Annotated in this window: 54 protein-coding genes, 1 tRNA gene and 1 pseudogene; 26 read left to right on the top strand and 30 right to left on the bottom strand. The window is 35.2% G+C overall.

Annotated elements, in window-relative coordinates:
• Positions 1 to 353: 353 nt before the first annotated feature.
• From DMC01_RS03830 to DMC01_RS03815, 3 genes are all read right to left on the bottom strand, one after another.
• Entirely contained in the window at positions 354 to 1,709 is a 1,356-nt protein-coding gene (locus DMC01_RS03830) for a TolC family protein (RefSeq protein ID WP_142692952.1), read from the bottom strand.
• A gap of 224 nt (positions 1,710 to 1,933) precedes the next feature.
• Positions 1,934 to 4,117: an ABC transporter permease gene (locus DMC01_RS14815; RefSeq protein WP_246058993.1), complete on the bottom strand. Its 2,184-nt coding sequence runs from the start codon at positions 4,115 to 4,117 to the stop codon at positions 1,934 to 1,936.
• Positions 4,118 to 4,706: 589 nt separating this feature from the next.
• Complete coding sequence (locus DMC01_RS03815) at positions 4,707 to 5,837, bottom strand: efflux RND transporter periplasmic adaptor subunit (protein ID WP_142692957.1); 1,131 nt, start codon at positions 5,835 to 5,837, stop codon at positions 4,707 to 4,709.
• 364 nt (positions 5,838 to 6,201) lie between these two features.
• On the opposite strand from DMC01_RS03815, the gene nrfH reads away from it, so the two are divergent.
• The 3 genes from nrfH (at position 6,202) to DMC01_RS03800 (ending at position 9,199) form a co-directional block, all read left to right on the top strand.
• Entirely contained in the window at positions 6,202 to 6,696 is a 495-nt protein-coding gene (nrfH, locus tag DMC01_RS03810; protein ID WP_142692951.1) for a cytochrome c nitrite reductase small subunit, read from the top strand.
• Positions 6,697 to 6,710: 14 nt separating this feature from the next.
• Positions 6,711 to 8,522, top strand: a complete 1,812-nt coding sequence (locus DMC01_RS03805) for an ammonia-forming cytochrome c nitrite reductase subunit c552 (RefSeq protein ID WP_142692950.1) — start codon at positions 6,711 to 6,713, stop codon at positions 8,520 to 8,522.
• A 488-nt stretch (positions 8,523 to 9,010) separates the two neighbouring features.
• On the top strand, positions 9,011 to 9,199 hold the full coding sequence (locus tag DMC01_RS03800) for a hypothetical protein (protein WP_142692949.1): 189 nt from the start codon (positions 9,011 to 9,013) through the stop codon (positions 9,197 to 9,199).
• 1,209 nt (positions 9,200 to 10,408) lie between these two features.
• Here DMC01_RS03800 and DMC01_RS03795 read toward each other — a convergent pair.
• Together DMC01_RS03795 and DMC01_RS03790 are read right to left on the bottom strand one after the other, a co-directional pair.
• Positions 10,409 to 11,272: an NHL repeat-containing protein gene (locus DMC01_RS03795; RefSeq protein ID WP_142692948.1), complete on the bottom strand. Its 864-nt coding sequence runs from the start codon at positions 11,270 to 11,272 to the stop codon at positions 10,409 to 10,411.
• 54 nt (positions 11,273 to 11,326) lie between these two features.
• Positions 11,327 to 12,223, bottom strand: coding sequence for a helix-turn-helix transcriptional regulator (locus DMC01_RS03790; protein WP_142692947.1), 897 nt, complete (start codon positions 12,221 to 12,223; stop codon positions 11,327 to 11,329).
• Between the two features lie 959 nt (positions 12,224 to 13,182).
• Here DMC01_RS03790 and DMC01_RS03785 point away from each other — a divergent pair.
• The 4 genes from DMC01_RS03785 (at position 13,183) to DMC01_RS16440 (ending at position 14,989) form a co-directional block, all read left to right on the top strand.
• Positions 13,183 to 13,734: a hypothetical protein gene (locus DMC01_RS03785; protein WP_142692946.1), complete on the top strand. Its 552-nt coding sequence runs from the start codon at positions 13,183 to 13,185 to the stop codon at positions 13,732 to 13,734.
• Positions 13,735 to 14,289: 555 nt separating this feature from the next.
• Positions 14,290 to 14,379: transfer RNA gene (locus tag DMC01_RS03780), tRNA-Ser, on the top strand.
• 306 nt (positions 14,380 to 14,685) lie between these two features.
• Complete coding sequence (locus tag DMC01_RS15805) at positions 14,686 to 14,808, top strand: hypothetical protein (protein WP_282432244.1); 123 nt, start codon at positions 14,686 to 14,688, stop codon at positions 14,806 to 14,808.
• Complete coding sequence (locus DMC01_RS16440; protein ID WP_142692945.1) at positions 14,801 to 14,989, top strand: hypothetical protein; 189 nt, start codon at positions 14,801 to 14,803, stop codon at positions 14,987 to 14,989. The genes DMC01_RS15805 and DMC01_RS16440 overlap by 8 nt, the downstream gene beginning before the upstream one ends.
• Positions 14,990 to 15,509: 520 nt before the next feature.
• Here the strand turns inward: DMC01_RS16440 and DMC01_RS03770 are convergent.
• The 3 genes from DMC01_RS03770 to DMC01_RS15800 form a co-directional block, all read right to left on the bottom strand.
• Positions 15,510 to 15,794, bottom strand: a complete 285-nt coding sequence (locus tag DMC01_RS03770) for a hypothetical protein (RefSeq protein WP_142692944.1) — start codon at positions 15,792 to 15,794, stop codon at positions 15,510 to 15,512.
• 39 nt (positions 15,795 to 15,833) lie between these two features.
• On the bottom strand, positions 15,834 to 17,030 hold the full coding sequence (locus tag DMC01_RS03765; protein WP_142692943.1) for an MFS transporter: 1,197 nt from the start codon (positions 17,028 to 17,030) through the stop codon (positions 15,834 to 15,836).
• A 705-nt stretch (positions 17,031 to 17,735) separates the two neighbouring features.
• Positions 17,736 to 17,867, bottom strand: a complete 132-nt coding sequence (locus DMC01_RS15800) for a hypothetical protein (protein WP_282432243.1) — start codon at positions 17,865 to 17,867, stop codon at positions 17,736 to 17,738.
• Positions 17,868 to 18,665: 798 nt separating this feature from the next.
• Between DMC01_RS15800 and DMC01_RS03755 the strand changes: the two genes are divergently transcribed.
• From DMC01_RS03755 to ubiE, 3 genes are all read left to right on the top strand, one after another.
• Positions 18,666 to 19,253, top strand: a complete 588-nt coding sequence (locus tag DMC01_RS03755) for an outer membrane beta-barrel protein (RefSeq protein WP_142692942.1) — start codon at positions 18,666 to 18,668, stop codon at positions 19,251 to 19,253.
• Positions 19,254 to 19,793: 540 nt separating this feature from the next.
• Positions 19,794 to 20,204, top strand: a complete 411-nt coding sequence (gene perR / locus DMC01_RS03750) for a peroxide-responsive transcriptional repressor PerR (RefSeq protein ID WP_142692941.1) — start codon at positions 19,794 to 19,796, stop codon at positions 20,202 to 20,204.
• On the top strand, positions 20,204 to 20,911 hold the full coding sequence (gene ubiE / locus DMC01_RS03745) for a bifunctional demethylmenaquinone methyltransferase/2-methoxy-6-polyprenyl-1,4-benzoquinol methylase UbiE (RefSeq protein WP_142692940.1): 708 nt from the start codon (positions 20,204 to 20,206) through the stop codon (positions 20,909 to 20,911). Before perR ends, ubiE begins: the two co-directional genes overlap by 1 nt.
• On the opposite strand, the gene DMC01_RS03740 is transcribed toward ubiE, so the two are convergent.
• The 3 genes from DMC01_RS03740 to DMC01_RS03730 are packed head-to-tail and all read right to left on the bottom strand — an operon-like array spanning position 20,901 to position 23,815.
• A complete protein-coding gene (locus tag DMC01_RS03740; protein WP_142692939.1) occupies positions 20,901 to 22,403 on the bottom strand; it encodes a tripartite tricarboxylate transporter permease in 1,503 nt (500 codons plus the stop codon). The genes ubiE and DMC01_RS03740 overlap by 11 nt on opposite strands.
• Before the next feature lie 9 nt (positions 22,404 to 22,412).
• A complete protein-coding gene (locus DMC01_RS03735; protein WP_142692938.1) occupies positions 22,413 to 22,862 on the bottom strand; it encodes a tripartite tricarboxylate transporter TctB family protein in 450 nt (149 codons plus the stop codon).
• A complete protein-coding gene (locus DMC01_RS03730) occupies positions 22,859 to 23,815 on the bottom strand; it encodes a Bug family tripartite tricarboxylate transporter substrate binding protein (RefSeq protein WP_221887127.1) in 957 nt (318 codons plus the stop codon). Before DMC01_RS03730 ends, DMC01_RS03735 begins: the two co-directional genes overlap by 4 nt.
• A gap of 972 nt (positions 23,816 to 24,787) precedes the next feature.
• Between DMC01_RS03730 and DMC01_RS15795 the strand changes: the two genes are divergently transcribed.
• Together DMC01_RS15795 and DMC01_RS03725 are read left to right on the top strand one after the other, a co-directional pair.
• Positions 24,788 to 24,922: a hypothetical protein gene (locus tag DMC01_RS15795; protein ID WP_282432242.1), complete on the top strand. Its 135-nt coding sequence runs from the start codon at positions 24,788 to 24,790 to the stop codon at positions 24,920 to 24,922.
• Between the two features lie 806 nt (positions 24,923 to 25,728).
• A complete protein-coding gene (locus tag DMC01_RS03725) occupies positions 25,729 to 25,908 on the top strand; it encodes a hypothetical protein (protein WP_185908674.1) in 180 nt (59 codons plus the stop codon).
• A gap of 610 nt (positions 25,909 to 26,518) precedes the next feature.
• Here DMC01_RS03725 and lpxD read toward each other — a convergent pair.
• Both lpxD and DMC01_RS03710 read right to left on the bottom strand, forming a co-directional pair.
• Complete coding sequence (gene lpxD, locus DMC01_RS03720; RefSeq protein ID WP_142692956.1) at positions 26,519 to 27,484, bottom strand: UDP-3-O-(3-hydroxymyristoyl)glucosamine N-acyltransferase; 966 nt, start codon at positions 27,482 to 27,484, stop codon at positions 26,519 to 26,521.
• 1,751 nt (positions 27,485 to 29,235) lie between these two features.
• Positions 29,236 to 30,147: an AEC family transporter gene (locus DMC01_RS03710; protein ID WP_142692935.1), complete on the bottom strand. Its 912-nt coding sequence runs from the start codon at positions 30,145 to 30,147 to the stop codon at positions 29,236 to 29,238.
• A gap of 341 nt (positions 30,148 to 30,488) precedes the next feature.
• Here DMC01_RS03710 and DMC01_RS16435 point away from each other — a divergent pair.
• Positions 30,489 to 30,877: pseudogene (locus tag DMC01_RS16435) on the top strand (IS1595 family transposase); the annotation flags it as partial.
• A gap of 1,052 nt (positions 30,878 to 31,929) precedes the next feature.
• On the opposite strand, the gene metF reads toward DMC01_RS16435, so the two are convergent.
• From metF to rplI, 6 genes are all read right to left on the bottom strand, one after another.
• A complete protein-coding gene (metF, locus tag DMC01_RS03700; protein WP_142692933.1) occupies positions 31,930 to 32,766 on the bottom strand; it encodes a methylenetetrahydrofolate reductase [NAD(P)H] in 837 nt (278 codons plus the stop codon).
• Between the two features lie 788 nt (positions 32,767 to 33,554).
• Complete coding sequence (locus DMC01_RS03695; RefSeq protein ID WP_142692932.1) at positions 33,555 to 33,857, bottom strand: hypothetical protein; 303 nt, start codon at positions 33,855 to 33,857, stop codon at positions 33,555 to 33,557.
• 924 nt (positions 33,858 to 34,781) lie between these two features.
• Positions 34,782 to 36,098, bottom strand: a complete 1,317-nt coding sequence (gene hslU / locus DMC01_RS03690; protein ID WP_142692931.1) for an ATP-dependent protease ATPase subunit HslU — start codon at positions 36,096 to 36,098, stop codon at positions 34,782 to 34,784.
• A complete protein-coding gene (gene hslV, locus DMC01_RS03685) occupies positions 36,095 to 36,637 on the bottom strand; it encodes an ATP-dependent protease subunit HslV (protein ID WP_142692930.1) in 543 nt (180 codons plus the stop codon). The genes hslU and hslV overlap by 4 nt, the downstream gene beginning before the upstream one ends.
• 2 nt (positions 36,638 to 36,639) lie before the next feature.
• Positions 36,640 to 36,819 carry a hypothetical protein gene (locus tag DMC01_RS03680; RefSeq protein ID WP_142692929.1) on the bottom strand — a complete coding sequence of 60 codons (180 nt, stop codon included), beginning with the start codon at positions 36,817 to 36,819 and terminating at the stop codon, positions 36,640 to 36,642.
• Between the two features lie 303 nt (positions 36,820 to 37,122).
• Positions 37,123 to 37,572 carry a 50S ribosomal protein L9 gene (rplI, locus tag DMC01_RS03675; protein WP_142692928.1) on the bottom strand — a complete coding sequence of 150 codons (450 nt, stop codon included), beginning with the start codon at positions 37,570 to 37,572 and terminating at the stop codon, positions 37,123 to 37,125.
• A gap of 319 nt (positions 37,573 to 37,891) precedes the next feature.
• On the opposite strand from rplI, the gene DMC01_RS03670 reads away from it, so the two are divergent.
• On the top strand, positions 37,892 to 38,275 hold the full coding sequence (locus tag DMC01_RS03670) for a YbgC/FadM family acyl-CoA thioesterase (protein ID WP_142692927.1): 384 nt from the start codon (positions 37,892 to 37,894) through the stop codon (positions 38,273 to 38,275).
• Here DMC01_RS03670 and DMC01_RS03665 read toward each other — a convergent pair.
• From DMC01_RS03665 to DMC01_RS03655, 3 genes are all read right to left on the bottom strand, one after another.
• The gene (locus tag DMC01_RS03665) at positions 38,262 to 39,305 is read right to left on the bottom strand and encodes a hypothetical protein (protein ID WP_142692926.1); all 1,044 of its coding nucleotides are present in this window, start codon (positions 39,303 to 39,305) and stop codon (positions 38,262 to 38,264) included. The two genes, DMC01_RS03670 and DMC01_RS03665, sit on opposite strands and share 14 nt — an antisense overlap.
• A 411-nt stretch (positions 39,306 to 39,716) precedes the next feature.
• A complete protein-coding gene (locus DMC01_RS03660) occupies positions 39,717 to 40,343 on the bottom strand; it encodes a uracil-DNA glycosylase family protein (protein ID WP_142692925.1) in 627 nt (208 codons plus the stop codon).
• The gene (locus tag DMC01_RS03655; RefSeq protein ID WP_142692924.1) at positions 40,340 to 40,822 is read right to left on the bottom strand and encodes a GNAT family N-acetyltransferase; all 483 of its coding nucleotides are present in this window, start codon (positions 40,820 to 40,822) and stop codon (positions 40,340 to 40,342) included. Before DMC01_RS03655 ends, DMC01_RS03660 begins: the two co-directional genes overlap by 4 nt.
• Positions 40,823 to 41,013: 191 nt before the next feature.
• Between DMC01_RS03655 and rpmH the strand changes: the two genes are divergently transcribed.
• The 11 genes from rpmH (at position 41,014) to DMC01_RS03610 (ending at position 49,087) form a co-directional block, all read left to right on the top strand.
• On the top strand, positions 41,014 to 41,148 hold the full coding sequence (gene rpmH / locus DMC01_RS03650; protein ID WP_142692923.1) for a 50S ribosomal protein L34: 135 nt from the start codon (positions 41,014 to 41,016) through the stop codon (positions 41,146 to 41,148).
• Complete coding sequence (gene rnpA / locus DMC01_RS03645; protein WP_142692922.1) at positions 41,145 to 41,471, top strand: ribonuclease P protein component; 327 nt, start codon at positions 41,145 to 41,147, stop codon at positions 41,469 to 41,471. The genes rpmH and rnpA overlap by 4 nt, the downstream gene beginning before the upstream one ends.
• Positions 41,459 to 41,794 carry a membrane protein insertion efficiency factor YidD gene (yidD, locus tag DMC01_RS03640; RefSeq protein WP_142692921.1) on the top strand — a complete coding sequence of 112 codons (336 nt, stop codon included), beginning with the start codon at positions 41,459 to 41,461 and terminating at the stop codon, positions 41,792 to 41,794. Before rnpA ends, yidD begins: the two co-directional genes overlap by 13 nt.
• Positions 41,787 to 43,418 (top strand): membrane protein insertase YidC, encoded by a 1,632-nt coding sequence (gene yidC, locus DMC01_RS03635; protein ID WP_246058990.1) that lies wholly within the window; start codon positions 41,787 to 41,789, stop codon positions 43,416 to 43,418. The genes yidD and yidC overlap by 8 nt, the downstream gene beginning before the upstream one ends.
• On the top strand, positions 43,402 to 44,274 hold the full coding sequence (locus DMC01_RS03630; RefSeq protein WP_142692920.1) for a Jag N-terminal domain-containing protein: 873 nt from the start codon (positions 43,402 to 43,404) through the stop codon (positions 44,272 to 44,274). The genes yidC and DMC01_RS03630 overlap by 17 nt, the downstream gene beginning before the upstream one ends.
• The gene (gene mnmE, locus DMC01_RS03625) at positions 44,267 to 45,727 is read left to right on the top strand and encodes a tRNA uridine-5-carboxymethylaminomethyl(34) synthesis GTPase MnmE (RefSeq protein ID WP_142692919.1); all 1,461 of its coding nucleotides are present in this window, start codon (positions 44,267 to 44,269) and stop codon (positions 45,725 to 45,727) included. Before DMC01_RS03630 ends, mnmE begins: the two co-directional genes overlap by 8 nt.
• A gap of 375 nt (positions 45,728 to 46,102) precedes the next feature.
• A complete protein-coding gene (locus DMC01_RS03620; RefSeq protein ID WP_142692918.1) occupies positions 46,103 to 46,387 on the top strand; it encodes a hypothetical protein in 285 nt (94 codons plus the stop codon).
• Between the two features lie 163 nt (positions 46,388 to 46,550).
• A complete protein-coding gene (locus DMC01_RS14800) occupies positions 46,551 to 46,919 on the top strand; it encodes a DUF262 domain-containing protein (protein WP_282432245.1) in 369 nt (122 codons plus the stop codon).
• A 99-nt stretch (positions 46,920 to 47,018) separates the two neighbouring features.
• Positions 47,019 to 47,669 (top strand): hypothetical protein, encoded by a 651-nt coding sequence (locus tag DMC01_RS14795; protein WP_246058988.1) that lies wholly within the window; start codon positions 47,019 to 47,021, stop codon positions 47,667 to 47,669.
• A 9-nt stretch (positions 47,670 to 47,678) separates the two neighbouring features.
• Positions 47,679 to 48,275, top strand: coding sequence for an HNH endonuclease family protein (locus DMC01_RS13200; protein ID WP_185908670.1), 597 nt, complete (start codon positions 47,679 to 47,681; stop codon positions 48,273 to 48,275).
• 575 nt (positions 48,276 to 48,850) lie between these two features.
• The gene (locus tag DMC01_RS03610; protein ID WP_142692917.1) at positions 48,851 to 49,087 is read left to right on the top strand and encodes a hypothetical protein; all 237 of its coding nucleotides are present in this window, start codon (positions 48,851 to 48,853) and stop codon (positions 49,085 to 49,087) included.
• Positions 49,088 to 49,844: 757 nt separating this feature from the next.
• Here the strand turns inward: DMC01_RS03610 and DMC01_RS03605 are convergent.
• The gene (locus DMC01_RS03605; RefSeq protein WP_142692916.1) at positions 49,845 to 50,066 is read right to left on the bottom strand and encodes a hypothetical protein; all 222 of its coding nucleotides are present in this window, start codon (positions 50,064 to 50,066) and stop codon (positions 49,845 to 49,847) included.
• 410 nt (positions 50,067 to 50,476) lie between these two features.
• Here DMC01_RS03605 and DMC01_RS03600 point away from each other — a divergent pair, with 410 nt between their 5' ends.
• Positions 50,477 to 51,385, top strand: a complete 909-nt coding sequence (locus DMC01_RS03600) for an AEC family transporter (protein ID WP_142692915.1) — start codon at positions 50,477 to 50,479, stop codon at positions 51,383 to 51,385.
• Positions 51,386 to 51,753: 368 nt separating this feature from the next.
• Here DMC01_RS03600 and DMC01_RS13195 read toward each other — a convergent pair whose 3' ends face one another.
• The 7 genes from DMC01_RS13195 to DMC01_RS03575 form a co-directional block, all read right to left on the bottom strand.
• Positions 51,754 to 51,894 (bottom strand): hypothetical protein, encoded by a 141-nt coding sequence (locus DMC01_RS13195; protein WP_185908668.1) that lies wholly within the window; start codon positions 51,892 to 51,894, stop codon positions 51,754 to 51,756.
• The gene (locus DMC01_RS03595) at positions 51,884 to 53,149 is read right to left on the bottom strand and encodes an NTP/NDP exchange transporter (RefSeq protein ID WP_142692914.1); all 1,266 of its coding nucleotides are present in this window, start codon (positions 53,147 to 53,149) and stop codon (positions 51,884 to 51,886) included. The genes DMC01_RS13195 and DMC01_RS03595 overlap by 11 nt, the downstream gene beginning before the upstream one ends.
• 47 nt (positions 53,150 to 53,196) lie before the next feature.
• Positions 53,197 to 54,096, bottom strand: a complete 900-nt coding sequence (locus DMC01_RS03590; protein WP_246058986.1) for a carboxymuconolactone decarboxylase family protein — start codon at positions 54,094 to 54,096, stop codon at positions 53,197 to 53,199.
• Positions 54,097 to 54,142: 46 nt separating this feature from the next.
• Positions 54,143 to 54,709: a flavodoxin gene (locus DMC01_RS03585; RefSeq protein ID WP_142692913.1), complete on the bottom strand. Its 567-nt coding sequence runs from the start codon at positions 54,707 to 54,709 to the stop codon at positions 54,143 to 54,145.
• Positions 54,710 to 55,065: 356 nt separating this feature from the next.
• Entirely contained in the window at positions 55,066 to 55,248 is a 183-nt protein-coding gene (locus DMC01_RS03580) for a hypothetical protein (protein ID WP_142692912.1), read from the bottom strand.
• Positions 55,245 to 55,376: a hypothetical protein gene (locus DMC01_RS15790; protein ID WP_282432241.1), complete on the bottom strand. Its 132-nt coding sequence runs from the start codon at positions 55,374 to 55,376 to the stop codon at positions 55,245 to 55,247. Before DMC01_RS15790 ends, DMC01_RS03580 begins: the two co-directional genes overlap by 4 nt.
• A gap of 8 nt (positions 55,377 to 55,384) precedes the next feature.
• Positions 55,385 to 55,631 (bottom strand): aldo/keto reductase (locus DMC01_RS03575; protein WP_185908568.1); only part of this gene is annotated, 247 nt, incomplete at its 5' end.

Here is a 55,631-nt window from a genome sequence, read left to right as displayed (position 1 = left end):
AATTGATTCAGAGTATAGTTTAGGGCTTACAACACAAGAACTAGAATTAATAGCTAGAGAAGTCGCACACATTAAAGCCTATGCGGATGTGAGTTGGTACAGATAATGCGATAAAGATTAATGCCTTTTTATAGCTTAGATTTACAACAAAATTTGACACTTAGAAAGTTAGCAAAGCCGGATATTCTTAGCTTTAAAGATGAAAAAGATAAAATTGCAAGAAAAAATTCACAAACATTTTTAAAATAAGCAAACTAAAAAGCAAGAGCCTCAAGCCTTGCTTGAATTTAGTTTAAATTAGTCAAATTCAGCCTTATCCTTGCTTCAATGTAGCCATAAATTGCGAGTTTAGGCTATAAATTCTCACTCCTTGCTGTGATTTGAAAATAGCTATTTATGGTTTTTAGCAAATTTAATCTTGATCTTAGAATTTCTTGAGAGGAGTTTATAAAGCTATTTCTAGCGTCTAGGTAGTCTTTTAGCTCAGCTCTTCCTAGCTCGTATTTTTGCAAATAAGCCTTTGTGATAAGAGCTTCTTTTGAGTTAATGAGCTTGATATTTTCATAAAGCTTGATATTATACTCATAGTCCTTGTAGCAAGCATAAAATTCATTTATGGCACTTTGTAAGGTTTGTTCGTAGCTTGTTTTCAAGCTTTCATAAGCAAATTTTGAAATTTGCACATTTTGCCTTACCCTGCCATAGTCTAAAAAGGGCAAGGAAAGCTGAAACACCCCTCCTAAATTCACAAGCTTAAAGCTTTCATTTAGCTCAGTTGAATTGCCACTTAAATTAGCTCCCAAGGACACAGTAGGATACATAGATTTTTGCACAGCCTTGTAGCTTTTAAAGGCTGCACTTAAAGAACTTGCACTTGCTTTGACATCAGGTCTGTTTGTAAAAGCTTCTAAACTTAGATCAAAATTCACACTAAGTTCTTTAAAATCACTCAAAGACAGCTCTAAGAGCCTATCTATCAATGTGAAACTGTCTTTGTTGCCCAGTAGATCCTTTAAAGTTTTAAGTATTAATTCTTTGTTTTGCTCATTTTGCAAGAGATTTTGTTTGGCATTTAAAAGGCTTTGTTCTATGTTTAAAAGATCAAGCTCCTCCACCCTGCCAAGCTCGTATTTAAGGGTGTAAATTCTTTTTGCTTCTTCTAAATTGCTTATGTATTCTTTAAGTAATTTTTCTACATCATTAAAATATACAAGCTCAAAGGAGTTATTAATGCCTTGATTTATAAGGCTTAATTTCAAGCTTTCAAGCTCATACAAACTAGCCCTTGCACTAAATTCAGCCGAGCTTTTTTCATCTATGATCTTGCCATAAAGATCAAGCTCATAGCTTAAATTCAAGGCATTTGAAAAGGCATTGCTTCTTGTTCCTAAATTTAAATCCTTTGCTATGCTTGCTCCTAGGTTGCCACTTAGGCTTGGATAAAGATCAAAATTAATGAGCTTATACCTAGCAACAGTACTTAAAAGCGAGTATCTAGCTACATTTATCTGGCTATTGTGCCTTAAAAGAGCCTCTATGATTAAGCTTATAGGCTCATTTTCATAAGCCTTCCACCAGCTTTGAATTTGATCTAGCTCGCTTAAATTTGGCTGAATTTGCAAAGCTTCTTTTTGCATAAACTCATCAAACTTAGCCGCACAAGAGCTTAAAAAAATGCACACAAATGCCAAAAAGATAGCCTTTTTCATTTCTTCCTTTCTTAATTTACTTAATCCTTTTAAATTTAAAATGCCTTGCTAAACGATCAATGTTTCAAAAATGTCTCATTTTACTAGACATTTAATTTTTCAAAAAATGCCTTTTGCCATTTTTAATCCTTTAATGCGAAGGGCTTAAAAATTCACGCAATTTAGTCAATTTTAAGCCTTTTTGCAAGGCTTAACACGACAATTTATGTTTAAAAAAAGCCTTTTTACTCCTTTGACAGAGCATTTATGGGGTTTAAATTCGCTGCGTTTTTAGCAGGAAAAAAGCCAAAAACAAGCCCTATAATAACAGAACTAAGAAGCCCCAAAAGCACAGAAGCACCAGACATTATCATCAAAAAGTCCTTGCTTAAAGCATTAAATACCTCAACCACCACAAAGCTAAGTCCCACCCCCAAAATAGCCCCTATCATACAGATCATTATGGCTTCTATTAAAAATTGAAAGAGTATGTCCTCTTTGCGTGCTCCAATTGCCATTCTGATGCCAATTTCTCTTGTGCGTTCGCTCACTGAGACTATCATTATATTCATAACGCCAATTCCACCTACTACAAGGGCTATGATGGCTATTGAGGTGATTAAAATGGTCATTGTGCGGCTGTTTTCTTCTATGGACTGTTTGATTGAGTCTGAATTTATGGTGAAAAAGTCCCTTTGTCCCCTTTTTATCTCAAGGGTTCTAATCATAGCCTCCTCAGCCAGGGAGGGATTAGCCTCATTGCTAACCTTTGCTACTATTTGAGATACCACGCGTGAGCCTGTGATCTTGTTGCGAAGGGTTGTGTAGGGGGTGTAAAGCTTGACATTTATGTCAGAATCAGGCTTTCTTGGATCCTTTTGCAGTACGCCTATGATCTTAAAGGGTTGTTTGTTAAAAAGCACTGTTTTGCCTATGATCTCATCTTTTGAAAGATCAGCAAACAATCTCTTTTTGCCATTATCATCTAACACCGCTACATTCATAGCCTCTTGCACCTCTTCTTCATTAAACAAACGACCAAAATCAAGGCTTAAGCCCCTTATATCAAAGATATGTATCCCTCCTCCTTCCATCCTAGCACTCAAAGAGATATTGCCATAAGTTGCCGTGCCGCTTTGTGCATCTTGAGCCTCCACAGACTCCAAGTAGGGCAGATTTTGCAAGGTATATAGATCGCTTAATGCTAGTTTTACCCTTCCTGATCTAAGATCCCCATAGCCTCTTCCTCCGTGAACTTCTATGGTGTTTGTGCCTAGTCTTGCTATGCTTTCTAGGACTCTTTGTTTAGAGCCAAGCCCCAAAGCAACGACGCTTACCACAGAGGCTATGCCTATTATAATGCCTAGCATAGTTAAAAGCGAGCGAAGCTTGTGTGCTACTATGGAGGAGTAGGCGATTTTAAGACTTTCAAGGAGTTGATTTTTAAACAAGGCATAGCTTTTCACTTCCTTTGGCATAGCTTTGATTTGAGGTTTTTGTGGGGGTGAATTTGTGGAGTTTATTGAATTTTGGCTTGAATTTTTGTTTGAATTTATGGAATTTGCTGAATTTTGTGAATTTTCTTGTGAAATTTGGGCTGAATTTTCGTTTACATTCACGCTTTGGTCGTTTAAATTCACAGAATTCACATCCTCATTGTCATTCTGAGCGGAGTGCGTAGCACGAAACGAAGAATCCACAGCCTGAAAGCCGCCTTTGATTTTAGGTGTGGATTCTTCGCCTACTTTCGCAGGCTCAAAGTGACGAGTATCCCCTGAATCCCCAATAATTTCACCGTCTTTGATCTCTATGATCCTCCTTGCCTTTGCTGCTATTGAGGGATCATGCGTTACTAGGACTATGGTATGTCCTTCTTTATTGAGCCTTTGTAAAATTTCAAGCACCATAACCCCACTTTTGCTATCAAGTGCTCCTGTTGGCTCGTCCGCTAAAATGAGATCTCCTCCATTCATCAAGGCCCTAGCTATGCTAACCCTTTGTTGCTGACCCCCGCTTAGCTCATTTGGCTTTGAGTTTAGCTTATGATCAAGTTCTAAACTAGCTAAAATCTCCCTTGCCCTTTGATTTCTTTTTGAAGCACTAAGCCCAGCATAAACAGCAGGTAGGGACACATTTTCACTTGCATTCATAAGGCTTAAAAGATTATATCTTTGAAAGATAAAGCCAATTTTCTCGCGTCTTAAACGAGACTTTTCCTCTGTGTTAAGGCTTGTAACCTCGTAGTTTTCAAAGATGTATGAGCCAGAACTTGGCTCATCAAGAGTGCCTATAATATTTAAAAGTGAGGTCTTGCCGCTACCGCTTTGCCCAATAATCGCTACAAATTCACCCTTTGCGATGTGTAGGTTTATGCCTCTTAGAATTTCGCTTTGTCCTATGTGTTTATGTATGTCATTTAAAAAAATCATATTTTTGTTTCCTTGTTGTAAGGGCATTGTCTCTTGGTGGCTTTTTGGAAAGTTCGTTAAAATCTCAAGGCGTTAGGTTTCATTACCTAGCCTTGTTTGATTTTAACCTCACAGCCCCAAAAATCCACTCAAGATGGCCTTGTCATCTTTCGTTTGGCTTGAAAATTCAATTTTCTTGCCATTTAAAACGCAAATGCACGCCTTCCTTGTTAAATTCATAGCCTTAAATTCAGGCTTTTGCTGAATTTAAACGGTTTGTGTGAATTTTTTGTTTAAAATTCACACAATTTGCTTAAATTTAGTGAATTTTTCAAAAAAATTCAAGCAAAATTCACACTCCACGACATCATTGCGAGATCTTATCTAGCAAAATCGTGTTGGCACAAGAAACGGTTTTTGCGTAGCAAAAATGCCTTACAAGATCTTAAGCAAAATCCATAGTCAAAAAAGCTATAAAGCTTGCCATTTTAGAAAGGCATAATAAATTCACGCATTTTCTAAAATCGCAAAGTCTAAGAGCCTATAAGCTGTGGATTGCCACGCAAAACTCGCTTATGCTTGTTTTTGTTTGCAATAACAAACAAGCTTATCAAAACGGCGGAGGTCCGCCTCCTCTTGAATTCCTATTTGAAACCGCCTTGCCACCTCCTGAAAGCACAAGTATGTCATTCTCGCTTACACCTTGTAAAATCTGTGAATTTATGCTATCTTTTATGCCTATTTTCACATAGCTTTTGATAACTTGCCCATCCTTTAAAAGCTCTACATAGTAGCCTCCCTTGTCGTTTTTTATGGCGTATGTCGGCACTGCTAGGGCATTTTTCGCACTTGCTATGACTATGGAGTTTTCAACGCTCATTCCTATACGTAAGAAATTTTCTTTATTTTTCACAAAAACCTTGGCATAATAATAAATAGCACTGGTGCTACTACTGCTTGTGGTGCTTGTGGAGGTGGCATCGCTTGTTGTGGTGTGGGCTGGATCTATGCTTGAAATTTGTGCTTCATACTTTGTGTCAGGATCATTTAAGATGGAAAATTTAACCGCTGTTCCTACTCTTATCTTATTTACATCTGCTTCTGCTATTTCCATACGAATTTCCATCTCATTTAGATCTGCTATGCGAACTATGGTAGGGGCTGTATCTCCTGCCCTAACGCTTTGTCCCTCATCTACTGCTACATTTATAACCGTGCCATCCATTGGTGCTGTGATGGTTGTATAGCTTAGATCCTTTTGGGCGTTTTTAAGCTGAATTTCAAGCTGAACTATTTGAGAATTTAGCTCAGCCACATTTGCTTGCAAGGAGTAAAAATTGTTTTTTAGGCTTTCTAAATTTTCTAGGCTTGTAGCCTTGTTTTCATAGAGTTTTTGTTCTCTTTTGTATTGATTATCCGCTATTTCTAGGGCTACTTCCTTGCTTTGTAGATTTGCCTTGGCACTTTCAAGCTGAGCCTTTGTGATCTCATATTCGTTTTCTTGCTTATCCTTTTCGATTTGAGCCACTATGTCTCCTGTTTTAACCACATCTCCTATCTCCACATAAAGCTTGACTATCTGTCCGCTAATTTGAGCACCCACATCAACTTGCTTTTTTGCATAGACCTCGCCCACCGCGTCTATGCTTTGTTCTATGTTTGCTCTATTTATCTTTTGAGTGATTAAAGACTTAGTGCTATCTTCTTTTAGGATAAGATATAAAAGCAAGATGATAAGCATTAAAAAAATGCCACTTAAAAGGAGGATTTTTTTGCTTTTTAGCTTGTTTAGAATGTGCTTTAAATTTAAGCTCATAAAACTTCCTTAACCGTTAAAAATGCCAAAAGTTTAGCTTGAAACTGTGAATTAACTGTGAATTCATTTATTAAAAAGCCTTTGAAACAAAGGGCTTATTTTTTGAATTTTTATTTAAATTCAAGGCATAAAAAGTGGCAAAATTTTCAATAAGGCTTTTAAATATATATCAAAATTTTTGATTTTAAACTAGCAAAATAAATCAAATTTGATAAAATCTTAAGCTTTTATTAAGAATTTTATTTATAGAATACAAATTTAAGTTTAACAAACTTTAAAGGAAAACAAGATGAAAGAGCTTAAAAATAGCCTTTTTACTGTTTTTATAGTTTTGCTTTTTGTTTTTTTTGCATTAGCTTTTTACACCTTTTATAATGCCAAGGGCATATCCTATCTTTCAGATTCAAGCTCAGCCTGTAATAATTGCCACATTATGAACGAGGTTTATAACGACTACATAAAATCACCTCATTCAAAGCAAATCAACTCACAACCCATAGCAACCTGTAATGACTGCCATGTTCCGCATAATTTCATAAACAAGTGGTTAGCCAAGGCTCAAAGTGGACTAGGACACGGCTATGCCTTTTCTTTCAAGCTAAATGAACTTCCTGTAAATTTAAGTGCAAATGAAAAAACCAAGCGCTGGGTGCAAGATAACTGCGTTCGCTGTCATAGCGAGGTAGCAGCTCATACAGTTAGTGCTTCTTTAAATCCACATAAGGATCAGGCTTTAAAATGTGTCTCCTGTCATACAGGAGTAGGGCATAAAAGAGGATTTTAAACAAAGGAGAAAAGATGAATAAAAATACAACAGTTGCTTTAATAGCAATACTAGTGCTTTTAACCGTCGGTGTGCTTTGGCTAAACCATGACATAAGCAAAAAGCAAAATGAAGGCGTTGGAGGGATTATCTCTAAGGGCTTGGTTGAGATGAGCGATGATGATCCAAGATATGATGTATGGGGGCAGAATTTCCCAGATTACCTAGATATGTATCTAACAGTAGAGGAGGAAAAGCCTATATCTACTGAATTTGGTGGGAATTTGGCTTATTCTAAGTTAATCCGCTATCCCCAGCTTACTGTACTTTGGGCTGGCTATCCCTTTTCCATTGATGCAAACGAGGAAAGAGGGCATTTTTGGATCCAAGTTGATCAAATGGATACAGCAAGAAACAACAAAGATTTTTTAAATTCACACGGCTTTGCAGGCTTTAACGGACAGCCAGCAGCCTGTATGAACTGCCACAGTGGCTTTACTCCTTGGCTACTTAAACACAGTGCTAAAAACGACTGGGTGGCTTTTAATTCCACTAAATACTGGACTATGATAAAAAATATCCCTGCCTTAGATGGCATAGTTGAGAACTCAGCCCAGCACAGCTCACCTCATGGGGGCAAGAGAATGGGGGTTACTTGTGCGGATTGCCACTCACCAGATACTATGAATCTTCGACTTACTAGACCTGCGGCTATTAATTCTTTGGTGGCAAGGGGTTATGAGAGGGATGAAGCACAGGGCATAAAGGCTACAAGGGAGGAGATGAGAAGCTTGGTTTGTGCCCAGTGTCATACTGAGTATTATTTTAGACCCACAGGCACAAAGGTTAAGGTGATGGGCGAGAGCATTGCTAATGACGCTAGTAAAAAATGGTTCAATGGCACTCAAAAAACCTATGATGAGTTTGATTCTTGGAGAGACGGTAATGCTCCAACTGAGATCGAAGTAGATGGGATAGAACTTGTATTTCCTTGGGCTGAGTGGAAAAAGGGACAGCCTTTTAGGATAGAAATGTTTGAGGATTATTATGACAAGATTAGAGGGGTTTTTCCTTCTGATTGGACTCATAAATTAACAAAGGCTGATATGATTAAAATTCAACACCCAGAAACAGAACTTTACAGCGGGGGCGTACATGCTGCAAATGGGGTAAGCTGTGCTGACTGTCATATGCCCTATCTTAGAAAGGGTGCAAAAAAGATGACTAATCACAATGTAACCTCGCCCCTACAAGACATAAATTCAGCCTGTAAGAGCTGTCATACTCAAAGCGAGGACTATCTTAGAGCCCAAATACTTGACATTCAAAAATCAGTAGCCTTTGATCTAAGAAGTGCAGAATACGCCACAGTTAGTTTAATCAAAGACATAGAGCTTATTAGAGCTGAGTTAGGCAAGAAAGCCGAATTTCAAACTGAGGGAAAGGCTGATGATAAGAAAATTTCAGCAAGCTTAAAAGAAGTGCTTGAACTTCACAGACGAGCTCAAATGAGAGGAGACTTTGTGGGTGCTGAAAACTCAACAGGCTTTCATAATCCAAGAGAGGCTTCAAGGATGCTCTTACAAGCTGTTGAAATGGCAAGGCAAGGACAAACCAAGCTTGCCATCATAGCTTCAAGGCACAATATAGCTTACGAGGCTTCTGAATGGGGCTTTGAGGAGATTCAAAGGCTAAATCCTGGCGAGCTTCATTATAAGGTTGATCTAAATGGGGCAAAGGCAGGGGATAGGTATTACAAACACAAAGAGATTAACTCAAATCCTCCGTCAAAATATCTGCAAATGGATAAGGATACCAAGCCTTATAAATACACTGTGCTAGATTAAGGATAGCTTGACAAGGGTGCTAAAATTAGTCCCTTGTCTTGCTTTGAAGCTAAATTAAAGGGCTAAAATTAGCTTCTTGTCTTGTTTTTAGGCTTATTAATTAAACTTAGGCAACTTAAACTCTAACAAAATAGCTTTCAATTATGATTTTAGCGATGAAAAACAAAGTTTCGTTTTTGAATTTCTGAAAATAAATTTATGGAAATTTTGAAGTATTTTTGTTTCGCATCTTAGAGGACTTTCTTTTTGCAAAAAGTTTTGATTTAGAGGTGAAAAAATAGCTAAACTTTGTCCTCTTTGTCATCAAAATTTATGTAAGATTTTCAAAGAAATTCGCATTTTGATAGCCAAAGAATGTGAAAAATCAGCAAAGCGAAGTTTCTTTAGAAAATGAGTGCTGAGCTTGCAGTTGATGAGAATTACTTTTTATTGCGTTGCACTTGTTTGTGCAGTAGAAGTGGCTCACAGAGTATGCAAAACGCTTGGGCGTGGGGCTTACAAGCAAGGTCTGTGTTTTTACTTCGTGCTACACACTCGTTTATTTGCAAGAAGGAACAAGGACACAAGATTTTGCAAAACATAGTGATGAGTTTGCAAAGGCACGAGATCATATCAACGAAATTGTGAATTTTTTACTTCGTGCTACGAACTTGCAAGTGCGTAGTATAAGGAGCTAGGCGAAGTTTAGATCTGTCAAATTTAATGGCTAAGAAAGAAAATTTTATTCTTCATTTAAAAGAAATTAAGATAAAAAATTTAGGATAAAATTCTCATCAAAATTTATTAAAATTGATAAGCCAACATCATAGCAAGTTTAATTGAGCCTATTTTTATATACTAAGCTTTACTTTAAGAAAGATAAAAATCAACATTTTTTATAAAAGAGTCTTTTTATTTATAAAAATTTAAAAGCCTTAAAGATAGACAATTCTTTGAATTTTTTTAATGAAAACTTAATAATTTGACTAAAATTTTTAAGATTAAAACCCTTGGATTTAAGATTTTTATAAGCTTCAAAGCCTCTTTGAATTTAACTTTTGTTTGCTAAAAATTTTATTAAATTTAAGCTTTTTTTAAAATAGCGTTTGTTTTTAATCATCTTGTAAGCTTAATTCTTTTGAGACAAGATAGCCTTTGTGAGGCTGGATTTTTCAAAAAGATCTTTTAAGCTTCCTTGCTACATTTTAAATAACAAGGTAAAATTTAGATATTTAGCTTATTCTAAGAAAGACAAAAAGCCTTCTTATAAAAGCTAAATTTAAGGCTAGATTTAAAATTTAGTAAAAGATTCATTGTCATTAAACCTTGCTTGAATTTAAAGTTTTTGAAAGGAGCTTGATACTTTTAGTCTAAAAGGATTTTTTCTAAGACACTCTAACAAAATTTATACAAATTTTCATTTTTAAGCTTGATCTTAGATTAAATTCAATTTCTTTTAAGTGTGTGAAAAATTCTATGCCTTGAAACTGAGATAAGCTAGCCTTTGTAAGATCCTTAGAACTTTTCTATTTCGTTTCACACAAGGGCGAGAAATCTTACAAAAGGGCGATTTTGTTCACACAAAGATCAGCACAAAAACACTTTAAAATTGATTAAATTTTCGCTTTCAAATGTAGGGCAAAAATATACACTAAGAACGGTTTTATCAAGCTTTGGGTTGTAACTATATCAGCTAAAAATATCAATTGCTGTAAAATTTAGTGAAATTGGCTTAAAGCTCTTTTAGCTTGCAAAGGGCTTAATGATCCTGCTAAGTAGCAAAAGTTTAAAAAAACATCTGCAAGGGCTTTAAAAGGCCTGCATTATAGAATCTAGCTTCTATAATGCAGGGCTAAGCTCTAAAACTTTTATCTACATTTTCTTTGCCTTAGGCATATTTATGCTTGCTAGGGCAATGGCAAAATCACCACCTCATTTTCAAGCATTTTTGGGACATAAAGCGTGTTGCCATCGCTAAACATATCAGCAGGTCCTTTCATCGCTAGAAGTTCTAAGGCTGTTGCACCCTTTGTGTTTTTATTAAGCCTTAAAATCTTGCCATTAAGCCCCTCACCCCAATCGCTTACAAGCAAGTCGCCATTTTTAGCAAAGACTATGCCATCATAAGCTCCCTTTTTATCATATATGGTGGTGATTTTTTTGCTTTTTATATCAATGCTTAATACCACGCCCCCACTTTTGCCATCTGGGTGATAACACGCCACATAGAGTGTATCTTTTTTGGGGTCTAAAAGCATACCGTTGCCTCCTCCAAACTTCGCTAAATCAAGGCGGACAAACTCTTTATATGTTTTTGATTGCAAATCTAGGCTATAAATACTGCCCGTGCTCGTATCACTTATAAGCAAGGTAGTAGAATCTAGTGCCACAATGCCATTTAAAAACACGCTTCCTTTAATCTCAAGCTCAAAGACTTTCTTGCCATTTTTCACATTAAAGCCTACAAGAGTATCAATATCTAGGACATAAAGATTGCCATTAAGCTCAAACATTCCCTTTGGTGCATTAAGTAAGCTAGCAAATTTTTGCTCTATCATTTTGCCATTTTTATCTAGCTTTGAGATAAAGCCATCACCGTCTTTGGCTAAGACCTCTGGCTTAACTCCAATATTTGAGACAAAGATAAAATCCTTGCCTACAAAGACGCTTTCAGGGCTAGAAAACCCCTTAATGCTCTTTATACTAGCAGCTTGTGCTACACTTAAAACTAATCCCGCGATCAACGCGCACGCTAAAAAAGTGTTTTTCATTTCACTTCTCCTTTTAAGATAATTTACAAGGGAAATTATGCAATAAAGGCAGGGCTAATTTGTGCTAGTTTTTTGGGAAAAAATACTTGTTTTTTGAAACTGTTTTGGGGTTAAGCCGTATCTTTCTTTAAATCTTTTAATAAACCAAGAAGCCGAGCTAAAGCCTACATTATGACACACCTCATTGATGTTTGCTTGCGAAAAGCTAAGCATTGATTTTGCTTTCTCAAACCTTCTTTCATCAAGGTATTGTTTAGGACTAAGTTTAAAGCTTTGTTTAAAGGATTTTGAAAAGCTACTTAGATCAGTCCTTACAAGCTTTGCCATTTCACCAACTGTGATAAAATCAAGCTCACAAAGTGCAAAAAGCTTATCATACTCCAAATGCAAGCTACTTACAATCTCTTGCAAAAACGCGTTAAAGGTCGCATTTTTTAATGCCAAATGCATAAAAATTTCTTCAAATTTTAGGTTAATGAGTGGCTCAAAAATTTGCGTATTTTCCTTAAAATACAGCCCAAAGCCCTCTAAGATATGATTTAGTTCTTTATCCTTTGTTTTCAAGGCATTTGTTTTTAAGCCTTGAGTAGTTTTTGTGGTGTTTTTGGCAAAGATTTTATGATGTTTTTGCATTAGAGAAACAAGAAAGGCATTATCAAAGAAAAACAAAAATGCCTCATAGTTTCCATCATTTAAGGCAATGTTGCTTAGAGTGTAAGGTCCGGCCTTTAAAAACAATGCCTCATTTTCAAAGACCTCATAAGCTTGATTTTGTGTATGCATAATTTTTGAGCCAGATTTCACAAAGACGATGGCATTATTGGCAAAATGCACGAGTTTAGAAAAGCTACTTTTTTGCTGAGTAAATTTTGCAAAAGAGGCTGTGTTAAATCTTTTATAATGCGTGTTTTTAAGTCTTGCTAAATCATTTGGTAGATGTAAGGTTTGCATATTTTTCCTTTAATGCAAATTTTCATTCTTAACTTTGACATTGTATCTAAATTCAATTTTTTTTAAGTGCGTGAAAAATTCTATGCCTTGAAACTGAGATAAGCTAACCTTTGTAAGGTCCCTAGAAATTTTTTGTTTCGTTTCACACAAGGGCGAGAAAGCTTACAAAATGGGCGATTTGGCTTAGGCAAAGATCAGCACAAAAACACTTTAAAATTGATTAAATTTTCGCTTTCACATGTAGGAAAAAATATATACCAAGGTCTATTTTACCAAGCTTTGGCTCTAATTATATCAGCTAAAAGTATCCATTTCCAAAATTTAAAAGCCTTAAAGATAGACATTCTTTGGATATTTTTAATGAAAATTTAATAATTTGACTAAAATTTTTAAGATTAAAACCCTTGAATTTAAGATTTTAATAAGTTTCAAAGCCTCTTTGAATTTAAGTTTTGTTCGCTAAAAATTTTATTAAATTTAAGCTTTTTTTAAAATAGCGTTTATTTTTAATCATCTTGTAAGCTTAGTTCTTTTGAGACAAGATAGCCTTTGTGATGCTGGATTTTTCAAAAAGATCATTTAAACTTCCTTGCTACATTTTAAATCACAAGCTGAATTTTTTATATCTTTAACCCATTTTAAAAAGGATAAAAAGCCTTGTTACAAAAGCTAAAATTAAAGCTGGATTTAAAATTTAGTAAAAGATTCATTGTTATTAAAATGTGCTTGAATTTAAAGTGTTTTGATTTTTTGTTCTTATTAAGATTTGTTTAAATTTAAAGCTTTTTGATTTAATTTTTTTAAAATTCAAAGCCTTTGAATGCTTTGAGCTTTTTAGAAACTTAGAGTTTAAAGAGTAATTTTTTAGACCGTTTTATATAAATTTTGCTTTTTAATCAAATTCACAGTTAATTCACTTTCATTATGTTATAATAATTGATAAATAAAAAGGAGCTAATATGATAAATAAAAACAAGCTTTTTCGTAATATCCACATCTATGTGAGCTTATTTTTCCTGCCTGTGGCTTTAATTTATGCTTTGAGCGGACTTGCTTATATACTTGGAGCAGATGAAAATACCCTAAGTTTTAAACAAAGCTACAAGCTAGAACAAACAAGCTTGGTTGAAGAAAGCACTCAAATACTAGCCCTTCTAAGAGAAAATGGCATAAAAGAACCAAGCAACAAGAGCTTAAGAGCAGATAGAAAGCAAGGAGGGCTGAGTATGGGAGGGGTGCATTATAGTGTAAATTTAAGACAAGAAGGAGATGATCTGTTAATTACTACCACCACAAGAAGCTTGCTTGGAGATATAATTTTATTGCATAAGGATAAGGGGGAGTGGTATTTTAGAATTTTATCCATAGGCTTTGGGCTAAGTTTAATCTTGCTTTATCTTTCAGGACTTATGATTACATTTTTTGCTAGTAAAAAGGATAGAAAGCCTCAGCTTTTTGTCTTAGCACTTGGCATTTTAAGTTCTGTTGTTTTGGCTTATTTAAGCTTGTAGGCTTATATTTGCTTTAGTTTGTGTTTTTTGTATAGCTTTAAAGTTAAATAATTTTTTGTATTTTAGCTTTTATAAAGGCTTTTAAGCTTAGAGTTGATTTTTGATGAATGCTTTGTAAGATAAATTCAAGTGTTTGCTTGAATTTAATTAAAACTAAAAGTTTTTAAGCTTATACATCTTAGTTAAAAGGCTTGAATTTTTGTAAAAAAATTTGCTTTGTAACTTTGAATATAAAAAGATCTAAGCTTTTTTAAATTTAGCTGTATTGTGAATTTTATTAAAATTTCATAAAAACTTAAAATTCACGCAAGAGCTTTGAATTTGAGGATCTTGTTTTAAAATAGTTGATTTCATAACATAGATTTATTGTTTTTTGAAGCACAAGTAGTTTTTAAATTTCATTTTGGACTTTTTTAGAATTTATAAAACCTTAAATTTTTCAATGTGTCTTTAAAACTCAGCTTAAAGCTAGTAAAATCTGCAAATTTAACTCTCTTTAAAAAGCCCTTTAAGCTTAAACTTAAGAAAATAAGATATAATTTTATCTTTTAACTTGGACAGATGGGTGAGTGGCTGAAACCACACCCCTGCTAAGGGTGCAGATCTTAACGGGTCTCGAGGGTTCAAATCCCTCTCTGTCCGCCACTTTAAACTCACACACTTACACCTTTTTTAACCTTCAAGCCTCATTTATATAAGCACATAAGATGTCGCAATATGTTAAATTTCAGCAATTGTTGCTTTTAGCTGATCTAATTAGATCTAAAAGCTTAGTAAAATCGATCTTGAATAAATATATATTTGTGTCCTACATTTGAAAGCGAAAATTTAGACAAATTTTAGAGTGTTTTTGTGCTGATCCTTGCATAAACAAAATCGCCCTTTTTGTAAGCTTTCTCGCCCTTGTGTTAATACAATTGCGTGGCGAACAAGGCTTTTAATAGCAAAAGAATGCGAAAAATCTCTAAAATGAGTGCTGAGATCGAAGTTGATGAGAGTTATTTTTTGCTTCGTTACACTCGCAACTGTAAGCAGAAGGTGCAAGGCGTGTTCGTGGTAAGCGTGAATGTGTAGCTGGCAAGAAAACACCTATGTTTTATTTCGTGCCATGCACTCGTTTCTTTGCGGAGCAAAGGCACATTATGGGGTAAAGCACGCCAAATTCGAGTTTGCAAAGGGACAAAACCACATAAATGAGATTGTGAATTTTTTTACTTCGTGCTTTTGTAGCTGCGTAGTAGAATGGGACATGTAAAGTCTCGTTTAGCTAAATTTAAAGACCAAAAAATAAAATTTTATCCTTCATTTATAAAGAAATAGAATTTAGAAGCAACGCGAAAAATTTAAGGCAATATTCTCATCAAAATTTATTAAAATTGATAAAAGAAAATTATGTTAAGTTTAATTGGGCATAAATTGATAAGCCAAAATCCTATTACAGCATCTTGAGCCATTTTCAAAAGGCTCTATTTTAAAAAACCATTGATTTTAAATAAAATGCCATATTTGTCATACTGATAGAATGCGAAGTATCTCATAGTTGAAGAGATTTTTGCTTGGGCTATGTCTTGTAAGTTGCTTTGCTCATAGGCTTAGAATGACAAAATTCTTGTCATTCTAAGCGTGTGCTAAGTATCTACGAAGTTATGGAGAAATACCTTGAATTTAATTGATTCTTCGCCCATAGGCTAAAAATGACAAATCAACACTTTTTTAAAAAAGAGCCTTATAAAATAAGCTTTCAAAAAGCCATTATTTATAAGACTAAGTTAAATTTATCTAGCCTTGTTATTGCTATCTATTAGCTCAAAAAGCTTGTTTAAGTGATCATTTTCAGCCTTCTTTAAGCCATCCTCATACATTTTTCCTTGAGCGTAGCTTATGAATTTTGCCTTGATCTCAGAAAGATCAAGCTTTGAATTTTTTAAGCCTTCACCTCCTTTTTCATCCTTTGTAAGCTCATTTAGCCTTGCTTGAAACTCATTAGCATCCCTTTCTTTGCTATGAGTGGTAGTGCTAAAAGTGCTGTAATTATTTTTGTCGTTAATGTTTACTAACATAGTCTTTCCTTAAATGAATTTCTTGAATTTAAGCAAGAATCATTCCATATTTTTCTTTCTTTTTAGCTTGGCATAATCAAACTTATCCCTAGCAAAAAGTATGGAAAAAAGTAGGGCTGGCAAGATGAAAAGTGCCGCAAAAACAGCATTAAATTCAACTCCAAAATTTACCAAAACAAAGCCTCCAAGCCAAGAAGCAAGGGCTATGCCTACATTAAAGGCTGCTTCGTTTACGCTTACTGTGCTATCTATGAATTTATTTGTATGTCTTTTTGCCTTGCTTATACTTAGCATTTTTAAGGCTGGTATGCTTGAAAATGCCACAGCTCCTATCAACGCTATGCTTAAAAGCACTAAAATTTGACTATGCATTGTAAAGACAACGGTTAAAAATATGGCTATTTCAAGTATTAAGATGATTCTTAAAGACAAAACAGCTCCAAATTTATCAACCATCTTGCCCCCATATAAATTTCCAAGTATGGCACAGATCCCATACACTAGCAAGATATAACCTGTCGCAGAAACAGCAAAGCCGCTTATATCCACAAGTAGCTTTTGTATGTAGGTATATAGCACAAACTGAGCCCCACAGGTGCAAATGGTGATGGTGTAGGTTTTGAGTAAATTTGTGTGAGAAAAGGCTGGGATGAGATTTTTAAGGCTCATTTGTGCTGAGCTGAGATTTTTAGGCATCATATAATATACCCCCAAAATAGCCAAAACAGTAATTATAAATATAAGCACAAAGATAAATTTAAAGCCAAAAAAATGCCCCACAAAGCTTCCAAGCGGAACCCCTGTTACTAAGGCAACAGTAAGCCCTGTAACCATCACAGCAAGAGCACTTGATCTCTTATCTGGCGGTGCCATCGCACTTACAGCAAGGGTGGCTATGACGAAAAAGACCCCGTGCTGAGTTCCTGCTATGAATCTAGCCACAGCACTAAGATAAAAGTTTGTGCTAAAAAAGATGATTAAATTTGCACCTGCAAAGATGGCAAGATTTATGAGTAGCTGAATGTGTCTGTTAAAACGGCTAAGTGGGATGGTAAGAAGGGGTGCTCCTATGACAACTCCTATGGCATAAAGGGTGGTAAGCCAGCCAGCACTTTTGGCATCTACTTTGAAATAATGCTCCACATCAACCAAGACCCCAGCCATCACAAACTCAGTAACCCCCATACAAAAGGCACTTAAAGCCAGAGCGAAGATCGCTTTTTTGTAAGCTTGCATTGTTTTTCCTTTTAAATTTTTATTGTAAATAACTATTAAAATTCAGCAAAATATCGCACTTGTTAAGACTTGAATTTAGCTTACAAAATTTTTTAACAAAAACACAGTTAGCAATGCACAAAATTATCACACGTCAAACAAACAAGGCTTAAACTGTCTAGAAGCCAAGTAGGGCAAGATTTAAATTCAAATGCTTAAAAGCCTCGCCATTTTATATAAACTATCTTAACTCTTGGTTTATGCCTTAAATTTGGTTTATTTAGTTTTTGACTCAAGATATTTTAATAGGATTTTCTCTTATCAACTTTAATAAAATTTGATAAAGATTTTGTCCTAAATTTTTCGTCTTAATTTCTTTTAAATGAAACACAAAATTTTCTTTTTTAGCCTTTAAATTCAGCTAAACGAGACTTTGCATAGTCCATTCTACTACACAGTTGCAAGAACACAAAGTGAAAACATTTTCTATCACATTGATATGATTTTGTGCCTTTTCAAACTCGTTTTTGCTATGCTTTACCCTAAATAAACCCTTGTTCCTTTTTGCAAAGTTGCAAGATATATAGCGCGAAATAAAAAAATTTACAAAGAAATCATAAGCTTTGAAGCTTTACTAAAATTGTAGCATTTTCTAAATCTGCAAAGTCCCTTATAATAGACAATGGTTCTTTTGCCAAGCAGTGTTTTATCACTTGCGTATAAACGCTAGCTTAGCGTTTTGGCATCCCTTCTTACAAAGAGACAATTATGTAACACTAAACAAAAACTTTTGCGACCAGCCCCATGTCCACTACGCACTCTGTAAGCTCCGAAGTAGCTCTCATCAACTTCAACCACTCATTTTAGAAAGCTTTTCACATTCTTTAAGGCTTAAAATGCAAATTCCTTTTACACATAGCCTTAATCACAAATTTGACGAAGATTAGCGTTTTTTCTACCCTAAATCAATTCTTGTAAAGGGATGAGCCGAAAGGCTAAGTAAAAAATATTTCAAAATTTTCATTAGATTTGGCGAAATTCTAGAACGCATTTTTGTTTTTCATAGGTTTTAACTTAAAACCCCTTTGGGTTAATTTTAATTGAGCCTTAGTTTTTTAAATCTTTGAATTTTAAGCCTTAAATTCAACAAGATTTCAACTTGTTTTTTTAGCAAGGGTGTTGATTTATAATTTTGTCATTTTGAGCTTAGAAAGCTGGTTTAAAATTTCTTAAAAGGGATATTTTGTTTCTTTGAAACAAGGTATTTTAGGCAACAGTGAATTTATCAAAAAGCTAGATAAAATTTAGCACCTTGTTTAGATAAACAAAAATTTAATGCTTGGATAAAAATCTTTAAATTTAAAAGCCTTTTAAAGAATTTTTACTATACTAAGCAAGACTTTTTATCCTTTGAAAATGCTTCAAAGGCTTAGTTTTTGGGTGAAATTAGGGGGGGGGGGGGTAAAATTTGCAAATTTAAAGTAAATTTAAGTGTTTTTTAAGCTTATATTTTTTTTTTTTTTGTTATCATAGCTAAGTCAAAATTACAAAAAACAAAGCCTAGCTAGGCTTAAAAAGTCTTTTTCATAAGCCTAGCTTAAAATCCTTTCGTTTTGTTTTTTAAACATTTTGCAAATTCATTTCATAGGAGGTCCCATGAGGACAGGTAAATTAGCATTGAGCCTCGCTCTTGCAGGTATATTAGGTGCTACTGTTGCTGTAGCTGAGGAAGAAGGAGCTTATGCTGGTGTGCAGCTTGGCTATGGCTGGACTAAGCATAAATTTAGTTCAGGCTCTAAGATCACCCCAGCCGCTCTTAGATACGGAATAACAGGTGGTTATAAGCAATTCTTAGATGAGAATTTAGGGCTTCGTTATTATGGTGTCTTCGATTATGGCTCAGGCAAGAAGAGCACAAAAAGCAATGGTAAAGCCACTGTTACTACTTGGAATTTCAATGTAAATGCAGATGCGCTTTATAATTTTATGTCAATGGATGATATGGAATTTGGTGCTTTCGGTGGTTTAAGTCTAGGCTATGCAAACCATAAGACAAAGCTAGGTGGAGGTAAGATTAAAGCAAGTGGCTTTGATGCTGGTATAAACTTTGGTTTAAGAGCAAATTTCGCTGCACAACACGGAGTAGAGATTTACAACAGAGTTAGCTTTCTTACTCAAAAGAAAAATAACAACAAGTATTCTCAGCCCTATAACATAGGACTTCGCTACACCTTTTCTTTCTAAATTTAGCTAAATTTAGCACCAAAACGAGGTATTGTTTATACCTCGTTTGTCTAAGCCTTTTCTAGAAACCCTTAAATTTAAAATCCTTTGTATCTATTAAAATCACCAAAATATCAAGTCTTGATTTTTGCAAAAGTTCTCTTTTTTGTCCCCTGAATTTCACATATAATGCTATTAAATTGTTTAAATGTGTCTAGCTTAAATAAAGCTCTTAGTTTCTTACAAGACAGCTTTTTGAAAAGTGTTTGTCTTAGTTTGCAAGCTCATTAAATTATTCTTTTGAAAAAAAGTGGATAAGTGTGCTTTAAGTTGCAAGTTAAGCAAAAAGCTTTCTTTTTTCTTAATAAACTTCGTTAAAGAAACTAGGTGCATTTTTTGAAAAACCTTGCTTTGAAACACTTATTATATTCTAATGTAGACAAAGAATAGCACCTTTTGACAGAGGAGCCTTTTTAAAATCTATCAATAAAAAATATTATTTAATATAATTTTAATCTTTTTTAGGTATCATTTTATACAAAAAAATTTTAAGGTTTGCCAATGGAACTCATTAACTTACTGAAAGAACACGAGTTAAAAGCTACACCACAAAGGCTTTGTGTGCTTGAAATTCTTAAAAAGCACGAGCATCCTAACATTGACGAGCTTTATGAGCAAGTAAGGGCTAGGTATCCTTCTATCTCTTTGGCTACTGTGTATAAAAATCTCAATGTTCTTGCACAAAGGGGTTTGGTTGTAGAAGTAAATGTGCCAAATCAAAAAAGCTGCTACGACATTTATGAGGAGCCACACATTCACATAGTTTGCTCAAAATGTGGCTATATGGAGGATCTAAGCTTTAAGGATGCTGATCTAACAAGATATCAAGAAAAGCTTGAAAAAAATATAGGAGCCCTTATAGATAGATTGGCTGTTGCAGCTTATATAGATGGTTGTTCTAAGTGCAGATAATGCAAAAACAAGAACAAATCGTTGAACTCTTCGATCAGATCGCTCCTACCTACGATAAACTTAATAGAATTTTAAGCTTTGGCGTGGATACAAGCTGGCGAGTGGCTGGTATTAGGGGCGTGCTTGAAAGGATGTCCGCTCAAAGCCTTGATATACTTGACATAGCCTGTGGCACAGGCGATATGCTAGGTCTTTGGACTAGGCTTTGTGCTCAATTTAACAAAGAACTTCAAAGCCTAAGGGGTATAGACCCTAGCTCAGCTATGCTTGAACTTGCGAAGCAAAAATTTCCTCAATGTGAATTTATAAAAGCAGAGGCAGCAAATTTACCCATAGATAATGAAACAGCCGACATTATAAGCATAAGTTATGGACTTAGAAATGTCATTGAAAGACAAAAGGCTTTGAGTGAGTTTTTTAGGGTGCTAAAAAAAGGAGGCTTTTTGCTCATCCTTGAATTTACCAAACGCGAAAAAGGTGGGCTTTTGAAGTGGTGCAGAGATTTTTATCTTTCACGCATTTTGCCAAAAATAGGCAAATTTATAAGCAAAAACCAAGTAGCCTACGAATATCTCCCAAGCTCAATTGAAGGCTTTTTGAGTAAGGAAGAGTTAGCAAGAGAGCTTGAAGAGGCTGGCTTTTTTGTCGTAGAGCTTAAAAGTTTTAGCCTAGACATTAGCACAGCCTTCATAGCTACTAAGCAGTAGCCTTCTTTTTATTTCTTAGATACTTCATCAAAGGCAAGACAAAGATTACTATAAATACTCCCACTAAAAGCACCTTGCAAATGGCACCTTGCCAGAGTATAGAAAAGTCTCCATTGCTTATAGATAAGGCTCTTCTTAAATTCACCTCAAGCATTTCGCCCAAAACAAAGCCCAAAATCAAAGGAGCCATAGGAAATTCAAGCTTTCTTAAAATATAGCCTATAATTCCAATGATAAAGATTAAAAGCAAATCAAAGCTTGAAGCATTTATAGAATACACCCCAATGGCAGAAACCACAGCAATAAGCGGCACCAAAGCCCACATAGGCACAGTTAAAACCCTAATGAAGATGCCAATGAGTGGTAAGTTTAGCACAAGCAAGACCACATTTGCTGCAAGTAAAGAGGCTATGAGACCCCACACTATGTCGGCTTGTTCTATGAACATAGCAGGACCTGGGTTGATATTATAAAGCGTTAAAGCACCTATCATAACCGCTGTTGTTCCAGATCCAGGAATTCCAAGTGTTAGCATAGGTATGAAAGAACCACAAGCTGAGGCGTTATTAGCTGATTCAGGTGCAGCAACCCCTCTTAAATCCCCTTCTCCAAATTCTCCCTCTTTTCCTGCTATCTTTCTTTCATTCATATAGGCAATGGCACTGGCTATGGTTGCACCAGCACCCGGCAAAACGCCCACCACAAAGCCCGTAAAAGAGGAGCGAATGATGGTCCAAAAGGCAAAGCAAAATTCCTTAAAGCTTACAAGCAATTTTCCTGTTTTTGTGATAATCTTTTGACCGTGGTGGGTATTTTCTAGGATTAAGAAAATTTCGCTAATGCAAAAAAGCCCTATAACAAGCACTATGAAAGAAATTCCATCATATAAATGCGGGCTGTTGAAGGTAAAGCGATACACTCCTGTGTTGCCATCTATGCCTATGGTGGTTAAAAAAAGCCCAATGAGAGCCGCCATAAAGGAGCGAATAGGCTTTTGCGCCATTATAGAACCAAGGGTAGCTAGGGCAAAGACTATGAGACCAAAATACTCAGCCGGACCAAAGCTTAAAGCCCACTGTGCTAACAAGGGAGCAAAGAAGATAATGCCACAAATGGCTATAAAAGAGCCTATAAAGGAGCTAAATGCCGACAAGCAAAGAGCCTTTCCTGCCATTCCTTTTTTAGCAAGAGGATGCCCATCAAGCACCGTCATAATGGCTGCGGCATCTCCTGGAATGCCTAGCAAGATAGATGAAATTCGCCCTCCATACTCACAGCCCATATAAACAGTAGCTAGCAAGATAAGAGCTGATTCAGGAGGAAGCTTTAAAGAATAAGCCAAGGGCAAGAGTATAGCCACACCATTAATCGGACCAAGTCCAGGAAGCATTCCTACAATAGTTCCTAAAAGACAGCCTATGAGGGCTATAATGATATTTTGCGTTTCAAAGGCAACAGCAAAGCCTTGTAATAAATAAGACCAAGTATCCATTTTTATCCTTTAAGTAAAGACATAGCCAAGAGGCAAGGTTACATCAAACCATCTATCAAAACAGTAGTATAAAAATACCCCCAAGAAGATAGAAAAGGGAAGCACAAATTTAACCCTACCGTCAAAAACAAGTCCGCATAAAAAGGCAAAGATAACGGTTGAGATGATAAAGCCTAAATTTTCAAACAAAACTATGAATATAATAAAACTTATGGCAAGCATAATGTTTTTTACCCAAAGCTTAGCACTTCCCCAATGAACCTCAGTTTTTTCAGCAAAGAAAAAAAGCAAGATGCAACAAAAAGCGATAAGCACCAAAGAACCAAGTGGAAAGGCACGAGGACCTAGTGGCTCATAGCTTAGAGGTGCTACTAGATCTTTACATAGATAAAGTCCTATACAACATAGCACGAAGGTTATAAAAGAAAAGATCTTCGTGCTTAAATAAGATTCTTTCATTGTAAATTAAACTCCTTGATAAGAGATCTAAAGGTATTTACTTGCTCTTTTACAAAGGCATCAAGCTCGTTCCCGCTTTTGTTAAATTCAAAAAGTCCTCTAAATTCTCTTTGCTTTTTAAATTCATCTGTTTGCCAAAGCTTATCAAAGGTATCAAGCCACCAGCTAAACTCAGCATCGCCTACCTGAGGAGCCATATAATAGCCACGAACTATAGGCCACAAAACATCATAGCCTTGTTCCTTTGCTGTTGGTATGTCTTTAAAATCATTAGAATCAAGTCTATTTTCAGCAAAGACAGCTAGGGGTCTTAATTTTCCACTGCTAAGATGCGAAGCAAGTTCAGCCGCACCTGTTACAAGCACTTGCGTATGTCCTCCAAGCAAGGAAGTAAGAGCCTCCCCACCTCCTTCAAAGGCTACATAACGCATTTGGTTAGTATCAAGTCCAGCAAGTCTTGCTACTAAAGCTGTTTGCATCCAATCTTGCCCACCTATGGATCCACCAGCGGCAAAGCTAATTTCTTGAGGCTTTTCTTTGAGTGCTTCGATGAGATCTTCTAAGCTTTGATAAGGAGAATCTGCTCTTACAGTGATGGTTCCATAATCCACACCCCCACTTGCAAGCCATTTAACATCGTTTTCATTATACTGTCCGTGTTTTCCCATAGCTATGTTTAAAAGTGTGCCACTTGAAAAGGCTACTATGGTGTTAGCGTCTTTTGGGCGGTTATTAATCATTGAATTATAAGCCACAACGCCAACCCCTCCCGGCATAAAGGTAACCCTCATAGGCTTTTCTATGAGCTTTGATTCAAGCAAACTAACTTGCACTAGCTTACAGGTAAGATCAAAGCCACCACCCGGCGCAGCTGGCGCTATGCATTCTGGTTTGGTAATAGAACCAGCACTTTGTGTTTCATTTGAATCCTTCTTGCCGCAAGCACTAAGCATTAAGGCAAGGCAAAGAGCACTTAAGGTTAATCTCTTCATTTTTCATCCTTTCTAAAATTTAAATTTTTTTATTTTTACATAAATTTAAGCAAAGTGTTAGACTAAAATATCAAAAAAAAAAAAAAAACTTAACTAAGAGTTACTTAATTACTCATTTTTTTAAATTTAAGGATTTTTATTTAAAAACTGTTTCATTTTTAGCTAATTTTTAACTAAGTTTGATTTTTTGCAAAAATATTATAAGGCAGCTTTTTAGCAAGATTAAAATTTCTATATACAGTTAGTAGTTTTCTAAAAAACGAAGTCAAAGCTTAAAATAAATCATAAATTTTCACTTAGCCTTGTGAATTTTTGAGTTTATTTATTTCAAAGAGTGATAATTTTTTTTGAAAAAAGCAAAAATTTAAGAACTGCTTACTTTAATTATAGCGATTTTTAGGCTCTTGTCATATACTTAAACACCCACCACTAAGCCCATATTTAAATGGATGATCTTTTTATGGCTTGAAAAAATGTCATTTTGTGGATACTTGAGATAGATGAAATATGAAAATTCAAGCAAGGTTTAAATTTAACAAACTCATTCAATTCAAGCTTTAAACTTGAATTTTTATTAAATTCAAAGGCAAAACAAGGATTTAAATTTACTTGTTGTTCTCATTAACTAGCGAAATTTAATCGCTTGAAGGACGATTTTTTTTTTTTACTTATTAAGCTTTTGCTTAATTTTTTACTTTGTGCTATGTGTGTTGTAACTGCAAACAAAAATACTTTGTTTTTGTTATCTTGCTTTTTATCTAAAAACACACAAAATGCGTTAAATTTAGATGAATGATTAAATTTTAAGGCTATGAATTTACATATGCAGACTATGGATTATAGAAAATAGAACACAAAGTGTAGAGTGTAAAAATTCACGCAAGGTGTGAATTTAACTGACGAAGTGTGTTCTTTGCTATAAAAAATGCCAATTTGTACGAAATACAGAGTGTAGATTTTAGAAATTCACGCAAAGAGTATGCAGACTACGGATTACAAAACATAGATAAATTCACGCAAAGCGTGAAGTTTTTGAATGACAAGAAAAATACATTTGTAAGAATTTGAACGAGAGCGGATAAGGCTTTGTATATATGGATTACAGAAAACAGAACACAAAGTGTAGATTGTAGAAATTTGCACAAGGCGTGAATTTATAAAACAAAGACGTATAAGGCGTTGTATATGCAGACTACGGAATACAAAACGCGGATTAAAGAAATTCACGCAAGTTCTGAATTTCTTTAAATAAAAGCCAACAATATCTTGTATTAAGAGGCGATGTTTTTTGTCTTAGGCTCTTGCAACTGTGAAGGGCTTTACTTAACATAGTTATCTCTTGGTGGCTTTTTTGTTTACTCTCACAACTGCTGGATGGGATACACTTTGCAAGGCTTTTAAGCCTTGCTCGTTTTGTTTGCTTCAACTACATTAAGCTTTCGCACTAAAACTCACATAACTCTCTTTTAAGAGCTTGCTCATAGCTCACAGCACTTCATAGCTGTCCTTGTAGGGCTTGAGATACAAATTCACAATTTTGCACCTAGCTTCTTGCAACCTGTCTCAAAGACCTTGAAGTTGTTTTTCCTTTTGTTTGGTTTATTTAAATCTTCGCTTTGATGAAAAGATCATCTTGTTTTAATCCATCTTTAACCGTGCTTTTAAGTGCTACTCCTATGTCCTCTTTGTTTGCGTAAGCTTGCTGTGTTTATGAGACGGTAACCCACGCCCACAGCGTCCTCAACGCGCCTTTGTGTTTCGTTGTTTGATATTTGGAAAGTTTCATAGCATAGGCATTTTCACGCCGCTACTTAGTGTAGCGTAAGGCATTTTGCTACTTTGCTTGAATTTGCAGTGTTTAAGCTGTTTTGTTTGTGGAATTTGCTAAATCCATGTTCTTTACTAGCAAGGGTGATATACTCGCCATTGCATCTGCTGCTATGCCTAATTTGACCGAGTTTTTGATGAATTTTGAGTATTTTTACTCATTTTTGTTTCTTTTGTTGAATTTGTGTGAATTCTATGTGGTTTTGCTAAAAAATTCACAATTTTGATAATTCAATTTACCCACCACCAAACTCACTCCGCAGTGGAGGGATTTTTCACGTTTTTTAAAAGCGTGAATTTAACGGACGAAGTCCGTTTGTCAATGACAAGAAATGTGAATTTTCAAGCCAAACAAAAGCAAACAAGGCGAAGTATTGCGAGGTGATTTTTTGCTTCGTGCTTCGTGTCTTGCAACTGTAAGCAAAAGGGGTTGCACGATAGTAATGAGTGTGGATAGAATAGATAGTTCATCCGCACGAAGTTTGTAAATTTTAGTTAAATTTAAGGGCTAAAAAAGAAAAATTTATCCCTCGCTTAAAAGAAGTAAAGCTTAGGTATAGTGGTAAAAGTTTAGGACAAAATTCTTTTCAAAATTTATCAAAGTTGATAAGAGAAAATCATATTAAAGTATATTGAGCCAAGCCTTATTAAAGTATCTTGAGCCTTTTTTAAAAAAGTTCATTTTTTAAAGACTCTATAATTTATAGCAAAAGTTTTTCTAAGATAGCTAGGTTTTAGTGAAGAAACTAGGTTTTAAAACATTAATTTAGCCCATACAAGCAAAAAAGGCTTTTGTATGAAAGAGCCTTTCAAACACAAGTAAGCCTAAATAAAGCCTTAAACCGTTTTGTTTCTCTTTTTTACCATCATCGCAAATTTCGCTTGCAGTTTGAGCCACTCTCGCTGTGGCATAGTGGGAGCACCTCCGTAAATCTGCCCTCCCTCTAAGTCCTTTACAGCAGCCCCACGTGCCGCTATGGTGGCATAGTCTCCAACCTTTAAATGCCCAGCACTCGCACTTTGTCCGCCCATAACGACATTTTTGCCAAGCTCAGTAGAACCTGAAAGCCCTGTTTGAGCTACGATTAAGCAGTTTTGCCCGATCTTGCAGTTGTGTCCTATTTGCACGAGATTGTCGATTTTTGAGCCTGCTTTAATTACTGTGCTATCAAAGACCGCCCTATCTATCGTAGTGCAAGCACCGATTTCTACGCCATCTTCAAGCACCACATTGCCGTTGTGATAGATTTTGTAATGTTCCCCGGCATCGTTGTGAGCGTAGCCAAAGCCATCGCTACCGATGACGCAGTTTGCGAGCAAATGGCATTTTTTGCCCACTTGCGTGTCGTTGTAGATGACGACATTTGGGTGTATGAGCGTGAAATCGCCGATTTTGACATTATCGCCTATGTAAGCACCTGCCATCACCACGACATTTTCGCCGATTTCAACCCCGCTTCCTAGATACACATTAGGCATTATCACAGCGGACTTTGCGATTTTATTTGGCTTTTTTTCGCTTGAAATTAGCTCTTTTGCAAAGAGTTTGCTCAAATAAGCAAAGGATAAATGGGGGTTTGGGCTGATTAGCACCTTTGTGTCTTTGGGGACTAAATTTTCAAATTCCTTGCTTACTAAGATCGCACCAGCTCCCGTGCTAGCTAGATCTTTGGCGTTTTTTCGCCCATCGCAGTAGCTAAGCTCATTAAAACTTGCGTTGTTGATTGAGTTTAACGCCGATATTTCCATATCCTCGCCCGCATAATCAAGGCTTAAAAATTCAGCAATTTCACTTAATTTCATCATCCACACTCCGTTTTTGTTTGTGCTTGATTTTACATAAAAAAACTCAAAATTATAAGATATTTTTCTTTAAAAATGACTTTAAAAATTTAAAATTTAAATTAAGGCTCAATTAAGCTTAAGCTTTATTGAAAGGTTTTTAAGTTAAGGATTATGAAAAACAAAGCTTTGTTTGTGAATTTCGCAGATACACTTTATAGAACTTTTCAAGTATTTTTACTCAGTCTTTCAGTCCCCTCACTTTGCAAGAATTGATTTAGAGGTGAAAATCCTCTTGCTTTGTCAAATTCGCCATTAAAATTTGTGCAAAATTTTCAAGCAAATTCAAATTTTAATATCTAAAGAATGCGAGAGGCTTTTTAAAATGAGTTGCGAGCTTGAAGTTGATGAGGTTTATTTTTGCTTATCTGCACTAGCATCTGCGTAGCACAAGGGTAAGGTGTATGTGGTAAGAGTGGGGTTTGTAAGAAAGCACCTATGTTTTTATTCGTGCTACTCGTTCGCAACTGTAAGCAAAAGTGGCTTTGCTAGTTTACTTAGCCAAAGTTCGTGGAAATAAACTTTTATCCTTAATTTAAAAAAATTCAATTAAGACAAAAAATTGAAGATAAGATTTTCATCAAAGTTTATTGAAAGTGATAAGAAAAAATTCTGTTAAGTTTAATAAAACACCTTTTTAGTTAAATTAAACGCAAAAAAATGCTTTTGTAAAAAAGCCTTGAATTTATAGCTAAATGCCTTGAATTTAATGCTTTAAATTTGTAGGTTTTGTTTCACTTTATGTCATTTACTGACAGTTTTTGCCGTGCAAATTCCATACAAAGTAGCTGTAAGAATAAATGCAAACACAACCCCCCCCCCCCCTTTTTTTTCTCCGCAATGCAAAGAGGCTTTGAGTGTGAATTTGAATGCTTATTTGTAGATTTCTTTTGAAACGACGTCCTTTGTGCCTTGAAAATTTAGCCTTGCTTGTGAATTTTCGTGTAATCTTGTGAGGTTTTCATTCTTAAAATCTTATCTTTTGTGTGAATTTATACTGTCAAAGAATTAGTTTTTTGCCTCTTTGTTAAAGCTGCTATGATAGTAAAAATTTGCACATTCTAAAATTTTCAAGGCTATGTTAAAACAATTTTTTATGCCTTTTTAAGCCTTTCATAAAATGCGTTTTAAGTAAGCGGCTTTGGACATTTTTTTGAGTCTTTAATAAATCAATACAATAATTTAATTATTTAGCTTTTTTATATCCCAAATTTCAAAAAATTCTCTTATTAGTTTATTTGTGCGTTCTTGTATATCTTTTTCATTCCATTCTTTTTTATCGAATAATTCTTTTGTAATTCTTAAATCAGCACAACTTTTTATACAATTCTTTTGACTCAAGATACTCTAATAGAATTTTTTCTTATCAATTTAGGCAAATTTTAATTAAAATTTTTTCCTCAAATTGTCATCTTAAAATTATGTTTGCTTTAAATGAAGGACAAAATTTTCTTTTATTCTTAAATTTAGCAAGTCTAAATTTTCGCAAAGCATATTTTGCTTTGCAGTTGCAAAAGTATGGAACAAAAAAGTTCACAATTTTCTTGATCTGCTTTTTTAAGTGTGCAAGCTTGAATTTAAAGTGTTTTGTTGGCTCTAATAAGAAAACTTTGATTTTTTAAATTTAGCTTCTTTTTTAATAAAATCTGAATTTAAAGGCAAAACAAGGCAAAATTTCGCTAGAAATTTAAACAAAAATGAAGGCTTTAAAGCTAAATTAAGATAAATACAAGCAAGGGCATAGAAATAAAGGCAAAAAGCACCCCAAAGGCTATGACGCTTACTGCTAAATTTGAATCTAGCTTTGCCTTCATAACCATAGCAACGGCTAAACTCATAGTAGGCATAGAGCTTTCAAAGATGGCAACCACTGCCGAAGGTGAAAATTCAAGCCCACAAAGTGCTATGAGAGCGATAAAGATAAAGGGGGTTAAAAGCATCTTAGAACTTACCACAATGAAGGTGCTTTTATAGCTTGTTTTAATGGCATTAAAACCAAGTCCAAGCCCTATGGCAAAGAGTGCAGTAGGGGTTGCTGCTCCTCCAAAAAGCCTTATAGGCTCTAAGATAAACTCAGGCAAACTTACAAGCTTACACAAAAGCCCAAGTATTAAAGCCACAAAGGGAGGGAAGCTAAGCACCTTTTTGATATTTGTCAGTAAGCTTGGCTTTTGCTGGCTTGCTAAGGACAAAACAAAGGGGGCAAAAAGCGCCATAGGCAAAGTAGTTGCAAGGGCATCGTAAAAGATAACATTGCTTATGAGCTGGGGATCCTCATAAAGACCCTCGATTATGGGAACTCCTATAAAAAGGGTATTTCCAAAAGAAGATAACAAAAACATACTAACAAGAGTAGCCCTTGAAAAGCCAAACAATTTGCCAAGTACTACGCTAATGAGCCCAGCAAGTAAAGAAGAACAAAGCCCTATTAGTATATAAATAACAAACAAAAAGTTAAAATTTAAATAATAAGTCCTTTCAAAGATCAAACAGGGCAGAGCAAAGATAACGGCAAAGTCCAAAAAGCCCCTACTTTGTCTATTTTTCAATACCCCCACTCTTTTGGCAAAATATCCTCCCATAAGCAAGGCAAAAATAGTAAATAAGGGCTCAAATATAAACATAGCTTTTCTCTTTAAACTCACAAATTAAATGAGGCTATTATAAAAAACTAAGCTTAAAAAAGCTTTAAATGCTAGCTTGGCTTATTTTAAGACGGCTGATATTTCTAGCTAAAATGTTCTAGGATTTTCCTAAGCCATTTTAAAAATTTGGCTCAATTAAACTTAAACCAAATTGAAAGGTTTTTAAGTTAACACCTATGAAAAACAAAAGTCCGTTCCCAAATTTCGCAGATATAATTTAGTGAAATTTTGTGTTATTTTTTACTTCGTGCTACGCACTCGTAACTGCTAGCAGAAGGTATGCTAAAACGCAACAGCACGAGTTTATACACTCAAACACTTGCTCTGCCAAAGAGTTGCAGTCCATAATAAAGGAATTTTCAGAGTTGGCAGAAAGTGAAATTTATAGGAAAGCTTCAAAGTTTATGATGGCTTGGTGGATTTTTTGCTTCGTTACACTCGCAACTTTGCAAGAAGGAGCAAAGGCGCATTACAGAGTAAAACACTTTAAAAACGAGTTTGCAAATGGACATAACCACATCAATGGGATAGAGAACTTTTGGGGACTTTGCAAAGTTGACACTTGCCAAATTTCGTGGCATTAAGAAAGAAAATTTTATCCTTCACTTAAAGGAAACAGAATTTTAGATATAATACAAAAAATTTGGGACAAAATCTTTATCAAATTTTATTAAAGTTGATAAGGGAAAATTCTGTTAAGTTTAATTGAGCCATAAAATTTTATGCAAATTTACATTCTTAACTTTGATCTCAGATCTAAATTCACTATCATTGCGTGAAAAATTATCTTGCCATCAAACCCCTAGGCTAGCCTTTGCAAACTTTTACTACGCAGTTGCAAGAACACAAAACAAAAACATTCACAATTTCATTGATATGATTTACTCGTTTGTAAACTCGAATTTGACGTGTTTTACCATATAATGAGCATTTGTTCCTTCTGCTACGCAGTTGCGAGTTTAACAAAGCAAAAAATAACTCTCATAAACTTCAATCTCAGCACTCATTTTTAAAGAAACCTTGCTTGTTTTCTAATTGAACCTAGCCATTTTGAGTGTAGAAGATAAGCCTAATCAAAGACGAGCTTTTTGCATTTAAGATCTTAAATAAGGCTTTAAAATTTATCAAAATTTATAAAAAATGATAAAATTATATTTTTAAAAAGAGCTTAATTAAATTTATAAAAATTCTTTTAAATAAGCTAAAAACTTAAATTTTATCTTATAAAAATATATTATTTTTATTTAAATTATAAAAATAATTTTGCAATCTTTAAAAAAGATGAAAGAATAAAAAAAACAACAGTTTTTTCACAAATCTAGCAAGTAGTAAGTGCTGACTTGAACTTAAAATTTAAGATTTTTTTATGCAAAAGCATTAAATTTTATTACACAAATTTGCAAATTTTAGCCTTTAACAAAAGAAGGCTTGTGTGCTTACAATGCTTGAAAACAAAGATCCCTTTTGTAAAGAAACTTATTTTATTAAAGAAAATAGAGATTTAAGAGCCAAGATCGCTATTTTCTTTTTTAGACTAAAGAAACTATTCTTTGAGGCACTTGGCACCAAAAATAGACAAAAATAAATAAAAAGCAAACAAAAAATGCTTATTTATAAAAGACTTGTTGTAAAATAGCCCTTTAAAATTCTAAAAAAATATAACTTGAATTTAAAAGATTTTTGAATTTAAAAGCCTCATTTTTGCTAAAAATTCAAAATTTTATTTAATTTTCAAGCCTTAAATTCACAAGTTAATTTGTCTCATAGCAAGGAATGTACTGCCTCATAAATGCGTCTTGCTATGTAAGAATTATTCATAGTATAAATGTGAATGCCCTTAACCCCGCTTGTAAGCAGATCTACAATTTGTTCTATGGCATAGGCAATTCCTGCATCTTTCATAGCAGTGTCGTTGTTTTCGTATTTTTGTAAGATCTTGGCGAATTTTGGAGGAATTTTTGCTCCGCAAATATTTGTAATTTTGAGCACCTGACGCTTGTTTGCCACAGGCATAATGCCAGCAAAGATAGGAATATCAATCCTTGCTATCTCGCAAGCTTCTTTGAAGCGGTAAAAATCGCTATTGTCAAAAAAAAGCTGGGTTAGTAGGGTGTCTGTACCGCTGTCTACTTTGATCTTAAGATTATGAATGTCTTCAACAAAGCTCTTTGCAGCTATGTGTTTTTCAGGATAGCAAGCAGCATAGATCTTAAAATCACCTTGTTTTTTTATAAAAGCTATCAAATCGCTTGCAAATTTAAAGTCCTCACTCACAGCCTTGCCCTCGACAATGTCCCCTCTTAAAGCAAGGATATTGTTAAGTTTTCTAGCCTTGCACTCGTTTAAGATCTTTAAAATGCTTTCCTTGCTTTGATGTATGCAGGGCAAATGCACTATGCTAGGAAGCTCATATCTATCCTTAACCAAGGAAGCTATGTCTAGGGTAGCTTTTGAATTAGCAGAACCCCCAGCTCCATAAGTAACGCTTATGAAATCGGGCTTTAAAGTAGATAGCTCATCTAAGGCACGGTAGATCTTATCTATACCATCATCCTTTCTTGGCGGAAAAAGCTCGAAAGAAAAACTTGCTTTTTGCATTTTTAATCCTTTTTTTGCAAATTTTAGCCTAAATTTAGATCTAAATTCAAGTAAATTATATATTTTTGTAGGCTTTTTCAAAAAATATTCATTTTTTATTCTTTACCTTTTGCGGCAAGGAAGCTCAAAAATCACATTTTTTGCGTCCATTTTTGCCTTTAAGCTACTACATTTTTTTGCGAATTTTTCTACTTTATTTGTGTTACTAAATCTGCTTTCTTTGTGTAGCTAAAAATGAGGAAGAAAATATTTTGTCCAAGATCAATATTTTTGTAAAAAAGCCTTTTAAATTCAAGCTTTCACAAAATATGCAAGAAAAATTCAGCAAAATTTAAAACCTTGCTTACAATAAAACTTAGAATTCAAGCTAGGTTGAATTTTAAATTAAAAATTCAAGCTGCCTAATTTAAAGTAAAGCATAAGTTAAGCTTGTTTAAACACTGTATAGCAAGGTGTATCAAAAAAATTTATCATCAAAAACTAGCCTTAGCTAAGTCATTTGAATTTTAACTTGAAAAGTTATTATTGGCTCTTTTTCAAAAAAGTATTGATTGATCGTTAGCGAGTTTACTGGCGAAGAATCCATTAAATTCAAGGCATTTCTCCATAAATTCGTGGCTTCTTGCTCACAATTACAAGAATTTAAAGGCTTTTGTGAATTTTTGTCATATTGAGTTTTCTTAGAAAACGAAATAACTCTTTTTAAATTACGAGTTTCTTTACTCTACCGTTTAGAATGACAAAAATGGTATTTTGTCTAAGATCAATATTTTTGTAAAAAAGCCTTATTATTTGAATTTATTAGCGATGATTAAGCCAAGTAAGGAGATAAAGGGCGAAAGTATAAAGGTATAAGCAAAGCCAAAACCAGCCGCACTGTTTTCAGCTATAGACAAAAGATAAAAGGCAACAAAAAATGGTAAGGCAAGGGCAAGGCTAGAAAAGCCAAGCATTATATAAGCTGCTTTGCGTTTGTTGGCTAAATGAAGCATTTTTTGCCTAAAAACAAGAATTATGGGATAAAAGACGCTAAAAAGCATTCCCAAAAACACCCCAAGCCCTAAAATTACGCCTACAATACCCTCTATCATCTCTATACCTCTTTTTTTGAACGAAAAATTAAGCTCATCATTCAAGCCCCACAAAATACATTTATCATAAAAAGATGGGTTTATTTTATGAATTTAGCCTAAAAATTAGCTCAATTTTAAGGCACAAAAATTCACTTTTTGGCAAAAAATGCTTTTGATATTTTCCTAAATATATACACATTTTAAAGTCAAGGCAGCCGAAAAAAGCTAAAAATAAGCCCTAAACACTCTTTTACAGCCCTTGGCTATTTGAACGAAGAGCGGTTAAAAATTTTTTGCAAACACTTACACTTTGGCGAGGCAAAGGAACTGTTGGTGCAAATTTAAGCTAGTTTTTATCTAAGCTTTGTTGATCTTTTCTTATATTGCCTCGTCTTTATACTTGTTAGCATTTATTCTATCACTTAAAATGAAAAATGTCAGTTTTACCTTTCCCATTTTTAATAACTCATTGTTATAAAGGTTTGTCTATTTTATATCCTATCCAGTGTGAAATTTTCAAGCCAAATTTTATGAATTTTACCTTGCATAAGAGGCTCACAGTTTTCTAGGCAAAAAGCACTTCTAGCCTACACGAATTTGCCACTTGAATTCTAGCAGACATATACAAATTCTAGCACATTAAATACTTGCAAAACAAGCCCTACAAGACAGAGGCTTTAAAGGCTTGATCTTTTAAAATCAAGGCTTCTCAGTTTAAATTTATTTTTTAAACTTGCTTGTAGTGATAAATGCATAGGATTTTTTAAATTCAAGCTTTTAAATGAAACCCAAGAAATTTCAAGGACTTATCAAAGAGAAACACTCTGCAAGGCAAACACTTACAAGGCTACTTTTTGCAAAGGGCTTAAATTAAGATAAGCTTAGACAAAAATTCACAGCCAAATAAAGCCCCACAAGATAAATCCACACCAAGAGCAAATTTTAAAGAATGTACCTTGCTAGATCCTTATTTTCAATTATATCCCCTAGCTTTTCCTCTACCATTTTCTTATCAACTGTGAATTTTTGCCCTGAGTAGCTATCCGCTTCAAAGCTTAGATCCTCTAAAAGCTTTTCAATGACAGTATGCAAGCGTCTTGCACCTATATCTTGCATTTCAGCATTTGCAATGCTAGCGATTTTAGCTATTTCTCGCACGGCTTCATCTTTAAATTCAAGCTCTAAATTCTCAGTGCCTAAAAGCTCTTTATACTGCTTTAAAAGCGAGTTTTTAGGGCGAGTTAGTATCTCATAAAGTGCCTCATCATCAAGGCTATCAAGCTCTACACGCAAGGGAAAACGCCCTTGAAGCTCTGGGATTAAGTCGCTTGGCTTACTTAAATGAAAGGCACCTGCTGCTATGAAAAGGATATAGTCTGTTTTGAGTGTGCCGATTTTTGTTTGAACGCTACTTCCCTCAACTATGGGAAGCAAATCCCTTTGAACGCCCTCTTTGCTGGGATCTTGCCTGTTTGAACCCCCACTCACAGCTACCTTGTCAATCTCATCTATAAAAATAATTCCCTCATTTTCAGCCCGCCTTAAAGCCTCGCTCTTAATGCTTTCCATATCAAGTATCTTCTCGCTAGCCTCGTTTTTTAGGGCATTTTTGGCATCTTTGATTTTCATCTCTTTTTTTACCCTTTTACTCCCCACACCTATAACCTTTACTATGTCTTGCATAGCGCCCATTTCAGGGGGTAAATTTGGGTTTGTGTCAAACATATTTTGAGAGATTTCAATCTCTATCATACTCTCATCTAGGTCCCCATTTTGAAGGCGAGCCCTCATTTTATTAAGGCTATTTTTATATTCTTCTTGCTTTTCCTCGCTAACCCCCTTTGGCAGAGGCGGCAAGAGCTTTTCAAGGATCTTATTTTCTATGAATTCATCGATTTTGGCTTGATTTTTCTCCCTTTGTTCGTTTTTTACGAGCGACATTGCTGCATTTGCGAGGTCCCTTACCATACTTTCAACATCTCGCCCCACAAAGCCAACCTCTGTGTATTTGCTAGCCTCGACCTTGACAAAGGGAAAGCCAAGCATTTTTGAAAGACGGCGCGCAATTTCTGTTTTACCAACCCCTGTGGAGCCTATCATTAGGATATTTTTGGGGGTTATGTCATCTTGTAATTCCTTGCTTAGTTTCATTCTGCGGTAGCGATTTCGTAGGGCTATGGCTATGATTTTTTTGGCGTTTTTTTGTCCGATGACATAATCATCTAGGAATTTGACTAGTTCTTTTGGTGTTAAATTCATTCTTTGTCCTCGATTGTGTATGTTTTTATGTTTGTGTTTGTGTAAATGCAAATCTCACCTGCAATTTGCAAACTTTCCTTTACAAGTGCCTCCTCGTCTAAATCGCTATGCTTTGCCAAAGCCCTAGCGGCTGAGAGGGCGAAATTCCCACCACTTCCTATGGCTGCAATTTGCCCGTCCTCTGGCTCTACGACATCGCCTGTGCCTGAGAGCAAAAAAATGTGCTTTCTATCAAGGACCAGCATCATAGCCTCAAGCCTTCGCAAATACTTATCTTTTCGCCATTCCTTTGAAAAATCAATGGCAGCCTTTAATAAATCCCCCTTTGAGCTTGAAAGCAAGTTTTCAAACATATCAAAAAGATTAAAGGCATCCGCTGTGCTACCTGCAAAGCCCGCCAAGACCTTGCCGCTGTCTAGCTTTCTTATCTTTACGGCGTTTCCTTTAAGAACTGTGTTTCCAAAGCTTACTTGCCCGTCTCCACCGATGACGGATTTGTTTTTGCCCTTGTAGGCTAGAATTGTCGTTGCGTGAAACATTTTTACTCCATTTTTTCTTTAGAATTCAAAAAACTTGCAAATTTTTGTGCCTTAAATTCAGCATTGCTAGTCGCAAAAACGACCAAATAAATCATAAATTCAAAGCGAAAGCCTAAATTTTTATTATCTTGAGCGTAGCGACCCAACGGGTTGCGAGGCGTAGCCGAAGCAAAAATATCCACAACGCACGAAGTGCGTTTAAATTCAAGGCGATAGCCTTGAAAGTGCCGACAAGAAACGCCTACAGCAAAAACAAAGTGTAAAATGAAACGAAACGCTTTGACCCGAAAGAAAAAATCCGCGAAAGCGGATTAAGTTTCTTTCGTGGGCAACCGCGTTGAGTAAGTTTGAAACTTTGTTTTTGCCTTTAAATTCACTTGAAATTCAGGCTTTTGACTTGAATTTTCTCACAATGACACCATTTTTTTATTTAAAACCTTAAAATTTCGCCACTCAAAACGGCTAAAATTCAAAAAAGCTAACTCTCAAACCCCCTCACCCTTAACCAAAAGCGTAAAAACCCCGTGCAAGCCGTGTCCTAGCTTGACGCTTATATCATAGCTACCTGTGGCTTTGATGGTATCAATTTCAAAGGTGCGTTTGTCAAGCTCTATGCCTGTTTGTGCCTTTAAGGCTGTGGCTATTTCATCCTTTGTAACGCCTCCAAACAATGCCCCATTTGCTCCCAAAGGCTTAGTGATGCTAATTTGCTTTTTGGCAAGCTCAGTCCTTAAAGCCTCTAATTTTTCTAGCTCCAACCTTAACTGCTCGGCTTTTTTTCGCTGCTCGCTTTCAAATTTTCGCAAAACCTCCGTTGTAGCAGCCTTTGCAAAGCCCTTTGCTATGAGGTAATTTTGCCCATAGCCATCCTTGACCTCTTTTATCTCCCCAGCCTTGCCCAAGGCTTTTACATCCTTTATGAGTAAAACTTTCATTCTCGTCCTTTTTAAAAGAAAGCATTTTATCAAAGTTGGGTTAAGATTTGTTAATTTGAGACTTTCAAAAATTCAAAGACCTTAAATTCAAGCCTTAAAAAAACTTTAATTTTTAATTCTTATGAAAAAATTTAAGCACATATCAAAGGCACTTAGATAAAAATTTGGCTAAAATTTACGCAAAATCTTTAATTAAATTCACTAAAATGCTTAAAAGTTTTTTAAAAAGATCTTTTTTCGCATTTGATGTTTATAAAAATTGAATTTTTAATATTGTTTGTTTTTGCTGAATTTAAATAAAGATTTTTAAGGAGTATAAATGAAAATCAGGGTGTATTATGAGGATACAGATGCTGGAGGAGTGGTGTATCATAGTAGGTATTTGAATTTTTGCGAAAGGGCTAGATCTGAGCTTTTTTTTGACAAATATCCTCATATTTTTGATGCAAAAAAAGGACATTTTTTATTAGCAAGGGCGAATTGTTCATTTTTAAAGCCTGCAAAATTAGGAGACTTGCTTGAGGTAAAAAGCGATCTTTTGCAAGTTAAGAAGGCTAGTTTGCTTGTTAGACAAGAAATTTTTAAAGCTAAGATCAAGCTGTTTAGTGCTGATTTTACCCTTGCCTTTATCAAAGATGAAAGGGCTGTGCCTATGTCAGCTGAGTTAAAAGAAGCCTTAAAAAGCCTATTTAATACTCCTTGAAGCTAAAATCCAAGCTTTGCATAAGCTTGATCTTATAAACGATCTGATTATCTTGCATCTTTTCCTTAAACAAGCTTGAAGCCTTGTTCATCTTTTGAGAATAAAAATAATCAAGCCCAAGGCTAGTAGCATAAGCTACCCAGTTGTAATCTAGGCTTTGATTTAGCATTTCATTTGCGTGGCTTAAAAAAAGATCATCATTTAAAATTGAATTTGCTATGATCATTTTTCTTCTATCCTCAGCCTGAGTAAGACTTAAAAAGGTTGGATTATAGCCTATTTGAGTGGATAAGATCGCATATGGATACATACCGTTGCTTCTTAGCTGAGAGCTAATGATGGCACTTTTAACCAAGGGGGTATTTAAAAACACAGAGGCCCCACTTAAACTGCCCTTTGATCTTAGTAAGGAGGGAAAATTAATCTTTTCTCCAACGACAGTATATGTCCTTACCCCACCTATTTGATTTATAAGCTTTTGATTTAGGTTGTTTGAAAGGGCTGAGTTATCATAAAAGCTTGCTATATTGCCATTTGATAGGCTTAGAAGGCTTTGTATCTGTGCGTCATAGTCAATGCCTCCAAAATATATATTTGAGGCATTTATGCTAGTGCTGTTTTTGTTGATTGTTGGTATGTAAAAATACATATGATTTGCTTTAAGGTTAGCTAGGATATTAGCCCCTCTTAGAGTAAGTCCTGCTATGATGAAACGAAAATCTTGTGCTTGAAGCTTTTCAATCACGGCTTTAAGCTTATTTTCATCCTCTGTGCCTATTAAGAAAACTTTAAGCTCTATCTTGGCATCTCGCCTCATTAAATAAGCCATACTTGAATTTATAATGACATTTGAATAGCTTTTAATGGCTTGTTCTGGTATGATGATGGCTATTTTGTTTAAGGAATTTGTGCTGAATTTAACTGTGCTTGGAGTACTTTGAAGTGGTAATTTTTGCTGAATTTGAGTAGAACAAGCGGTGAAAAATAAGCCCCACACTACAAACAAAAAATATAAAAAAATACTTCTCATAAACTTACCTTAAATTTTAAAATGAGCTTGTTTTTTGTAGCCAACAAGGCGTCTAAACTGCGTTGCAAAACCAAGTTTTTAAGCCTAAAAGCCGCTTCACTTGCTTTTAAAGCTTGCAAGGATTAAAAGCTTATTTAGACTTACAAGATCCTAGCTCACATCAAGGCTTTTTGAAATAAAGTTGTTTTGACAAAAGACAAACCTCGTTATCAAATCAACAATGTTTTATAAAAAAGCCTTAAAATAATCTTTTTCTTTTTTAAAAGTACAAATTTCAAAGCTAAAACTGTCTAACAAACAAGCATTAAAAGAACTTTAAATAAAGCCTAAATTATAAACACCCTTGCTAAATGCTTGATTTAAATAAGCTTGAATTTAAGCACCACAAAAAAGCTTGAAATTTAAATTATCTCATAAAAGTGCTTTAATCTTGTTTAAATCCTTTATGAACTCTTGCTCAAAGCTTGGATTTTTGATTATAAATTCAAGGCTAAAGCTAGGAAGCACCCAGGATTTAAGATGGCTAAATACCTCACCTCTTAGTCTCTTAAAATCATCAAAGCCCAAATTCACAAAGCTATCCTCGCCTAAGACAAGCAAGACCTTTGGCCTTAGTAGCTTAAATTCACTCCAAAAATAAGGCAAACAAGATGAAAGGGCAAAAGCATCATTCTTACCTGCACTAAAACACTTATACACATAGCTTATAAAGATCTCATCTTGGCTTAAATTTAGCACCTCTTTAAGCAAAAACAAGAGCTTTTTGCCCTTGTGCGAAGCAAGTAATTTTCCACTTTTATCCTCGTTTTTTTCAGCAAAGCTATCTAAGATCATTAGCCTTGCTGGCTTTAAATGAGGCTCTATTAGGCTTTTGCAACGTTTTTTTGATAAAAAGCAAAGCTGACAGTTACTAACCCTATCTTTTAGCCTTTCAAAATCACCCTCTTGATCTTTGTAATCTAGCTCTTTGCTTACAAATTCATAACCAAAGCTTTTTAGATAATGCAAATTTCGTATCTTGTTTAAATTATAGCTCATAATTTTTCCAAATTTTCAAGCTCTTTGCCACTTAATCTATATAAAACCCACTTGTCGTTTAAATTTGTGGCTTTTAATTTTTTATAAAAACTAAGCCCACAGAAATTTTCATGCAAGCAAACCCACTCCAAACGCTTTAAGTCCTCTTTTTCGCACAGTTTAGCTAAGAATTTAAATACCTCCATCCCAAAGCCTCTTTTGCGAAACTGAGGTCTAAGATATAAATCCTCAAGCCACAAGCCGCCCTGTCCTAAAAAGCTTGAAAAGGTGTAAAAGTAGATAACATAGCCTATCATTTCATTTTCATACTCTAAAACCAAGGCTTTAGCATAGTTTTTTTCAAACAAGGCTTTTGCATAATCCTCTTCATCACATTTTAAAATATCTAAGAGCTCTTCATACTCGGCCAATTCACGAACTAGGGCTAAAATATCCTTTAAATCTTCCTTTTTTGCTTCTTTTATGATGAGTTTTGACATAGGCTTCCTTTTTGAAAAGGATTATATCATAAAAATATTTCATAAAGTTAAAAGCAAATTAAGCAAGTTTTGGATAAAATAGCAATTTTGTTTTGGCTTTTTTGCTTAAAATTTTGTTTTTGACAAAGAATTTTTTGGACATTTTTGAATTTTAACCTTGAAAAGCCTTATTTTATTTAAAAGGAAGTAGTATGAAAAGAACTTATCAGCCACATAAGACTCCTAAAAAGCGAACTCACGGCTTTCGTGTTCGTATGAGGAGCAAGAACGGTCGCAAGATTATCAATGCAAGAAGGGCTAAGGGGCGAAAAAGACTTGCAGGGTGAGAAAATTTGACAAACTCAGAGATAGCAAGGAATTTTCAAAGCTTTATAAGGAGGCTAAGAGGTGGCATTGCGAGGCTGGGGTTATCTTTTATCAAAAAAGTGATGAATGCAAGATAGCCTTCATAGCAAGTAAAAAAGTAGGAAAGGCAGTGGCTAGAAATAGAGCAAAAAGGCTTTTAAGGGCTGTGTTTTTTACAATGCAAACCAGACTTAAAGAGGGCAAATACATACTTGTAGCCAAGCAAGAGCTTTTAAGCCTTTCTTTTTTGAGACTTAAAAAGAATTTAGAATGGGGATTTAAGAGTTTAGAATGTTTAAAATAGCTGCTTTAAGATCAATTTACTTTTATAAACGCTTTTTATCTATTTTAAAGCCAAGGTGTTGTAGGTATTATCCAAGTTGCTCCTCTTATGCCTATCAAAGCTTTGAAAAACTTCCACCCCTTGTAGCCTTTTATAAGAGTTTTTTTAGGATACTAAGATGCAATGCTTATTTTGAGGGAGGATTTGACTATCCTAAGATACACAAAAAAAGCTTAAAGCCCTTGCAAGCCAAATTAAACTCAAAGCTTAAATTCTTATATCTTCCTTGCAATAAAGACGAATTTTATGTGCTTAAAATACTAAAAAAGGACAGTTGTGATTAATCAAACAAATTCAGGACAACAAAAAAGGGTATTCTTAGCTGTGGTGCTATCTTTTTTATTCTTCATAGCATATAGCGAATTTTTTATCTCTCCTACTCTCTCAAAGGATCAAAATTCAAGTAACAACGCAAGCACTCAAACCGAGCCACCAACTAAAAACCTAGCTAGCACAGAGGCTTTAAATCAAGCCCCCATCACTCAAAGTAGCGAAACACCCATCATTCAAAGCTCAAATCAAGCAAAATACATAGTCGACATTCAAAGTGAGCATTTTGCCGCAAAGCTTGATCATTTAGGACGCATAGCAAGCTTTGTATTAAAGGATCCTAAATTCAAAGATGAGCAAGGAAATAACCTAGAACTTATTAAAAATGAAGACAACAAGCCCCTCCCACTTGAACTTCGCTTTGCAGATAACAGTCTTAATCAAAAGGCTTTTAGCGTAAATTATCTAAGCGATAAAAGCGAGTTAAACTTAAATGAAAACTCATCAGCTACTGTAAGTCTTAGTCAAAATTTAGGCGATTTAACAGTGCATAAGATCATAAGCTTTCACAGCAAGGGCAATTATGAGGTGGAGGTAAAACTCAGTAAGGATGCTAGGTATTTTATCTCTGCTGGTTCTCGTCCAAGCGTGGCTGTTGATAGCTACACAGTTCATGGAGGCTTGATCTTAGATAATAAAGACACAGTTCATACCTTCGAAGATGGGGATGTGGGGCAAAATACCGAAATATTCGCCTCTTTGATGTCTAGTTTTGATAGATACTATGCTGCCTTTTTTTATAACTTTGACACCCCACTACAAACTCTTATCACAAAGGATACCAAGGGAGATACTGTCATATATGCTAGCTCAAACAATGCCTTTAAAGCAGGTGGCTATGTGGGGGCTAAGGATTATAGCTTGCTTAAAGAGCTAGATCCTAGACTTGAAAGGGTTATAGAGTATGGCTGGTTTACCTTCATAGCAAAGCCTGTTTTTGCCTTTTTAAACTGGCTTTTTGCTTATCTTGGCAACTGGGGCTGGGCTATTGTGGTGCTTACCTTGGTAATTCGCCTTGTTTTATTTCCCCTCACTTATAAGTCTATGATTTCCATGAATAAACTAAAAGATCTAGCCCCAAAGATGACAGAGCTTCGTCAAAAGTATAAGGGTGATCCGCAAAAGCTTAACATACATATGATGGAACTTTATAAAAAGCACGGTGCCAATCCCTTTTCAGGCTGTTTGCCAATACTCTTGCAAATTCCCATCTTTTTTGCCATTTATAGGGTCTTGCTTAATGCTGTTGAGCTTAAAGGTGCTCCTTGGGCCTTGTGGATAGAGGATTTAAGTGTGCTTGATCCTTATTACGTGCTTCCTATCTTAATGGGTGCTACTATGTTTTTACAACAAATCATCACTCCTATGGCTATACAAGATCCTATGCAAGCTAGGATAATGAAGTTTTTGCCCGTCGTTTTTACCTTCTTTTTCTTGTGGTTTCCTGCTGGGCTTACTCTTTATTGGTGTGTGAATAATGTGTGTTCTTTGATTCAACAGTGGGTGATTAATAAAATGTTTGACAAGGAGCATCATCAAAAAAAGCTAGAAGGACAAAAGAATGAAAATAGAAGCTAAAAATTTAGAACAAGCCTTGCTTCTAGCAGCATCTCAGCTTGGCTGTTCTGTTGTGGATGTGGAGTATGAGATAATTCAGCAAGATAAAAAGGGGCTTTTTGGACTTTTTGCAAAAAATGTCATCATAGAAGCAAAGAGCAAGAAAAAGCCTAAATTTGACAAAAAAGCCCAAACACAAAGGTCTAAATTTGAAAAAAAGCCAAATTTTTTTAAAAAAGAAGAGCTAAATTTGGCTAAAAAAGAGGAGTTGAATTTAAACAAGGAATCAAATTTAGAAGATAAGGCTGATCTAGCCACAAAGCCAAGCGAAAAGCCTATTTTAACAAAGCCAAAATACACAGTGAAAAATGATGAGATTTTCAACTCCTTTCACAAGGAAAGCGGTGCTGATCCCAAGCTTTATGTTGATGAGATAAGAATGAAGCTTGAAAGCTTGTTAAGAGCTGGTGAATTTGGGGTTGAGCTTACAGAACTTAATGTTTATGACAAGGACAGCATTTACATAAAGCTTGAAGGCGAGGACGCAGCGTTGCTCATAGGCAAGGAAGCATACCGCTACAAAGCCCTATCTTACTTGCTTCACAACTGGATAAACTCTCGCTACAAGCTGTTAATAAGGCTTGAAATCGCTGATTTTTTAAAAAATCAATCGCAGTCAATGGACTTTTACCTACAAAGCATCATCGAGCGGGTCGAGGCTACGGGCAAGGCACAGACAAAGCCACTTGACGGCGTGCTTGTCAAACTCGCCCTTGAAAAGCTGCGAGAACGCTTTCCAAACAAGTATGTAGGCATCAAGCAAAACGGCGAGGAAAAGATAGTCATCATAAATGATTTTTTAAAGAAAAATGAATGAAAGCATAGTTGCCATCGCCACAGCTTACGGGGCGGGGAGTATCGCCATAGTGCGTTTGAGCGGCGAGGCGGCACTTAAAATCGCTTTGAAACTTACAAAAAAAAATAAATTAAAACCCCGCTACGCTCATTTATGTGAAATTTTTGATGAAAAAAACGAGTTTATAGACGAAGCCATAGTGCTTTATTTTAAGGCACCTCACAGCTTTACTGGAGAGGATATAGTGGAATTTCAACTCCACGGAGGCTTTGTGCTAGCTCAAACCCTGCTAGAAGCGTGTGTCAAATTTGGTGCAAGGCTTGCAAGGGCTGGAGAATTCAGCAAAAGAGCCTGTCTAAATGGCAAAATGTCCCCCCTCAAAGCCCTTGCCATAAATGATTTAATCAATGCAAAATCCCAAAAAGCCGCCAAAATCATAGCCCAAAATTTACAAGGCAAATTCGGCGAGCTTTTAAACAAAATCCGCACGGATTTAGTGAAAACCTTGGCATTTGTGGAAACTAGCATAGATTATGCAGATGATGATTTGCCTGTGGATTTGCTTGAAAAAACGAGGGGCTTATACAAGGAAAATGCGAGAATTTTGCGTGAGATAGTGCAAATTTCTCGTAGCAAAAAGGGGCTTGTGGAGGGTTTTAAAATCGCCATCATAGGCAAGGCAAATGTCGGTAAAAGCTCGCTTTTAAACGCTTTGCTCTCTTTTGAGCGAGCCATAGTAAGCGAGATTGAGGGCACCACAAGGGATAGGGTTGAGGAAAGCCTTAAAATAGGCACTCATTTGGTTAAAATCATCGACACAGCAGGCATTAGAGCTAGCGAGGATAAAATCGAGCAAATAGGCGTGAATTTGAGCCTTCAAGCACTCGCAGAAGCTGATTTCATAGTGGCTCTTTTTGATAGCTCTCGCCCACTTGATAGCGAGGATGAACACATTTTAAAAATGCTTGAAAGTTGCGATAAAAAAATCTTTTTTGTGCTAAATAAAATGGATTTAAAGTCTGAGTTTTTCTTGCAAAATGCAAAATTATCAAGTGAAAATTTCGTTAGAGAAACTGATTTATTCAGCAAATTTGCCAAGCAAAAAAGATCTTTGTCAAGTGAAAATCACACAAAAGAATTTAATTTATTTAGCAAATTTAAGGCTTTACAAGATATTAAATTCATAAAAATATCTGCTAAAAATGACATAAGCCCTTTAAAAATCGCCATTGAAAGCCATTTAAACAGCCTTGATAGCGAGGGCTTTATCATCACAAATTTAGCCTTAATCAACTCTTGCGAGAGAGCAAGTGAAATGATGCAAAGGGCAAGCGAGCTTTTAAACGAAAGCACCCTAGAACTCTTTGCCTTTGAGTGCAATGAAGCCATAAAAGAAATTGAAAAATGGACACATAGCTTTGATAGAGATGAAATTTTAGATGAAATGTTTGGTAATTTTTGCCTTGGGAAATAGGCTGATTTTATGAGCTTTAATTTGAAAAACGAAAGAAAAAAATAACTAGCTAAAACCATCTCGTAACACTTATCTTAATTTATTTTTATTTCAAAAAATTCACAAAAATTGTTGATTTGCAAATTTTTTGCGTGAATTTTTCATCATTTTCACAAAAAGATTCACTAAATTTCGTCATTGTGAGCCGTTAGGCAAGGCAAAATCCAAAAGCCTACTCACTTGCTAAGGGGTTTTGCTTCGCAAAGCTTGCAAACCATTGAGTGTGGTGGGTATTAAAAAAGAGTGGGGCGAATTTTTTTCAAAAAAATTCAAAAACCCAAAAAATTCACGGAATTGAAAAAAATCCGTGAATTTCATCTTAAAGAAAGGACAAAAATGACTTTGAAAGAATTTGTAAAGGCGTGCAAAGAGTGCAAAAATAATGACGAGCGAAACAAGCTCAACGATGAGTTGCGCAAAAAGTATGGCGTAGATATGTTTGAATTTGATGAGATAGGAAGGGAATTTAAAGATTTAAAGTGGCAAGAACCTTGGCACTTTATGCTTTTTGATTATTTTTTAGATGAGCTTCATAGTAGAAATTATAACGCACTCATTATTGACGAGCGGTTTAAGCTTGGAAATTCAAAGTTCAAAGAAAAAAAGAGACAATGTAGGTGAAATAATGGTGGAATTGGAGAATTTTTTTAATGAAAATATATGGTTTTAATTTTGATTGATTGCGCTGATGATTTTTTGTCATTAAAATTTTTAGTTTAATTTGGGTAGAATTATGTGATAAATTTAAAAAAGGGGATTAAAATGCAAAAGTAAAGTTTTAGAGATTTTTAACAACAATGTATTTTCAATACCAAATTATCAAAGGGATTATGCTTGGCAAGGGCGTAATTTAGATGATTTGTGGGAGGATTTGCTAGAGGCTGAAAAAGCTGAAAAAGAAGCTTACAAGGCTAAAAAAGACGAAATGGGACATTTTTTAGGAACCATTGTTGTTGCTAAAAATCCAAATAATCCACAAATTTATGACATAATAGATGGACAGCAAAGGGCGACAACGCTTTTTATGCTTCGTTATGCCTTAAATTACAAGACAAAGGACCCAAATAGAAATCTCAATAATTTTTTGGATGATGATAATTTGCGCCTACAAGTGATTAAAGACAACCAAGAATTTTTTAAGAAAATTTTATAACAAGCTAAAACAGGAAGTTTAAACTCAAAATTAGAGCAAGAGATAAAAACAGATGGGCAAAAAAGGCTTTATGAGGTATTTAAAGAAATTTTAAGCCTTGTGAAAAATTTAGATAGCGATAGAGCCAAAGAGCTTTTAAATGTGCTTGACAAAATGATTTTAATGTGGCTTGAAGAAAAAGATTCTGGTAGAGCAATTAGAATGTTTCAGACCGTTAATGACAGAGGTATGCCACTTTTGCTTTTAGATAAATTGAAAGCTTTGCTGATTTTGTATTCTAATAAGCATTGTGGTGGAGTGCTTGATGCGGCAATAAATGATAGATTTGGCGTAATTTTTAAAACCATAACGCAAATGCGAAAACAAGAAGTAATTTCATCGCTTGGTGATAAGGATTTTAGCAAAGAATTAGAAGCTCGTGTGTTTAATTATCACGCATTAAGTGAGCCAAATATAGGGCATTATCGATATGGTGCTGATGAATCTTATATAAAACTTAAAGACTTGTTAAAGGGCAAGATTAAGGGCGACATAAAAGCACAAAAATTGAAAGAATGGCTTGATGATTACTCAAAAGATTTACAAGAATTTTTTGAGGCATTTTTGCTAATTATGAAAAAGGCTATAAAAAATAAAGAATTATTCAAGCTTTTGTTTGTGTTAAAGCTTGATCCTTATTTTTATTCAAGTTTGATTAGACTAGAAATGGGCGGTTGTTTAGATGATGAGAGTATTATCTTGCTCGCATAGGCTCAAATTTTGTTGTATGGTTTTGGCTCGTCTAATGATGCTAGTGCGTATAAACTTTATCAATATACGACAAGTAAAGATGAATTTAGAAAAAATCTAAAAACACTTTGTGATAAATGCACAAATGGAGGATGGAAAACTTTCAACGAAGCTTTTAAAGAGATAGCTGATGGAAATTATGAATGGGGCAAGTATTTTCACTATTTATTTCTAAGTTATCGTTGTGATAATATGGATATTGCAGCCTTTGTTAATTTATTAGGAGACAAAAAGACTTATTCTTACACTATAGAACATATAGTTCCAAAAAATGCTGTGGAAAATGGCTCGCTAAAACAATATGGTTTTAATGATGAAAATGAATTTAGTCATATTAGGGATTCTTTTGGGAATTTGCTTGTGTTGGAAAGTGAGTTAAATTCATCAAATACAGACGCTGGACTTGCCAAAAAACAAAAAAATTACAAAGAATCTAAAATTTTTTATAACAAAGAATTCGCAAATAAAGAAAATTTTTTATCCTTTAATAAAAGCGATATAATCAAAGAAAACGAAAAATTCACACAATGGGCAAGGGAGTTTTTCAAAGAATTTCTAAATGGCTAAAGATACTTTAATTTGATACAAGATCATTTTAAAGTATGGAAAGTTAGATGAAAAACAAGTATATGGTTTATTCCCAAATTGTCTCAAAAGAAATTTAAGAAATTACGAAGTATTTTTTATTTCGTTACACTCGTAACTTTTGGGGAATTGATTTAGAGGCGAAAAGACGCTCAAATTTGCAAAATAACTCGTGTTTGTGTGAATGCAATTTGTGAGAAATTCACATTTTAACCCTTAAAGAATGCGAAAAAATCAGCAAAACGAAGTTTTTTTAGAAAATGAGTGGTGAAATTGAAGAGCGTGAGAGTTATTTTTTGCCTCGCATTAGGGCTCGTAACTGTGAGCAAAATGAGCTAAAAGAGTAAGGATAAAGCGTGGGCGTTAAGCTTACAAGAAAACATCTATGTTTTTACTGCATACTATGCACTTGTAACTGTAAGCAAAAGTTTTGCTAAAACGCTAGGCTAGCTTTTATACGCTCAAACACTTGCTCTGCCAAGGTGCTACTGTCTATTATAAGGGACTTTGCATAGCTTAACGAGTGTGAAAATTACAAGAAAACTTCAAAGCCTACGGTGCCTTGGTGGATTTTTTACAACGCTATGCTCCTCCCTTTGCGTAGAAAGGCACATTATAGGGTAAAACATGTCAAATTAGAGTTTGCAAAGAGACACAAGCACATCAACGGCATAGAGAATGTTTTTGCTTCGCGCTCTTGCAACTACAAAGCAAAATATGCTTTGCGAAAATTTGACTTGCCAAATTTAATAGCTAAAAAAGAAAATTTTATCCTTCATTTAAAGCAAACATAATTTTAAGATGATAATTTTAGGACAAAATTTTAATTAAAATTTGCCTAAATTGATAAGAAAAAATTCTGTTAAAAGATCTTGTGTTTTTAAGTTTATGAGCAAATTTTGCTTTATTTTGCCCAATTTTGCCTTTAAATTCAGGCCTTATTAAAAAGAAGCTAAATTTTAAAAACCAAAGCCTTACTAGCACAAAGTAATGATTTCAAGCTTAACATTTTTTAAATTTATACTTTTTAAATCTGTGTTGAAGGTTAAGAATTTTTTATTTTAAAAAGATTCGGCTCAATTAAACCTAGCAGGATTTTCTCTTATTAATTTTAATAAATTTTGATGAGAATTTTGTTCCAAATTTTTTATTTTAATTCTGTTTCTTTTAAATGAAGGATAAAATTTTCGCTTTTTATTCACCCAAATTTCTCTAAACGAAACTTTGCAAATCCCTAGAAATTCACAGTCACATTGATATGATTTCGCCCATTTGCAGACTCAGTGGACATTCATTTTGTTTTCCTTGACATTGAGGTTTACAATTGTTAAAATTGAATCGAAAACGTAAGGAAATAGCCCGGGACTCTCCCATTCCGCTTGGCGTGTAAGTGTTGGACTTCTTACATTGCGTTTTCATTTCTACCCCAAAGTCTCTTTTTATTGTGTGTCATCTTTTCTTTTGTACTAAGTTTCACTCTATAATGTGCCTTTGCACACAAATTCACCAAGCCACCATAAGCCTTCCAGCTGTCGCTGTAAATTGTGGCATTTAGGGTATTTGCAAAGTCCTAGGCAGTAGTTCTTTTGTCAAGTAGTGTTTTACGATCTGTGTATAAACGCTATCCTGAGTTTTAGCATTCCTTATCGCAAAGGGACGAGCGTGTAACACGAAGTAAAAACATAGGTGTTTTTTCAGTCTCACACCCTCCCTTTTTCCACGCACTATTTTTGCACCGAAGTAACCTTCATCATCTTCGATTTCACAGCTCATTTCAGAAAGCTTCTCGCACTCTTTAAGAGTTAAAATGCGGATTTCTTTGAAAATTTTACACAAGCTTTTCTCTAAAATTTGACAAAGCCTAGCGATTTTTTCGCCTCTAAATCAATTCTTGCAAAGTGAGGAGACTAAAAGACGAAGTAAAAAATACCTTAAAATTTCCCTAAATTTCTTTTGAGACAATTTTGGAATGGATCTTTGTTTTTTCATAGGATTTAACTTAAAAATCCTTTGGTTTAAGTTGAATTTAGCCAAATATTCTACATGCAAGCAAATGCCAAAAGCATATTTTTATGTGTTAAAACGCCCCCTTTCTTGTAACAAAGCTCATTTTAGCTTGAATTTTAACTCTTTTTAAGACTTTTTTATTTATCATTTTTAAAGCTTATATTAAGAGGAAGTTCATGTCTATCTTTGTGCCTATTTTTACCATACTAAGCCTACTTGCTGGGGGCTATCTTGCAAAGAAAATAGGCTTTCTTAAAAAAAAGCAAGGCAGGGTATTTTTGGAATTTGCTGTTTTTTTTGCCCTGCCTTGTTTGATCTTTGAGAGGACTTATTTTTTAAATTTTGATCCCTTGTTTATAGTTTATATTTTAATGGGATTTTCTTCTTGTTTTTTGGCAGGGCTTTTTAGTGTGGCACTTGGCAAGCTGTTTGGCTTTTCAAGGGCTACCCTTGTTAGTATGTTTTTACTTTCTACCTTTGGAAATACCCTAGTTGGCATAGCCATAGCCCAAGCACTTTTTAATAGCCCTCAGGCAATAAGCGAGGTGATCTTCTTTGATGCCCTTGCTACCACCATACCCATGGCTCTTTTTGCGCCCTTTGTTTTGTCTCTGGCAAGCCAGCAAAGAGTAAGTTTCATGGAAAATGTCAAAAAGATGTTTGTCTTTCCTCCCTTTGTAGCCTTGGTGCTTGGCTTTTTGTGTAAGATGATAGAACTTCCGCAGTTTATCTTTGAGCCTTTGCGTTTATTTGGATCTATTTCAACCCCTGTAGCACTCTTTGCCATAGGGCTTGGACTTAATTTCAAGGCTATTAAAAAAAGCTGCACAAGCACCTTTATAGTTGTTTTTTCTAAGATGCTTCTTGCTCCTTTGATCTTTTTTCTTTTTTTAAAGCTCTTTGAATTTGAGCTTAGCCCATCTGCAATAGTACTTATCATTCAAAGCTCCATGCCAGCTACAACCCTTACAAGTGCCTTAATCATAAAGGCTAGGCTAGATACAAACATAGCAGTAAGTGCCATAGCCTTTGGCATACTTTTTACCTTTGTTTCTGTGCCCTTGCTTATGTGGTTTTTAAATTAAAAGCCCTACTTGTCTTTTAAATTCAAAAAACGGTTAGGCTTGAATTTAAAAAAACTTGAATTTACAAAAAGTTTAAATTTAAGAAAGCTTGAATTTAAGAAGGCTTGATTTTACAAAAGCTTGAATTTAAATAGGATTTAAATTTAAAAAGCAAGATTTAAAATTATCAAAAATTAGAGTTTTTGAATTTATATCCTAAATTTAAGGGACTTAAAAGCATTGAATGTGCAATTTTAACCCTTTTAAACTCAGGCGTAAAGAGGCTTTAACAACACAGTTGAATTTAAATTTGCATAAAAATTCACACATTAAATTCAATCAATTTATAAATTTAAATAAGCACATTCAAAGGCATTAACTTAGAAAAATTACAAATTCAAACAAGCACTGTCAAAGGCATTAAAGCTAAAAAAATCACGCAAAAGCTTAAACATTGTTAAATTCAGCCAAGGATTAAAGCTAAAAACAATCTTAAAATAAGTCCTTAAACTCAAAAGCCTATCTTTCATATCTTCTTCCTAAAAACACGCCCAAAAGCCCCCACACAAAGGAGATCAAAGCCCCACATAATAAAACTAGCATTATACTAATATTTGCCAGCAAGCTTTCAAGCTGAGCTGAAAGAGCATCTCCACCCCTATAAACAACTGTATCTATGAAGCTTTTTGCCTTATATTTTTCATCGCTTGACAGCGGGACATAGAGCATTTCTCTGCCGGGCTTTACAAGGGCATACTCGCCCACGCGCCTTACACTCATCACCACAGCCAAAGGTATAAACGCTGGATGCGTAAAAGCAAGCACTACAAAGCCCACGCACACCACAAAGCCAAGTGTGCCAAGCAAAGCAGTGAGCTTAAAGAATTTGGCGATTTGAGCGGTAAGAAAGATTTGTATGATAAGGGCTGAGATTTGCACGGTTAAATCAATATTCGCAAAGGCAGCAATTCTTGCCTCGCGGGTTGGAAAAAATTCCCTGATAATGCGCGCTTGTTCCATATACAAAAAGGTCGAAACACTGGTAAGTAGCAGAATAAAAGCACATAAAGCTAGCAAATAAGGGCTTTTGATGATTAAAGAAAAGCCTACGAATGGATTTTTCGCGCCTATGGTTTTGTCAAAACGGCTTAGATCTGATTCAAAATTTTTAAGCTCTTTTATCATCAAATTTTTAAGCAAAAGGGCTATGAAAAGTAGTAACATAGAAATAAAGATGATATTATTTACCCCCAAAAACTTAACCAAAAAGGCAACACAACCTGCCCCAGCAATGCTACCCAAACTTGCCCCAGCAGCTATAATGCCAAAAAGCCTTTTGCTAGCTTCTTTGTTAAAAAGATCAGCAATTACACTCCAAGCAGAAGAAAAGGTAAAAAGATTAAAAACACTAACCCAAACATAAAAGATCCTACAAAGCCAGATAAAGCCATCTGATTTAGCATCAATGCCTCTCATCGCAAGATAAAAGCATAATAAATTTAAGCCAAAAAATACAAGCACCCCATCCATATAAAATCTTCTTTTAATCCTAGTAGCAAACCACATTAAGAATAGAGAGGATAGTATGCAAGAAATAAAAGTAGCCAAAAATAGCCATTTTAGCTCATCTTGCCCTCCTGTAAGCCCTAGGGCATCTCTTATGGGACGAAGTAAGGAGTAGGAGCTAAAAAGCACAAAGATAAAGCCAAAAGAGAGTATTAAAAGCTTAAACTCGCCCTCTTTTAGGCTGAAAAGTTTGTATAAAAATGAGTGAATCGCCATCATCGTTTAAATCCTTTTTAAAATATATCTTTAATATATAATGAAAAATCCTACTTTTTCTTCAAGGTCAGCTCATCTATGGCTGCCAACGCATTTAAACTTCTAGGATAACCTATGTAAGGCACAAGTGCGGTTACAACTTCGATGAGATAAGCCCTGTTATGACCTATGTTTAAATTGCCCTGTATGTGAGCTTTTACTTGTGCATCCGCTCCACCAAGACTTGCAAGGATAACAAAGGTTAAAAGCTCCCTGAATTTCAAATCAAGCCCACCCCTTGTGTAATAATCCCCAAAGCAGTTTGCACTCAAAAAGTGGCGTATGTGCTTTACATCAGCACGAGCTGTAGCGTTACTTTTATCAATACCAGCACCAAAAAACCTTCTTTGCACCTCTAAGCCTTTTTCTTGCCTGTTTTCTCTTGTTGTTGTGCTTTGAGCTTCAAGGGGCATTTTTATGCCTTGAGCCTTGAACACTTCATTGCAAGCGATGATGAAATCCATACTTTTGCCTATACCTATGTAAGGTGTGCTTTGATACAAAATTTCTTTTGCTTCCACAGGATTTACACCATTTTTAAGTGCAGCTGTAAGCATAGTTTTAAACTCATTCAGTCCTTGTGCTGCAACGAGTGCGCCTAAAATGAGCTTTAATCGAGTTTGCAAATCAAGCTTTGTGCTTTGTGCAAACACTTCATCAAAGGCGAAATTTGCGTAATTTTCTATAAATTCAGGGTCGGTTTTCGCAAGTTCTATTCTCGCCTTGCCAAAAAGTTTTGAGTAATTATCCTGTGCTATTGGTGTTAAGTTCATTGTCTTTCCTTTCGTTTGTGCCATTAAGGGCAAGGTGCTAGCAAACATTGCTATGCCCGCAAACTTTGCTGAATTTTTTACAAATTCACGTCGTTCTTCGTTTTGGATTTCGCGTGAGTTAAAATTTTCATCATTCATTTTTCTTCCTTTTGTTGTTTGTCTCATTGTAACAAAAAATGCTAAATCAGCCTAAATTCAAGCTTTCAAGCCATTTTCGCACGCTTGCTCTGCTTTCGCCAAAATCAAAGCGTTTGCCTTGCTTAAAAATCGCATTTGGGGCGGATTTTTGCATATCACGCGGTGCGCCCTCTAAGCCGCTGCCCCCGCTCGTGCAAAAGGGGACGATGATTTTTCCACTAAAATCTGTGCTTTCTAAAAAGCTAAAAATGATATGTGGTGCATTATACCACCACACAGGAAAGCCAATAAAAACGGCGTCAAAGCCTGATATGTCAGCCATTTTAGCAAGCTCTGGGCGGGAGGCTTTGTCCTTGCATTCAAGCGTGGTGCGGCTTTGCTCGTTCGTCCAGTCTAAATCAGCCTTGCTGTAAGGCACTTTTGGAGCGATTTCAAAAAGCTCGATTGCTGAATTTAGGGCGTTTGTGCTTGAATTTACGCTTTTATTCGCGTTTGCTTGTGAATTTGCGTTTGCACCTTTTAAATTTAGGCTTTCACTCATTACACTTGCGATTTTTTGGGCGACTTCACGCGTGATGCCGCTAGCACTGAAATAAGCGACTAGAATTCTCATTTTTCTATCCTTTCTTTTTTTCTTTACTTTGCAACGGCGTTATCTCTTGGCTGCCTTCGCGGGAGTTTGCGAAAATCTCACGGCGACAGGTTTGACTACCTAGCCTTGTTCGATTTTCACTGCACAACCCTTTTCTGCTTGCAGTTGCGAGTGCGAAAGCACGAAGCAAAAAATCGCCTCGAAATACTTCGCCTTGTCCGCTTTCATTCAAAAAAATTCACGCTCTGCGTGAATTTCTACAATCTGTACTCTATATTCCGTAATCCGTAGTCTGCATATGCTTCACCTCATACACTCTCGTTCAAAACACACCTTGTGCGTGAATTTTTTAGCAAATTTGCGTAAAATTCACAAATTTAATTTACCCACCCCCAAACCCCTCCGCACCCAACGGGTTGCGAGGCGTAAGCCGAAGCAAAAGTGAGGGGGCTTAACGCACGAAGTCCATTTTTTAAACACCATTTGACAAGGCGAAGTATTTTGAGATGATTTTTAGGGTTGCACGAGCAAACGAGTGCGGATAGAACAATTAAGTTCATCCGCACGAAGCAAACGAAACGAGCGGAGCAAGGCTTTTAAGCCTTGCAAAGCGTCTCCCTAAAAAGCACTCACCCAACGGGTTGCGAGTGCGAAAGCACGAAGCAAAAAAGACAAGCCGTTGCAACACAAAACCCCCTACTTTCCACTAAAAACAGGAAAATATGAATGTTCGCCGTAGTCCCTAAACGCCAGCCCTTTCAGCACCCCCATATCCGCCTCACTTATGCTAAAATCAAGCTGAGCGTTGCTTGCTATGTGGGCAGGATTTGCACTCTTTGGCAGAGGGCAAACTCCAAGTTCTAAGCAGTAGCGAATGCAAAGCTGAGGCACTGAAACGCCGTAGTTTGCGGCGATTTTCATAAGTCTTTCGTCTTTTAAAAGC

It is taken from the genome of Campylobacter troglodytis (genome assembly GCF_006864425.1).
GTDB classification, from domain to species: domain Bacteria; phylum Campylobacterota; class Campylobacteria; order Campylobacterales; family Campylobacteraceae; genus Campylobacter_D; species Campylobacter_D troglodytis.
This window is presented reverse-complemented; position numbering and strand designations above follow the sequence as displayed.

Coding starts and splice junctions, on each gene's coding strand:
- DMC01_RS03830 (WP_142692952.1), bottom strand. CDS start 1,709: ATGAAAAAGGCTATCTTTTTGGCATTTGTGTGCATTTTTTTAAGCTCT.
- DMC01_RS14815 (WP_246058993.1), bottom strand. CDS start 4,117: ATGATTTTTTTAAATGACATACATAAACACATAGGACAAAGCGAAATT.
- DMC01_RS03815 (WP_142692957.1), bottom strand. CDS start 5,837: ATGCTTATCATCTTGCTTTTATATCTTATCCTAAAAGAAGATAGCACT.
- nrfH (WP_142692951.1), top strand. CDS start 6,202: ATGAAAGAGCTTAAAAATAGCCTTTTTACTGTTTTTATAGTTTTGCTT.
- DMC01_RS03805 (WP_142692950.1), top strand. CDS start 6,711: ATGAATAAAAATACAACAGTTGCTTTAATAGCAATACTAGTGCTTTTA.
- DMC01_RS03795 (WP_142692948.1), bottom strand. CDS start 11,272: ATGAAAAACACTTTTTTAGCGTGCGCGTTGATCGCGGGATTAGTTTTA.
- DMC01_RS03790 (WP_142692947.1), bottom strand. CDS start 12,223: ATGCAAACCTTACATCTACCAAATGATTTAGCAAGACTTAAAAACACG.
- DMC01_RS03785 (WP_142692946.1), top strand. CDS start 13,183: ATGATAAATAAAAACAAGCTTTTTCGTAATATCCACATCTATGTGAGC.
- DMC01_RS15805 (WP_282432244.1), top strand. CDS start 14,686: ATGCGAAAAATCTCTAAAATGAGTGCTGAGATCGAAGTTGATGAGAGT.
- DMC01_RS16440 (WP_142692945.1), top strand. CDS start 14,801: ATGTGTAGCTGGCAAGAAAACACCTATGTTTTATTTCGTGCCATGCAC.
- DMC01_RS03770 (WP_142692944.1), bottom strand. CDS start 15,794: ATGTTAGTAAACATTAACGACAAAAATAATTACAGCACTTTTAGCACT.
- DMC01_RS03765 (WP_142692943.1), bottom strand. CDS start 17,030: ATGCAAGCTTACAAAAAAGCGATCTTCGCTCTGGCTTTAAGTGCCTTT.
- DMC01_RS03755 (WP_142692942.1), top strand. CDS start 18,666: ATGAGGACAGGTAAATTAGCATTGAGCCTCGCTCTTGCAGGTATATTA.
- perR (WP_142692941.1), top strand. CDS start 19,794: ATGGAACTCATTAACTTACTGAAAGAACACGAGTTAAAAGCTACACCA.
- ubiE (WP_142692940.1), top strand. CDS start 20,204: ATGCAAAAACAAGAACAAATCGTTGAACTCTTCGATCAGATCGCTCCT.
- DMC01_RS03740 (WP_142692939.1), bottom strand. CDS start 22,403: ATGGATACTTGGTCTTATTTATTACAAGGCTTTGCTGTTGCCTTTGAA.
- DMC01_RS03735 (WP_142692938.1), bottom strand. CDS start 22,862: ATGAAAGAATCTTATTTAAGCACGAAGATCTTTTCTTTTATAACCTTC.
- DMC01_RS03730 (WP_221887127.1), bottom strand. CDS start 23,815: ATGCTTAGTGCTTGCGGCAAGAAGGATTCAAATGAAACACAAAGTGCT.
- lpxD (WP_142692956.1), bottom strand. CDS start 27,484: ATGAAATTAAGTGAAATTGCTGAATTTTTAAGCCTTGATTATGCGGGC.
- DMC01_RS03710 (WP_142692935.1), bottom strand. CDS start 30,147: ATGTTTATATTTGAGCCCTTATTTACTATTTTTGCCTTGCTTATGGGA.
- metF (WP_142692933.1), bottom strand. CDS start 32,766: ATGCAAAAAGCAAGTTTTTCTTTCGAGCTTTTTCCGCCAAGAAAGGAT.
- DMC01_RS03695 (WP_142692932.1), bottom strand. CDS start 33,857: ATGATAGAGGGTATTGTAGGCGTAATTTTAGGGCTTGGGGTGTTTTTG.
- hslU (WP_142692931.1), bottom strand. CDS start 36,098: ATGAATTTAACACCAAAAGAACTAGTCAAATTCCTAGATGATTATGTC.
- hslV (WP_142692930.1), bottom strand. CDS start 36,637: ATGTTTCACGCAACGACAATTCTAGCCTACAAGGGCAAAAACAAATCC.
- rplI (WP_142692928.1), bottom strand. CDS start 37,572: ATGAAAGTTTTACTCATAAAGGATGTAAAAGCCTTGGGCAAGGCTGGG.
- DMC01_RS03670 (WP_142692927.1), top strand. CDS start 37,892: ATGAAAATCAGGGTGTATTATGAGGATACAGATGCTGGAGGAGTGGTG.
- DMC01_RS03665 (WP_142692926.1), bottom strand. CDS start 39,305: ATGAGAAGTATTTTTTTATATTTTTTGTTTGTAGTGTGGGGCTTATTT.
- DMC01_RS03660 (WP_142692925.1), bottom strand. CDS start 40,343: ATGAGCTATAATTTAAACAAGATACGAAATTTGCATTATCTAAAAAGC.
- DMC01_RS03655 (WP_142692924.1), bottom strand. CDS start 40,822: ATGTCAAAACTCATCATAAAAGAAGCAAAAAAGGAAGATTTAAAGGAT.
- rpmH (WP_142692923.1), top strand. CDS start 41,014: ATGAAAAGAACTTATCAGCCACATAAGACTCCTAAAAAGCGAACTCAC.
- yidD (WP_142692921.1), top strand. CDS start 41,459: ATGTTTAAAATAGCTGCTTTAAGATCAATTTACTTTTATAAACGCTTT.
- DMC01_RS03630 (WP_142692920.1), top strand. CDS start 43,402: ATGAAAATAGAAGCTAAAAATTTAGAACAAGCCTTGCTTCTAGCAGCA.
- mnmE (WP_142692919.1), top strand. CDS start 44,267: ATGAATGAAAGCATAGTTGCCATCGCCACAGCTTACGGGGCGGGGAGT.
- DMC01_RS03620 (WP_142692918.1), top strand. CDS start 46,103: ATGACTTTGAAAGAATTTGTAAAGGCGTGCAAAGAGTGCAAAAATAAT.
- DMC01_RS03605 (WP_142692916.1), bottom strand. CDS start 50,066: ATGAGCTGTGAAATCGAAGATGATGAAGGTTACTTCGGTGCAAAAATA.
- DMC01_RS03600 (WP_142692915.1), top strand. CDS start 50,477: ATGTCTATCTTTGTGCCTATTTTTACCATACTAAGCCTACTTGCTGGG.
- DMC01_RS13195 (WP_185908668.1), bottom strand. CDS start 51,894: ATGAAAGATAGGCTTTTGAGTTTAAGGACTTATTTTAAGATTGTTTTT.
- DMC01_RS03595 (WP_142692914.1), bottom strand. CDS start 53,149: ATGATGGCGATTCACTCATTTTTATACAAACTTTTCAGCCTAAAAGAG.
- DMC01_RS03590 (WP_246058986.1), bottom strand. CDS start 54,096: ATGAATGATGAAAATTTTAACTCACGCGAAATCCAAAACGAAGAACGA.
- DMC01_RS03585 (WP_142692913.1), bottom strand. CDS start 54,709: ATGAGAATTCTAGTCGCTTATTTCAGTGCTAGCGGCATCACGCGTGAA.
- DMC01_RS03580 (WP_142692912.1), bottom strand. CDS start 55,248: ATGAACTTAATTGTTCTATCCGCACTCGTTTGCTCGTGCAACCCTAAA.